The organism is Paenibacillus sp. GCM10027630 (genome assembly GCF_042676305.1).
GTDB lineage: Bacteria > Bacillota > Bacilli > Paenibacillales > NBRC-103111 > Paenibacillus_S.
The window spans coordinates 1-57,671 of record NZ_JBHTGY010000036.1; the positions used below are offsets into that span (position 1 = coordinate 1).

A 57,671-nucleotide genomic window follows, 5' to 3' on the forward strand; every position below is an offset into this window, starting at 1 on the left:
TTTAACACCTAGATTGAGCTTTGCGAGAACACTATTGAGAAATAGGGTGTATGGATTAAAATTTGAGAGATATTGAAAGCGCTTAATTCGACAGCCTGAATTTCTCATGCTAATTCTAAGGATTTTGGCTGATTTCACCCATATCACCTATATTAGCGTGAGCTTTTCCAGTTATATTAGTTTCAAACGATATCCAAGCTGGATTAACGGGAGGATTTCCATCTATTACCTTTCTTCCGGTAGAGTAAGTAAGGCCTCACCTGCACATGCCCCTAAACAGCTCGCCAGTACTAGAATCCACGGAAGTGAACGGTAGTGCGGAAGTCATTGTTCCTCTATCAGCTGGAAAACTCAAAAAATAGAGGTATAACGGAAGTGCTAGTTCCGTTATACCTCTATTTTCATGAACAAATGCCCAGTACTTCCAACATAACGGAATTCCCACTTCCGCTATCTCCTTAGATTAGAACCGGCTGATGGAATAACGGAACTTTTAGTTCCGTACAAATCCTCCAGTGCTTGTCGCACCGCAGCTTCGCCCTATACCTATAATAATTCCCATTAAATTATGGAGTGCGTTAAACACCTTAAGCTCTAGTGTAACTCTACTCATTCTAAATTAATGTAGAAAGGTAGGTAGGCAGGTAGCAGGTAGGCACGTCGCCTACATTCTTCATTCCTTGGATAAACTTCTGATCGAAGCCCTTTCACTGATGATACATTCGTATCAACAAGGTAGTTTATATTACCAGATAACAAAGTTGAACCTCCGGTTCAAACTTACACTTCCTTATCACTTAGAAAGGGTATCCCCACTTTAGTTCGGCAAAAAATTTAAACATCCTTATATTATGTAGAAAAAATCCGCCATTTCGCGGATTTTTATCGTACAGCAGCAGCTAGTGATTATTTTCAAGATCTACATTTCCGTATATCAGTCTGACTTTCTTACTGTCGCAAAAGCGCGTATACCTCTGTATCCAGCTTCTTCGCTAACTCGGGATTATAAGTTTTTTCATAAGCAGGTTCGGTAATAATTTTACCCCCGTAAAATATTACATCCTCTACCGATTCGATATCCACGGTTACTACCTGCAGCTTCATTGTCAGTTCAACCACATCAGAAACCGATGCGGTTCCTTTTATGGCATAATAACTGCCTGCGCCAATAACTCCCAGAACAACATTGGGGTTGATTTGAATATTCTGGATGCTCGAAGCTTTATGACCGAGTGCAATTTTTATTTTAGTTCCTTCTTGATTGGCTATTACCCAAGATACCGCACTCAGCTGCGGCAGCATTTGATCGTCCATTGTAATCAGCGTAACAATCTTTTCTCCTTGAAGCGAGGAAACCAAATTCTGGCTTAAATGGTCCGCGGCTGTAGTCATAACTTGTGCACCTCAATTAACTATAAAATGGTAATATTTGTAATTTTAATATTCAATTTTCACCGGCAGTCCCAGTTCAAGCTTTCCGAAAATTTCGCCGAGCCAATCAAAGTTAAAGGCTTGATGCATAGCACCGGCATGAATATCCCTCCAGAACAATTGCAATAAATTATTTTCGGCGGCAGCTGCCGCACCACTGCTCATGAATATCGTTTCTGTAGCCTCTATGCACAACTCAACACAATAGGCATAATTACAACGAAGCTTAACCCTCTGAGCGTAATCCAGCACATGGCCTAATTCTACAAGGTCAAGCGATTGCTGCAGCAGCGCATTAGCTGCTTCAATTTTGGCCGCCACCTTGGCCAGCCGTATTTGCTGATGGGTCATGTCGGCTGCGCGATTTCCAGATTTCGTTTTATTTTTACCGATTACAGTATCCCGCCACAGCTCATATGCTCCCATAGTCGCACCCAGGATGACGGAAAGAAGTGTAGCCGGCATAACAGCGGATAGCTGGATTCGATAAAGCGGGGACGTATTTACTTGCATGCCCGGAGATATTCCATGTAGATTCCACGGCTCCAATTCAATAATCCGATGATCGGGAACAAATACCTCCTTCAATTCGAGCAGATTGCTCCCCGTCCCTCTCATCCCGATGACATGCCACACATCAAGCACTTGCAGGTCGGTCTTCGGTATCAGGAAAAACAGCACTTTCTTCTCCTGCTCGTTTAACGGCTGAGGAACTCCCATCGTGATCATCACCCAATCGCAGTGGTTAATCCCTGAAGAGAAGCCCCACTTTCCGCTCAGCTTGTACCCGCCTTCCGTGCGAGCTACCTGAGAGGTGGGTCCAGGATTAAGCGAGGTGGCTATACATGCGTCAGGGTTATCGCGCCATACGTCGGCTTGAGCCTGATCCGGCCAGAACGCCAACATCCAGTTATGAAGCAGGAGCAAGGAATAGCACCAGCCCGCCGAAGGATCGGCTTTGGCTACTTCGATTGCGCTAGCCGACAATGTCTTCCAGCTTAGCTCATGCCCTCCCCAGCGCTGTGGAACTAGAACCCGAACCAGGCCGGAAGAAATAAATTCCTGAATCGTATCGGCAGGCTGGTGCCGCAAATCCTCCGACTGCCGGGAACGTGCCCTTATAGGGTCAAAAAGACTTTTGGCGGTGGCGACAGCTTCCTCATGAGTAAATTTCATTACATCTTGCACATCCTTTTCCCCCTTAACCTCATTAATCATTTATTTCCGGTGTGCCGTAGGTGTGGAAAGTGGAAGGTAACGGATTTCCCCATGCCAATCCTCTAGATCTTTCCGCCTGTGTCCAAGTGATCGTCTCCCAGTCTGGAGCGAAAATCAGGAATCCGCCGGCGCATACCTCAATCCGGTTCCCGCCAGGCTCGTATACATAGACGAACATCGTTTGCCCGGCGACATGCTTGCTTGGGGCTGCTTCGATAAAGATTCCGTTGTCCATAAAAATATCTGCCGCACGAAGCACCATCTCCAAGCTTTCCACCTTATAAGCAAGATGGTGAAAACGGCCCTTATGTCCGGTTTTATCTAGCGATATTGCCATATCGTAGGATTTGTTCGTCACGTGAAGCCACGCGGTCGTCTGCTTCCCTTGCTCGGAAATCGCCTGCTCGCTTAGTCTGAAGCCAAGCTGGCTTCTCAGGAAGGAGCTGTCTGCGTCAACATCGGAGCTTAACAAATTAATATGATCCAGCTGGGTAACGGCAGCTCCTCTTGCTGCGAACTTTTGCGGCTGATTTTTCAGCGATGGCTTCAGATGAGCTGGCGTAACATAAGGGGCAGCTTCATAGAAGATTTCCATCACATGTCCGTCAGCATCGGTGAAACGGTATGTTTTTCCATGTCCGTAATCTCCGTCAGTCCAACCAATACCCAAACCGCTAACATCGATAGCTTGCGCCCGTTGTTCAAGCGCTTTTGGCGAAAACGCTCTTAATCCTACATGCCCCAATCCGGCCTTTGACGACTCAGTTAGCTTTAAGCTGTACAGCTGCTGATCTCCCCAGCCCCGGAGAAACACCGATTGCCCCTGACGGGAAACCTCCTCAAGTCCAAGCAGCTCCCGAAAGAAATGCAGGCTTTCTTCCGGCTTCGGTGTCAATAACTCAATATGCGCCAGATGAGCTATATCTCGAATGGGCTCCAGGCTCGCACTCATGATTTCGCCACCTCCACAATTTTTGTTTCGATAGCCCCGATTTCACTAATTTCCACCCGTACGACATCATCATTCTTCAGGAACAAATTTCTGGCTTCGCCTACCCCTCCTGGCGTCCCCGTGCAAATAACATCCCCTGGCTCCAGCGTCATGATGCCGGATAAAAATTCAATAAGCTGATTCACATTAAATAACAGCTGCTCCGTATTCGACTTCTGCCTTAGCTCACCGTTGACAGTCAATGAAATTTCCAGGCAATGCGGATCGGGAATTTCGTCCTTCGTTACCAGATAAGGACCCATAGGAAGGCTCTTATCGAGCGTCTTTCCTTGCAGCCATTGAATCGTTCTTTTCTGCATATCGCGGGCCGTAATATCGTTGACTACTGTGTAGCCTGCGACATAGTCAAGTGCGTCTGCCTGAGAAATATCCTTACCTCTCTTGCCGATAACAAATGCCAATTCCGCTTCATAATCTAATTTCTGCGTCAGCTTGGAGGAGAGAGGGAATTCATCGTAAGGTGCTGCAATAGCGGTGGAATACTTGGCGAATATAACCGGAAATTCCGGGAATTCCCGCTTCATCTCTTTGATATGATCTTTATAGTTGAGTCCGACACAAATAATTTTATTAGGACGAAGCAGCGGAGGTCCCAGCTTTATCTCCTCCAGCTTATATACGGCGGCCGGTCTGCTGCCTGATGAGGCAAATTGAAGTGCTGCCTTGGCAGCGTTTATCGCAATGTCTCCGTTTGCAAGGAAAGCAGTCGGATCTGACGGTAATAAAGCCTCTGCAATTTCCTCCGCTCTTTCCTGCCTCCCAGCTTTCAATTTATCGGCATAAGCCTGCTGAGGATCTACAATTGTGTTTTCATCTAATCGGATGCCAAGTCTAAAAGGGCTGCTGTTGATAGAATAAGTAACTAGTTTCAAAATGAATTCTCCTCTCCATGAATCAGAAATGGTCCAACTCGTAAGTCTAACTATGCACCATGCAAGATCTCTTGCAGTTCACTGGCCTGTTGATTTAGTAAAAAGCTCCTCAACCTTAAGCTGGCGCTTAATCAAGCCTTGCTCATAGGCATAGGTGACAAGTGTTTCCAATGCCTTTCTGTTCTTCTCCATACCATACGGCCAGAAATCATTGCCCATCAGCTGTTTAGTCTGCTCCAGCTCTGCAGCCAGCCATGGCAGCGTCACTCTTAAGGAGCCTATTTGACCCAAGCTCTCATAGTTCAACTCTTTCGCTCGAATGAATGCTTGAAGCATACTCATTGCGACCCATGGGTGCTTCTCCAGAATCTCGTCTTTGATAACTACAAAATGCATGATCGGGAAAATTCCCGTTTTCTGAAAATAGTTTTTTTCGGCGGATACATAATCACTAAACAATCTTATGACTTGACTCGAGCCCTTAACGAATGCGGAAGGTGCTCTCGGAGAAATAATGGCATCAATCTGCTTATCCAATAGCATCTGATTTAACGTCTGAGCAGATCCTATCGCTTCGAGCTTAATATTGGCAGGCAGTTCTATGGACACTCTTTCTCCCTGACGTTTAGGCGCATCTACTCCTCCCCAATACCATTCCATGTCAGAGGGATGCACTCCGTATTCATGCTGTAAAAGTCCCCGAACCCAGACAAGTGCCGTTACAGGATACTCCGGTACCCCTACTCTTTTTCCCCGCAGATCTTCAGGTTTATTGATCCCTGCATCCTTATGAATATAAATGGCAGAATGACGAAAGGTTCGTGATGGAAAAACAGGAATGGCCGTGAACTTCGGATAACCGCGATCCTTGGCAATCAAGTAAGAAGAAGCAGATAGCTCCGACATATCGAATTCCTCATACCGCATCATCCGAAAAAACACTTCCTCCGGCGGCAGCTTCAAATAGTTCAGATCGATCCCTGCCGGTTTTACTGAACCGTTAGCCAATGCCTGAGTACGATCATAGTCCGCGCATGCAAAACTTAAAATAAGGTCAGACATCCTAAGTCTCCTTTCTTTCGGTTTAGCCTGAATGTGGCAGCTCCTTGGTTTGTATTATTCGAAGCGATATCATGAGCATCAACAGGCTAATAACAACACAGGACACTCCCATCCAATTCAGCTGCCCGGTTGCAACCTTTTTACCGAAAACAATGCCAAGCAGGCTGGATGATAAGATCGTCCCGATAAACCTTGAGGTCATAAAGAGACCAGAAGCTATCCCTGTTTCTTCTTTAGATACGAATGTGTACAGCCCCGTTTGCAGACTCAAATTGAGCATTCCCACTGCAGCCCCGAGAATAGATAATATGGTAAAGGTAAAGGCTGCCGAGGAATCATCCTGTATGTTGGATAAAAGTACAGTCCCAATGATGAAGATCAGGTTCCCTATTAATAGAGGATACTTGGGGCCGCTATTGTCCAACCATCTTGCCACAAAAGGTGTAATCAATATTCCGAACATGGCAAGAGACAACATCATTAAGCCGGTTTCTTGTACAGTAAACCTCCGGACATCCTGCAAATAAATAGGAATCCCGAACGTAACCGAATAAAAAATGATGTTCACAAAAATAAATTGCATATAGATGTATGTCACGTTCAGGTTATTTTTCAAAAAATGAATATCGACGAATGGCTGCGCTTGACGGGTTTCATACCAATAAAAGACTAAGGTAAGAATTATGCTTGTTCCGAGCTTCCACCCATCCAGTCCATTGCTTAAATCCAGCAGGAAGAGCAGCCATAGAAAAAGCGTTAAAGAAAACAGCGCAATGCCGCAAAGATCAATTTTGCCTGCTCCTGTAGTTGATCCCACATCTGCCGGAATGATTCGTACAGCAAGCAGCAATGAAACCACTATGACAGGGAAATTGATTAAAAAGATCGCAGGCCAATCGCCATAATGAATTAGTAATCCACCTATTGATGGACCTACGGCAGCCGATGTGGAGGAAAACACCGATAAAATTCCCATAGCTCTTGCCTGGTTGTGTGTAATGCTGCTGCGTATAATCCCCATACCGGCAGGAAAAATAGCAGATGTTCCTATTGCCTGAACAACCCTGAATGCCATTAACCAATGAAAGGTTGGCGCAAGCGGCGCAAGCAGCGAGGAAACGGTGACAAGTGCCAATCCAATGAGAAATATGCGTTTTCTTCCAAACAAATCGCTTAATTTCCCCATAACCGGCTGTCCTATAGCGCTCGCCAAATAAAAAGTAGCGATTAACCAGGAGATGTCCATAAATTGGACTTGAAACTCCTCTTGAAGCCTCGAAAAAGCGACCGAAATCATCGAAGTATTTAATGGATTCAGAATCATTCCCAAAGCCACTGCTGTTAATAATAGATATTGTTTCTTTCTGTCTGGTTCCACGAGCAACCTCCGTCTATACGATAGAGCTGTGGCTAGGACAGCTTCACCGATCCGAGAGCAAAGAAATGAACTCGCTCATATCATGAATATGGAAATCTGCCTGTTCTTCCATGCATGCTTGACCGACTGCCACCACCTTCATACCTGCTCTTCGGGCCGCAATTATACCTGATGCAGCATCTTCTACAACCAGGCAAAGCTCTGGCTCCACCCCTAATCTCCCGGCTGCGATCAGAAATACCTCCGGATCCGGCTTACTGTTGCGAATGGAATTTCCGTCCGCAACAGCATCGAATTTATCCAGCAAGCCTAATTTCTCCAATATAAGAGGCGCATTTTTGCTTGAGGACCCGATGGCCATTCTGATCCTGTTCTTTTGTAAAAATCCAATGGTTTCTAATACACCAACGGCTGTATCACTATGACTCAGGCTGTGCAGCAGCTCTTTGTAATAACCATTTTTACGTTCAGCTAATTGAAGCTTCATTTCCTGAGAATAAGTATGCTCCGTTTGCTCCAGGATAATCTCCAGGCTCTCTGTACGGCTGACTCCCCGCAGTCGATGATTTACCGTCTCGTCGAATGTTATTCCCTCCTCATCACATATCCGCTTCCAAGCCAGATAGTGATAGTGGTCGGTATGGACGAGAACGCCATCCAGATCAAATATAACGGCTGCAATATTGGCAATTCCGCTCATGCTACAGCCTCGCCTCCCAATATTGGCAGAAGGGATCAACGGGATTTATACCTTTAAATTCCGATTTACCTAAAAGCTTATCGACAACGGCATCTATAATATACTCGTTACCCGTGTAAGAATTAATATAAGTGGGGATTCTCGGCACATCCTGAAGGTGGTATGGATTGGCCACGGAAATGAACAACGTCGGAAGCTCCGGTGTAAACCATGGCATATCGACTCCCATTGGGGCAGCCCAGTTAATGCGCAGGTTCGTCTGGTTGCTTGCAGTCTCCATGTTGGCAAAATACAGAGCTGCATCATACCTTTGCTTCATTTCCCTTATGGAGCCGAATACTTCGTCAAAATTATAATTGTTCTTGTCGAACAGGGTAACTTCAAAGCCCTCTTCCAACAATCGTTCCACCATTTGCTTGTGAATGTTCGGCTTTGTATGGCGGCGCCCTTCATCCCCTTGGACAAAAAATAAAAGGCGCCTATGCTTCTCAAGGTTCAACGGCAGCAGCTTTTGCGTGTCTTTGACCAGCGTTACGGCAAGGTCTGCACATTGCTTCGCCCATTGCTCGTGCTCTGTGCACTGCAATACGGACAACGCATCCGCTTCCGGTACAAGTGTTCCTTCCCTCTGCTGTTGATGCAGGCCGAGTGAAGCCTTCAGTGCTAAAATCCGGGTTACGGCCTCATCCACCCTGGACAACGTAACCATTCCCGTCTCCAGACCTTTCATCATGAAATCATAATCTTCCTGGATGTTTTTGTTGAACAGGAACATGTCGCAGCCCGCTGCAATCGATTTAGGCACTGCGATTTCCCGCTTCTCCGCCATCGTAAACCCGGCCATGCCTGTTGAATCGGTAACAATCATTCCATTGAAGCCAAGCTGTTCACGCAATAGGCCCGTGACCAGTTCCTGCGCCAAAGTGGCTGGCATCAGCTCCTCATCTGGGATACCCGGAACGAGCTTGCGGGAATACGAAGGCAGCATAATATGCCCTATCATGATCGTGTCGGCCCCAGCCTCAATCAGCTCCTTGTATACCAGGCCGAATGTAGCGTCCCATTCCTCCGTAGACATGGAATTAATCGACGTCAATAGATGCTGATCCCGATCGTCCACCCCATCCCCCGGAAAATGCTTTACGGAAACAGCCATACCGCTCTCTTGGATACCTCGGGTGTAGGCTTTGGCCATTCGCGCCACCCGCTGCGGATCGGAACCGAAGGTTCTTACATTGGTGATCGGATTGTTGAAATTCAAGTCGATATCAACAATAGGAGCAAAGGTCCAGTTGCAGCCAACGGCCCGCCCTTCCCTGCCGCATACTAAACCAAGCCGATACGCCATCTCCTCGTTATCTGTCGCAGCTACCTGCATAGGCTTGGCAAAATGAGTGCCATTCTTCGCAATTCCGTTTCCTCCAGCTTCCAAATTAGCAGAAACAAGCAATGGAACAGCTGTATTCGACTGTAAAAATCGATGAATCTCTTGAACCGTCTCTCCCTGCCCTGGCCGATACATCATTCCCCCGGGCTTGATGTTCTCAAGCAGCCCTTTTAATTGCTCCCGGTCATCTGTGAAACCGATTGGACAAAACAATTGACCGACCTTTTCCTGGATCGACATGAAGGCCAACGTCTCCTGCACCCAGCGTATTTCCTCATCCTGCAGATTGAATGGCTTTGCCGCCAAATTAACCATAGTCAGTACCTCCTGTAATCCTCTCTAACCTTTTACCGAGCCTGCAATACCCTCCACAAAAAACCTTTGGAATGCAATAAAAACAATGATAACGGGCAGCAGCGCAATTGTTGCTCCGGCAGTCAGTCCTGTAAAGTCCACTGAATTTTCGCCTGCAAAAGAATACATACCTACGGAAAGCGTTCGTAATTCGGGTTTGTTCAATGTAAAGATTAATGGTACAAAAAATGAATTCCATGTAAAAATGACCTGCATAATGCCCGTTGTCGCAATAATTGGCTTGGAAATCGGAAGCATGACCTGCCAAAAAGTCCGAAAGAATCCGCAGCCGTCTATTTCGGAGGCTTCCTCCAGCTCCTTGGGAAGTCCTTGAAAATAGGAAGTGAACAACAGGATGAATAAAACATGCGCACCTGATGATTCTGCAAGAATTACGCCAGGCATCGTGTTTAGAAGCCCCAAGCTCTTCACAACCTGATAGACCGGGATAATCGTATACCCTTTGGGAATAAACATCGTCGCTGTAATGGCTACAATAAACAGTTTTTTACCGGGAAAATCCACTCGTCCCAAAGCGTATCCGGTCAAAGCGCATAACACAACGACGATAATAACTGCAAAGAAGGTTAAAATGATCGAATTTTTAAAATAAGAGGAGAAATTGGCAACCTCCCAAGCCCTTGCATAGTTCTCCCACAAAAAATGCTTCGGCAACAGGCTCAGGCCTGAGCTGATATACTCCACATTATCTTTAAAGGATGAGAAGATCATCCATATAAAGGGATATATCCACACCAACCCAATGGATAGTAAAGCAACATGCAGCAAAGGCTGAGTCCACTTGGCGCTTTTCATCCGACCTTCACTCCTTTCCGGCTTGTTTTCGCGGAACCATTCGTCAATTTAACTAAGCCCCCCAAGACAAGCGTAATCGCAAAGATAGTGATTCCGAACACAATGCCAGCAGCCGAAGCGTAGCCCAACTGAGGGAATCCATTGTTGCCAAACGCAAATTGGTAAATATATAAATCAACCATGTCCGTTGCAAAATACGGTCCACCATCGGTTAAAGTTTTGACAAGATCGAACACATGCATGCCATGAACAACGGTCAGCAGCAGGATTACGGTTCCTACCGGGACAAGCAGTGGCAACGTAATATATCTCAAAGTGTTCCACGGCCCTGCGCCATCGATTTTGGCGGCTTCGTAAGCGTCCGCAGGAAGTGCTTGAAGACCAGCCAGCCAAAAAATCATCGTCATTCCAAATATTTTCCAGACACCCACCATAATTAGAACAGCCATAGCAGTGAATGACGTGGCTAGCCACGGAATGGGCTGATTGATGAAGCCAAAAGCTTGCAGTACATTGTTTACAAGCGCATTTTCATTGCCAAAAATAAATTTCATGACAATCCCAATAACAGCAGCTGTCGTAACAACCGGCAGGAAAAATAAGGTTCGGTAAAATGTTTTCCCTTTCAAATACGACAAATTCAAAATAATGGCTGTGATCAGCGTCAATGGAATAACTATTGCGGTCTGTACGACAATATAAATCAGATTGTTTTTATAGGCATTCCAAAAGGCGGGATCCTGAATCACCTTTTTAAAATTGCCAAAACCAATAAAGTCACTCATCGGACCAAATCCGCTCCAATCATAAAACGAGTACACATAGCTCATCGCGATTGGATAGATTGTAAATACGAGAAAGAAAATAAGCTGGGGTAAAATAAACAGATAAGCCCATAAATATTTCCTTGTGAGTCTGGAATTCATCCTTTCACATCCCTTATTTAAGAAGGAGCCCTTATTGGACTCCTTCCCAAGTTTTTCTTGGTGTTGAAACGCTTATTTTTTATAAGGCTGGAAGGGCTGCCAATCCGGGAATATGTAGTCGGACTCGCTAACTTTGCCCCCGTCGGACTGGACTTTTTTCATGCTGTCAAAAAATACCTTGTTCGTTTCATCCGATAATTGGGTTAAAGCTGCTTTAACATCCTTGAGTTGTCCGGATAAGTAACCTTCCGCTATATTCGATAGCGTTGTCTTAGGAAACTTGCCGCTCATCTCCGTAGCTACTTTCAAGGTTTCGATATTTTTAGTGAAAGGACGTGGAACCAGCTTTACCGTCTCGCTTTGAATTTTAAGCGCTTGCGCAGCAATGGGATGCGTGATCTTGGTGCTTTCGTTTTGAGCCATAATCGGAGAATATTCGATTCCGTCACGAAGCAATTTCGGATACAATTCATCCATCATGAACTGCAGGAACAGCTTAACCTCATTGTAGTGCTTCGTCCCTTTGGAAACATAGAACGATGCGTTGGAGCCGCCTTTATACATGGCATATTGCGGCTTTCCATCCAATGTAGGCAATGGAGCTACGCCATAATCGTCTAGCTGCTCCTTCTTCATCTGATTGGAGAAGAATGCGCCATCCATTACGAGAGCGGCTTTCCCCGCCTCCATCAATGCAGTCCCTTCACGGAAAGACATAACGACGCTGTTCGGGTGAAGCAGCTTTTCATCCTGCAGCTTCTTGAAATAATCCAATGATTGAATAATGCCTGGGGAATCAAATTGATATTTACCCGTCTTATAATTAAATGGCGGAACATTGAGGTCCGGAATGACCTCCGGCGTAATCGCCGTTGCCATCTGTTGAACAATGAGAGGAAGCTGGCTTGTAGCTTTCACACCAACAATCAATCCATAGGCCTCACCGTTCGTTGCTTCCTTTACTTTTTTACTGAATTGATAGAGCTCATCCCATGTTTTCGGGATGTCTTTTTCCGTTAAGCCTGCTTTTTTCAGAACAGCTTTGTTATAATACATCACCTGGCTTGTCCGCATCGGGTTAAACAGCGGCAACCCATAGACTTCACCGGCCATCATCGTTTCGCCTTCGGAGAAGGTTCCTTCGTAGAACTGCTTCTTTTTCTCCTCGGTAATCAAATCATTAAGAGAACGAATAACCCCTAGACGCGTTAATTGAAATACCGGAAGATTCGGATGCGCACCAAAAATATCGGGGAGATTATTGCCTGAGATAGCCGTTTGCGTTTGTGCCACATACTGTGCGAAAGGCACCGCCGTATATTTGACTTTAATATTCGGGTATTTTTTCTGAAAGGCTTCAATCGTTTCGTTGATCTGTTTATTCGCTTCTTCCCATCTTCCCCACATCTCAAGCGTAACCGGTTCGTTGCTCTGCGCCGTATTCTCTGGCTTCTTGGATTCGGCTGCAGGACTTGTGCTTGAAGAGCATGCCGATAAAACACTTCCCATAGCTAAGGCGAGAGTCATTGCCGTCAGCAGCATTTTCTTTTTCATGTTCGAGCCTCCCTTTTGATCAATCGGTGGTTCCTACATTTATGAGTATAAGAGGTTTCAAACCCTAAAAATAGACGAATAATTTAGCGCTGGGGGAGAAGTTTTTAACCTACAGTCTTCTTCATTCCTATTCGTTGCCGGGATCAATGCTCCCGCCCCTTTTCGATAATCGGTCGGGCTCATTCCGAATTCCTTTTTAAACAGGCTCCTAAAATAGCGATAATCGATGTAGCCGATCTCCTCGGAAATATCTTCGAACTTCTTGTCCGTTGCAAGAAGCATCGCTGCGGCCTGTTTCAGACGGCAGTTGACCAAATAGCGAACGAAGGTCATTCCTGTCTGCTGCTTGAACATGCGGCTTAGCGTCACGGGATGCACTCCCACGGAATCCGCAACGGATTCCAGACTGATGTTGGGATCCCGCGAAGTATTAATTCCGCGCAACGCCTGTTCAAACCAGCTCGCATTAGCTTGGGTCTCCAGCAGCATTAATTCGCGAATTCCGCCTAATACGAATTTGAGGATTTTATCTTTCAGCTCATCCCAGGTCTTATGCTTGTCCACCCAGCGAGACCAGTAGTGAAGCTTCTCCTCCTCTAAGAAAACAACTTCGTTTTTACTTGCCAGTCCTTCATCCAGCAATGCCATCAAATTTATGCATTCTTTTTTTAATTTTCCCAAATCCAAATGCGGCAAATATTCCAGCCATCCGGTCACCGCAGTCTCCAAGCTTGTATAATTGCCTGCTTTTGCAAAAGACAGTATGTTTAATCGGGATTGAGCCGCTTCTTTCGCATAAGAATGGATGAAATGAGCTTTAGATCGATTCACATTTTGATCTCCCCAGAAGCGCACACTTTCCCATTTCTCAATCTCCTCCAGAATGACCTGTACAAATTGTTGCTTCTCATGAAACCGCTTTCCCGAATGTCCTATGGAAGCACGGCTCACAATTCCGCTGTAATCTGAGTTTACCGAGAAAGTGAACAGAACATCCCCAGGATTGACTGCTGCTAGCTCGCATTCTGAAGAGGATTCGTAGAATCTTATCTCCTTCGCTTCCCGATTATCAAACCACAATCTTGGATTAAAGCATCTTATCGGGTTAATAAACACATATTGGCTGGACAGCTTCCCGAGGTGCTCCTCTATCTCTTTGAGGAACATGGATTCTCTCTCTCGCTGGACTCTCTCAACGATAGCACGCAGCTGCTCACGGTCAGCCGGCTTAAGCAAGTAATCAACAGCTCCTAGCTGCAGCGCCTTTCGTGCATACTCGAAATCATCGTAGCCCGACAGCATGGCCACAGGGATGTTGGGACACTCTTGCCTGAGCTGCTTGAGTATTTCCAGCCCATCCATCTCCGGCATTCTTATATCCATAAACACAAGATCGGGCTGCACCATTATTATTTGCTTTAAGGCGAGACAGCCGAACTCCACATCAAAAATTTCCGCTAACGGGAATAACGTACTTAATTTAGTTATAATACTCTCCCTGACTACCAATTCGTCATCGGCTATGCAAATTTTCATTCGGGATACACTCCTTTATAAGGGTTAGGGCTTGTTAACGCCATCCTTTTTGAATATGATTAAGTACAAAAACCTGAAGGAGGTGCGCATTCATGCTCCGTATAGTTCGATTCTTTAGAAACATATTCGGTTATTTATCCCTTAAATACAAGCTTTTTATTTTGCTTTTGGCATTCTCGATTATCCCTATCGCAGTTGTCAGTTATAGCTCGCAGTACTTCATGTTCCGCTCCAGCACGAAATATACGGCATCCGTATCTTCTCAGTATGTACAATTCGTTTCTCATGATATAACCGAATATTTGAAGGAGCTAAGCCAGTCTATGGACGCGGTGTTGGCCAATTCGGAATTCCAGCTTTTTTTGGACATCCCAAGCGAGAATCTTAATCAGCAGGCCAAGCAGCTCATTTATTTCCGCCCTATTCTGCACAACTCGCTGCAAGTCAGGAAAGATCTGCTCGGTATTTTATATCTGGACCAAATGGGCAAAGTTTTTTTTGAATCTTTAACAAAAAGCCGTAATTATGAATATCAAATCCAAAATGACCCTATTTACAAACAAATGTTTGAAAAACAAAAACCGGAATTGATTGTGCCTCATCTCGTCAATTACACATTGGAGTCGCCTGAGAGCGCTTTCTCCTTTGTCCGACCTATTATTAATTTACAAAATGGTGCCATTACTTCCTGGATTTCAATTGAGATTCCGGAAAGTAAAATCAAGGGCATGCTTAGTGGCACCAAATACGGACAAGAGGAAGGTCATCTCTTATTATTGCATGGACCAACAGGAATCACGGTTTCTGATTTGGAATTCAATGAAACTTTGCTCAATGACTTAAAAAAATCGATGGATGCAGAGTCGCACCCTGAGCAAGAGCTGGTTTTTAATTCAAGTGATGGGCAGTACCAGGCCACCTACTCGAGCATTCCATACGGAGATTGGAAGCTCATTTGGATCGCACCGCTTAGCAGTATTTCCAAGGGAGTGCAGCAATCCGTTCAACTGACCCTGCTTATTGCATTAGCCAGTCTAAGCATCTCTTTAATCATTGCTTTTCCCGTTATGAATATTGTTTTCCAGCCTCTCTACAAGCTTAAAGGAGGACTGCAGCGATTAGGAAGAGGATCGTACGTTCCGATAAAAATCCGACCCAGCAATGACGAATTCGGGTTCCTGATTCAAAGCTATAATGATATGCTCAATGAGCTTCAACAGATGGAGAAGGAAGTGTTTCATTCGAAAATGAGAGAAAAAGAGAGGGAGCTGCTGCAGCTGCAAGCTCAAATTAATCCTCACTTTTTATTCAACACTCTGGAAACCATCGAGTCCTACGCTGTTAAAAATAATGGAGATGCCGTAGGCGAAATGGTTCAATCCGTTTCTCGAATGATGCGGTATAATGTGCGAAACGATGGAGGATGGGCGCCTTTAAAAGAGGAGATAGCCTATATCCGCAATTTCCTGAACATCCATTTCTACAGACATGGAATGGAAGTCATGTCCCAATTTCAGGTTGATCCAGCCCTGCTCGATATTCCGATAATGAAGCTGAGCATTCAGCCATTTGTAGAAAATGCGATCAAGTACGGATGGAGCCCCAATATGAGTCCTGAGGAATTTATTTTGACTGTACATGTCGGGCAAAAGGATAATCTGTTACGCATCGTCATTACTGACACAGGTACAGGAATATCCTCTTCCGTTTTAGACAAGCTATTCCAACTAATTGAATCCAAAGGAGAATACATCGACCCTTATTTTCAAAAGCATACGGGAATATTCAATGTATACCGCCGTTTTTTGCTGGCCTATGGTGATGATGTCGAATTAACTATAGTTTCAAGTCCTCTCCAAGGAACTGCTGTGGAGATCTGCATTCCTTATCTCAACTCATAGCCGGATACAAATAAAGAACCGTTGGAAAAATTACTCTCCAAACGGTTCTTCGTATAGCCTTAAATGGAATAACTCAGCTCGGGTCGAATCCGCGCGAGGAATTGCTTGGTACGCTCCTCTTTCGGATCATTGAACAGCTCGTACGGGTTGCCTTCCTCCACAATTACGCCCTCGTCCATAAAGACGACATGATTGGCGACATCCTGCGCGAAGCTCATCTCATGGGTAACTATAATCATCGTAATCCCTTCCTTGGCAATCTTGCGAATAACCGACAGCACCTCACCCACAAGCTCCGGGTCCAGTGCCGAGGTCGGCTCGTCGAATAAAATTACCTCGGGATTAAGCGCCAGCGCCCGAGCGATGCCAACGCGCTGCTGCTGACCGCCGGATAACTGAGACGGATAGGCGTCCAGCTTGCTGCCAAGCCCCACCTTTTCCAATAGCTCTACGCTCCTTTGCTTCGCCTCTTCCTTTGGGATCTTCTTAACCACCACAAGACCTTCCATCACATTCTCCAGTGCAGTCTTATGCTTGAACAGATTATACTGCTGAAACACCATGGCCGATCTTTGCCGGAGCTGATGAATTTCCTTCTTGCCCGCACGTTTGCAATCGATGGAGAACCCGCCGATCGCAATGCTTCCTTCATCCGGCTTTTCAAGGTAGTTCAGGCAGCGCAGCAGCGTTGTTTTGCCCGAACCGCTCGGCCCAAGAATAGCGACGACCTCACCCTTGCGTACGGTCAGATCGATACCCTTCAGCACCTGATTACGGCCAAATGATTTTTTAATCTTAGACATTTTTATCATACTGCCTCACCTCAAGTTTAAGAGTAGCATTATCGCTTGCCCATTATTACGCGGCAATCCTTCTTTCATGACGGCTGTACCTCGTCTCAAGCCATGCGAAGAGCCTCTCGCAGCTCCAGCAAATGACCCAATAAATAAGCGAAGCGTCAAGATACATCTCCAGATATTGATAACCGTCACCTGCCACTATTTTGGCTTGGGCCATGATCTCGATAACTTTGATGGCGAATGCAAGTGAGGTTCCTTTAATCAAATTAATAAAAATATTGCCCAAATTCGGGAGAGCGACGACTAGTGCCTGGGGAGCTATAATTCTTAGTAGTCCCTGGGATGTGGACATCCCGATAGAAAGCGCAGCCTCCATTTGCCCCGAATCCGTTGTGCCGAGCGCCCCCCGAATGACCTCCGACTGATAGGCAGCCGAATTGATCGTAAACGCCAGCAAAGCGAAACCTAGAGGAGATATTTCTGAAAAAGGCAGATGCCAGCCCCATTCCTTGTTCAAAATATCGATGAGCAGCGGCGTGCCGTAGAACACGACATAAATTTGCACCAGCAGAGGGGTCCCACGGACGAAGGAAACGTACAAGGCACCGAGCCTATTGAGTACCGGCACCTTATAAATTCTGCATAATGCGATGATAAGTCCAATAACTGTACCCAATCCCATCGAGATGACTGCCACCAACAAGGTTAAAGGTACGCCTTTCAGAACCTCCGGGAATTTCTCGATGGCGAATGCCAAGCTGAAGTTAGCCAATGGGGTTCCCCTTCCCTTCTTCCTTTATCTCGCAATGCTGACATGCCCCTTTTTATAAATCTTCTCCAACCGTCCAAGTCCTTTCTCAATAACTATACTCAGCCCCCAGTAAATCAACGATACCAGGAAATAAACTTGAAACGTATTGGCGCCGTAATTATTTCCGAGGATGATCTGCACTTGACCCATAATATCAGTGATCCCGATGGAAAAGGCTAACGAGGTTTCCTTTAATAAAATAATGACATTGTTGCCCAAGCTCGGGATCGCAATGCCGAAGGCTTGCGGCAAAATGATTCTTCTGAGCGATTGACTGTAGCTCATCCCCACACTGTATGCAGCTTCCTGCTGTCCGCTTCCTACCGCCAGATAGGAGGATCGGATGACCTCGGAAAAGAAGGCTGCGCTATGCAGCGAGAAGGTGATCACGGCAAAAATAATTTTGTCCCAGTTGTTCACATCGATCCCAAACAGGATAAGCAGCTGTGGCAGCCCATAATAGATCAGGAATAGCTGGACGATGGTCGGAGTGCACCGCATGAAGGATAGATAGAACGTTGCAATGGCATAAGGAATTGCTTTTTTTTGAATCCTGACAATGGCTATGACTAATCCCAGCAATAGACCAAACAAGAGAGATAAGAACAAAATCGTCAAAGTAACAGGCAGTCTCTCAGCTATTCGCAGAATCAGATTCAGAGTCGTGTCCATTCCGGCGAAGCTCCTCTTCGTTAATTTTCCTTCCGGAATTTATAACCCTGCTGTACGTACTCCAGGCTTTTAAACACATCCACCTTGAACCATTTTTCCGAAAGCTTAGACAGCGTTCCGTCCTTGATCAGTTCCACCGTGGCTGCATCAATCTTTTGAGCAAGCTCCGGCTGGTTCTTGTTGAATATAAAATAGACCGACTCTTTCGAGATAACGCCACCGATCTTCAAGTTCAGGTTTAATTTCTTTACCGCATCTTCAAAATGATTAATATTAAGCAAATGGGCATCGTACTTGCCGGATTCAACGAGCTTCAAATCATCTGCTGGTGTTGTTTTCTCTACGTCCTCGATTTTGATCTCCTTGCCCGGATGCAAAAGATTATAGTCTTTAAGAATGTAACGGAAGCCGGAAACCGGAGTCATCGGCACCAATTTCTTGCCTACCAAATCATCCAGAGTTTTGATATCATTGCGGTCCGGCTTAATGGCCAAGCCTGTAATCGAATAGCCAAACTCTTGCTTGGGGTATAAATATTTTTTCTCCCGCTCCGGATTTTTGAACCAAAAGTTGGCTGCGAAGGCGTATTTGCCAGTATCGGTACCGATCAGCTGACCTTCGTTATCTACAGCTTCGTATTCAAATTTATATTCCGGCAGCTTTTTCTCAAGCTCCCTCAAGTAGTCAATCATATAACCGGCAGGCTGATTTTTCTCGTCCAGGTAACTGAATAACGGCACAGGCACCGTATTTAATGCCGCCTTGATGACTTTAGGCGCCGCTTTGGCGACTGGTGATGCCGTATTTGGTGCAGAAGCATTGGCCGAGCCGTCTCCCGCAGCTGGTGCGGTTTTTCCGCAGCCTGCCAAGATCGCAAGCAGTATCACAGCAAAAATAAGATAAAGACCTTTAGTTTTCATAAAAGGGTTCCTCCTGATTTTTTTATTTAGTATGGATCGCCGACCAGCGATTCGCTGGATTCGCTAACCCCAGATGGTCACGAAGCGTGCTTCCTGTATATTCAGTCCTGTAGCGGCCTCTTTGCTGCAAAATCGGAACGACATGGTCAACAAATTCTTCAAGCCCGCGAAGATAGTGGGATGGCATGATGTTAAAGCCGTCACACGCTCCATGATCCAGCCATTCCTCCATCAGGTCCGCCAGCTGTTCCGGCGTTCCCGCGAATGTGTGATGTCCGCCTGCAGATATGACATGCCTGCTCATCTGCCTTACGGTCAGCTTCTCACGTTTCCCCAAATCCTTCAGCAGCTGCAGGCGGCTCTTCTTGCTATTGTTGGCCTTCGCATCGATTTCCCAGTATGGAAAAGGACCGTCCAGTGGATATGCAGATAAATCCACATCAATTGTGCCGGACAAGGTTCTCACTGCGACCTCCGGAAGAACAAGCTCGTTAAAGTACTCCTCTCTTTCCTTCGCCTCTCGCTCTGTCGATCCGAGAATGGGAGCGAGACCCGGTAAAATATGCAGCTGCTCCGGCCTTCGTCCATACTGCTCCAGCATCCCTTTCAGATTCGCATAGTAAGCCTGCGCATCCAGAAGATTATCTTGAGCGGTGAAGACGACCTCCGCTTTCTGGGCTGCAAACTTCAGGCCACTTCCCGAAGACCCTGCTTGAAACAGCACGGGATGCCCCTGCAGCGGGCGAGGTACATAAGAGCTGCCGCTCATTGAGAAATAAGCGCCTGAATGATTGATATCGTGCACTTTGGCCGGATCGAAGTAAAGACCCGAGCTTCGATCCGCGAGCAGCGCATCCTCCTCTAAGCTGTCCCAAAGCTTCATAGCTACATCGACGAATTCATTCGCACGATCATACCGCAAGGCATGGTCCATATGGGCCTCCTTGCTGAATTGGGAAGCGAGCCGCGGATCCTGTGAGGTCACCATATTCCAGCCAGCCCGGCCTCGGCTCAAGTGATCCAGCGTTGCAAACCTTGCTGCAACATGGAAGGGGTCGTTATACGTCGTAGACAGCGTAGCCGTCAAGCCGATCTTCTCCGTAGCGGATGCCATAATGGACAGCAAGGTCAGCGTATCCGGTGTCGGTATCGAACGTTCCTCCGCTACCCTGCCATTCTGCTCACCGATGGCGATTTGCTCCAGTATCAGGATCGTATCGAATTTCCCTCTCTCCGACAGCCTCGCAAAATCTTGATAGAAAGCCAGATCGAGCAGCCGATCGGCCTGGGTTTCCGGATGCCGCCACCCTCCGGTATGCTGTCCGGTATTTAATAGAAAAACACCGAGATGCAGCTGTTTTTTTGCATGTCCCATCGCTATCCCTCCCTGCTTATTGGGCCGTAAGCCGCCGGAGCCTCGAGCCCTAGATGATCCCTCAGCGTATTTCCCGTATATTCAGTACGAAAAAGGCCTTTTCGCTGCAGCAGAGGAATGACCTGTTCGACAAATTCGTCGAGTCCGTTCGGCAGCAGCGATGGCTGAAGATGAAATCCATCGCTCCCATAAGCGAGATACCATTCTTCCATCCAATCGACAAGCTGCTCTGATGTCCCTACGAACACTTTAGTTCCTTTTAGCTCCAATGCCCGGAGGCTGAGTTCGCGGAGGGTCAACCCCTCCAGTCCCGCCGTTATGACCGCTTCCTTTAAGAAGGGAATAACAGGCAGTGGACCGTCGAGAGGGTATTCTGTCAGATCTGTATCAAACAGATCGGATAACAAGGCGATACCTGCCTCCGGATCGATCAGCTTTTGAAGCTCCGCGGCTTTGTTCCGGGCATCCTCTTCAGTCGCCCCTATAATCGGCGTCAAGACCGTCAGCACTTTTACGCCATTAGGGAAACGTCCTCTCAGGGCGTTTCGCTGCTTAAGCTGCGCATAAAAATCAGCTGCTTCTCTTATTGAAGGCCGTGAGCTTAAAATGAGCTCTGCCGAATCACTATCCTCCACATTCCGGTTTCCCAGAGCTGAGCTCAACCCGATACGAACCGGATATCCCTGAGGAGGCCGGGGAATGCTCAAGGGACCCCGCACGGTAAAATGCTTCCCTGCATGATGGATCAAATGCACCTTATCGGAATCGGTATAACGTCCCTGCTCCCTGTCGACAATGACCGCCCCTTCTTCCCAGCTGTCCCAAAGGCGTTGCGCTACTTCAACAAATTCCTGCTGGCGCTCGGTCCGCTCAGATCGGGACAGCTCAGGCAATCCGCCATGGCGCTTCGGCTCGCGATGATCTGACACACTCGCCAGCCATGCCGTCCTTCCTCCGCTGAGATGATCCAGCGCCGCCAGCTGCCGCGCTACGGCAAACGGCTCAATGACGGATGTCGATACCGCTGCGCCTAGCCCAATATGCTTCGTGACTGAAGCCAAAGCTCCCAACAAAGTGAAAGGCTCAAGAAGCAGCCCTGGCTCTTTTCCTGTAGCGCTTAGGCGATCGCCGGTAGAAGTATGATCCAAAAACAGCAAATCGAATTTGCCACGCTCAGCGGTTTGAGCCAGTCTGTAATAATAAGCCGGATCATGCAATTTCTCTGTGCGGGCTTTGGAATGTCGCCAGCTCCCGGGGTGGTATCCTGTGCTTTGCAAGGATAACGTAATATGAAGCTGGCCTTTTCTTTTGCTCATATTCAGTCATCATTCCTTTCCTTTTTATTCCTTTTTCCCTTGTATTTTGAGCTCCAGCACTCCGACAAAAAAAGGCCAAGATCACCATTGCGCTGTATGCAATGATAATCTTAGCCTCCGGTCATCCGGTCGGCTGCCTATTTAACTATTTACTTCCTGTTGCAATCGGATTGTCTGAATAAGTAATCCAATCACTCCAGCTTCCGCCATACAGCTTGACATTAGTGAACCCGGCTTCCGTTAAAGCGAGAAGGTTAGGGCACGCTGTAACCCCCGACCCACAGTACACGATGATCTCTTTTGACCCATCCACCTCGGTAAACATTTCTTTTAATTCGCCAGTCTCTTTCAACGATCCCTCAGCAGTGAAAGCATTTTTCCAAAAATAGTTTACAGCCCCAGGTATATGTCCAGCCACTTTATCTATCGGCTCTTCGAGACCGAGATATCTTTTCTCTTCACGCGAATCGATGAGGATCGTATCCGCTTGCCCCAGCCTTTGCCTGATTTGTTCGGCGTTCAGCAGCCATCCTTCCTGTAGGCGAGGAATGAACTCACTCGAGCTGTAAGTGGGAAGCAACGTCGTAACCTCATAACCGAGGCTCTTCCAATGTGTAAAGCCGCCGTCCAGCACATAAACACGGTCGTGACCGTAATATTTCAAAATCCACCATAGCCGGGAAGCCATTGCACCACCTTGGTCGTCATAAGCGACTACGATTTTTGTTTCATCAATCCCTGCATTCCCAAGCTTTATAGCCAAATCATTCGCCTTAGGAAGAGGATGTCTTCCGCCATGTGCTTCAATTGTACCTGACAGATCGTGCTCCAAATCGAAATATACGGCTCCCGGCAAATGGCCGCTCTCATAGGCTTCTTTTCCTGCAAAAGGATTCCCGAGAATAAACCGACAATCTGCAACTACAAGCTCCTTATTGTTTAAGTTTTCACTGAGCCATCTCGTGCTAACTGTGTTCGACAAACGATTCTCCCCTTTACTTTGCAAATAATGATTGAAATAACATAATTCATATCGTTATACTAGGATTAATTAAAATTAGCACGCCCCTATTGCTAAGTCAACAAAATGATAAATATAAACGACAAATGACCAAAATAGACGAAAATGTCCTTAATTTTACATTTTGGAGGTGCTTCCTAATGCTCAAGGATCAATTCAATTTAATACATATCCGGGAAGTCATGGATCAATTGGATGTGAGCCGCTCTACTATTGACCGCTGGCGCAAAAATAAACAGCTGCCAAGCGTTAAAATAGGCAAGGAAATCTACTTCGATAAGAACGAGGTAATGCGTTGGTATCGAGAGTTTGGCCAAGTTCGGCGTACTCCCTCAGCCTCCTCCAGCGACGAGACCCTGATCATCGGATATACAACTGTGTCGACCCATATGTGGAGTCCGTTAATTATTAAAGAGTTCGGATTACTTGAAGAAGAGCTGAAACGCATCCGCTCCAAGGACAGGATCGAGGTCAAGTGGCATAAAGCCAAAGACGGCATGGAATTGATTAATTGGATGATCGCCGGCAATATTCATATTGCCACTTTTGGAGACTACGCTCTGTCCGTCAGTCATTTGGTTGGCACGCTGTTGCCTGATTTCCGACCCATTCTGCTTGCCGCTGCGGGCAAATCGACTAATGGAGACGGATTTGGGATGGTAGTACCAACTGATTTGACACTGGGAAGCATATCCGAGCTTGCAACTTTGCCCATTGCCACTACTTTTCGTACTAACGCCGAGTACCGGTTAAGAAAGATGCTGGAATCGCATAACATGCCAGAGTTGAATATTATTCATCGCTCCATTGAGGAAAGTATGGAAAGCTTGCGTCAAGGCAGGCTAAGCGCATCGATCATGTGGGAACCATTCCTTAGTCTTGTCCATCACCAAAAAATCGGAAAATCGATTTTCAATCAGGAGTTAGGTTTAGGGTTCATGGCTGGGATAGTGGCGGATGAGCGTTGGGTTTTGGCCCATGAGGATTTGGCCGTCGCCTATTTAAAGGCGAATCTGCTCGCCAACCGTTTAATCCGGGATCAGCCCAATCGGGTTGCAAAAATATTTTCTGTGGAAACCGGGTTTGCGTTAGAGGTAACCAGCCTGTCCATTTCAAAAATCCGTTGGGATGCAGCCCTGTACTACAAGGATTTGAAGATGCTGAATTATTTTGAGCCCGCCCAGCATTTGGGGCAAATCTCACCTTCCAAAGAACAAATGGAGATTCGTTTCAATACCCGCTATCTCCGCATTGCCGCGCAGGAATTGAAGCTCCCCGCTTTGCCGCTAACACCGCTTGATGGAGCATGGCAGAAGGAGCTCTATTATTAAGGGTTAGGGCCATCAGCCTAATCCTTACCTCTTCCCTTTGAATTAGTGAAGCTCTGTTTAAATCATACATATTTCCATGGTATTTAATGCAAACTATGGAAGAGGTGATTTTAATGTACGATTCCATTAAATTGGATTGGGAGCAGCAGCTTATTGATCAAATGAAAGACAATGCCGATTTCACAATAACAACCGTATCCTTCTCAGGCCAATTAATGACCTTGTACTATTTAAAGTCACTGGTCGATCTGTCAGAAACGCTTTCCATCATGGAACAAAATCCGGAAGAGTCCTTGCAGGCAGCTCCAATATCCATTGAACTCGTCGCTTCTATGCTCTCCGGAGAAATAATTATACGCCAAATGGATTCTGACAAGCCGATCTCCTTAACACCAGTGGGATCAAAGCTCAGCCGCCCGATCATGCCGCCTCAGAATGAGCATCCGCTTCAAGTAGCGTTCGATTCTTTCACGGAGGATCTTAATACCAATATTGGTTTACTTCGTAAAAAAGTAAAAAGAAAAGATATGGTAGTCGAATCCCATACAACAGGCACTAATTCACCTAGGGACATTGCCTTCATTTACGTAAAGGGAGAGGCTAATATTAAAGTAGTTGAATTTATTAAACAAAAGCTTCACAATAACAAATCCAACGATATTAAAAATGTAGCCGATTTATTAAAAATGCTCGATCAGCCTCGGATTTCCCTTGTTCCGACCTATCTATCTACGGAGATTGCTGAAGAGACCGCCCAGAACCTGCTTGACGGCAAAGTGATTATTATTATGGATCAATTCCCCTTTGCATTGGCATTCCCGGCCATTATCAAGGACTTGTGGTCACTTAAATCCGATTTGAACTATCCGGCCTTGGTTACCATTTTTTATCGCTTTTTCAGGATCGTAGGAATCCTATTTGCTATCGTTACGCCCGGTTTATATGTCATCTTGAATTCCGTGAACCCTGAGCTTCTCCGGATTCAATTGGCTATTTCTGTTGCGCAGAGTAGAGAAGGTGTTCCCTACCCATCCATTGTTGAGGTATGCCTCATGCTTATCCTGCTGGAAATGGTCATTGAGGCTACTACACGTCTACCGAAAAGTATCGGTCCCACTATTACGATGATCGGTGGCATTATACTGGGTCAAGCCATTGTCCAAGCCCAACTGGTCAGCAACTTGCTGATCATTATTTTGGCTACCTCCACTATTGCTAATTTTACGATTGCGGGGTACATGAATACGGTTGGAATTCGAATTTTCAAATATTTCACTTTGCTCCTTAGTACCATGTTCGGCATATTCGGGTTGGAGGCATCCATTATTGGGTTATGCATTTATTTGTCAGGCCTCAATACAACCTCTGTTCCCTATATGAGCCTTAGTGTAAAAGGACAGACTTCCTATGAGTAAATGGATGATCTACATATTACTTCTGCAAGTCCACCTTGCGGCTGCCCTGTCCTTCTACGCTGTCAAAATTTTTGATTCAACAACTAAAGCCCACTGGGAGCCCGTATTGGCCAGCTGTCTGTTGGAGGTTGTTCTTGTATGGATCTATCTGAAAGGATTATCCCTCTCAAGAGGAAAAAACTTGGTGGAAATCATCAAAGGAGCGTTGGGAAAATGGGGGGCTATTCTGATTCTACTGCCCTTTGTTTTGTTTATTTTTTTTCATTTAATCCTGCTGACACGTAATCAAATTACTGATATTAACCTCATTTTGCTTCCACGGACTCCTCTATGGGCCACTACTCTGGTCTATGTGATTTTGTTATTTTATGCGGCTCGTAAAGGAATTGCCGTGATAGCTCGTATGAGCGTAGCTCTATTTTTCCTATTTATGCCTTTTGTCCTCTTTTCGTTGCTGATCAGCTATAAAAACTTTGACCTGTTAAACGCATTCCCTTTATGGGAACCTACTATGTCCTTCGTGACAAAACCGTCCTACTACGTTAGCATGTATGCCCACACCGGCTTTTTGTTCCTGGGAATGTTGTCCTTGAATAAATCGATTACTATGCGAAAGATGTGGTTCGTATTCACCTTAATTGCTTTTTTTTACATAGCCAGCGTCTATGTCCCCCTCTTCATATTTGGACAAGAAACATTGATGCTATTGGAACATCCCACCCTAATTGCAACAGATACGATCGATCTGGAATGGGTTGTGTTCGATTGGCTGCCCACCTTTTTCATCGTCTCGTCTAGCGCACTTAGCATCCTTGAGGGGGCAGTTTCAACCTGGATGTTTATCCTCCTGATAAGGAAACTGATCCTTCCTATTCAAGAAATATGGCTCTTGCCCATCCTCGGATTCGCCGTATATGTGCTAAGTTTAATGATTCCCAATGTGCATAGTCTGAATCGCTTTGACTCCATAAATACAGTATTTGCACTTTACAGCATCATCATTATTCCTGTTGCGACAGTTCTGTCCAGCTTATGGCAAAGGAGGCACCCTTCTTGATATCCCGTCCTATGATTCGTCTTCTGGTCCTGATTATCTTTGTTGCATTATTGAGCGGCTGTTGGGATGTCAAGGACATAAATAAGCGTTATTTGCCTGTCGTTATGGGGATTAATATGAACGATGACGGTCTATATAAGATCATCCTTCAAGTTCCCAATATTAAGGGGGGGACGCTTATATTGGAAGGAGAATCGCGCTCCATAAGCAAAGCTATGGACACAATCCGAACGAAGGCGGAGAAAAGTGTGGATTTGATTCACTTGAGGTTATTTTTGGTAAGTCAGAAAATCGCCGAGAAAGGGATGAAGGATATCGTGGATTACGCCATGCGAGCCAGCGATATTTCCATTAAAGGTATGGTAGCTATCGTAACTGGCGATTTTGAAAAGACACTTCATCATAGTATCAAACCAACCCCAGAGGTATCCTCGTATGACTATTTCAGCGAAGAAGCCGGCTGGACCCCAAGTGTATCAATCAATCGGATATGGGAAGCATACCGCGGCACTTATTCGTATACGGAAGACTTCGCCATTCCATTGGTCGAAAGAGGTACGACTACCTTATTTGTATTCAAAGGCTCAGCCATCATGAGACGGGATCGGATGGTTGGAATACTCTCCCCCGATGAGACCCTTCTAAATAATATTTTCCAGGAAAAGTACACAGGCGGAACAATCGAATTGGCCGAGGATGCAAGTATCCTCATAAAAAAAGCTTCCGTTCACAACCATACAAAATGGCCTGCCACAGGACCCGAATTAGTGAGTCGTATCCGATTGGATGTTGAAATTACCGAGAATAAAAAAAATAAGAAAGATAACGAAATCGCTAAAGATCTCAAAAAATTACTTGAAAAGCAAGCCAAGAGTATCACCGAGAAACTTCGATCATTAAAAGCAGACGTGCTTGGAAACGGTCAGCTTTTTCGACATCGAATGTCTAATCAGCAGTTGAAGGACTGGAAGGACAAGTTGTACCCGGAGTTGAAACATGAAATTATCGTCGAGGTCAATATTCTCGACAGTATTGACTTTAAGGAGAAGTAGCTTCGGAGCAATTTGCTTATTCTAGTAGATCGTGCTAATCTCTTCGACCAACCGCCATGTAACGCCGCAATGCGCGCCCAGGATTCGCGCGCATTGCAGGTATCGGTATCAGGGGGGCGGGGGCGATTACAGTATTGCAAAGCAGCCTAGCAGACCCTAGGGAATATCAGGAAATTGTCAGGTTAATTTCTTTGAAAAATAGCATTTTAAGCCCAATAGCTGGAATTTCTCATGCTAAATCTATGTATTTGGGCTGATGTCATCGATATTACCTATATTAGATGCAGTTTTTCCAGTTAGATTGATTTCAAATGATATTCAGGCTGGATTAACGTGAGGATTTCCATCTATTACCTTTCTATGGCAGCCACCCGAAAATCCTAGTCTCCTCTGGAATGAAAGCGGACTTTTGAACGTCTATTTTCGCACCATCACTTAAGCAACACATCCAAAAAAGGGGTGCTCCAAGAAGTCATAAAATGACAAGGGGCTACCCCTAGGCTAAAGCTACTTTTGATATTCCCCCACACAGCAGCAGGCTTTTATTGTTTCACCTGTCTACCGTTTGGGGAGCATATCAAATAGCTAAAGCTTTGGGACAGCCCTCATCAAAATATCTTTTAATACAATGGAAACTGAACTTACTTAAATCAGACCTGATTTCTGTAATAATTTCTGGATAATGGATGCTACTTCCGCGCGAGTCATATTATCGGCAGGAGCCATAAGACTGCTGCTTCTTCCGGATACAAGACCCGCTTTCAAGCTTGCGGCTATGCCTGACTTCGCATAGTCAGCTACAAGACCAGAGTCCTTAAAGCCTGCGAGCAATTGATCCTGCTCTCCCGTGGCAAGTGCTGCATCCATACCTGTAATCTTCATAGCTCTTGCGATGATCGTCATAGATTGCTCGCGGGTAATCTTGTCCATGGCTCCAAAGCTGCCATTGTCATACCCGGAAATAATTCCATATTCATGAGCAGCTTGGATGTAAGGGGCGTACCAGTCCGATGCTTTTATATCACCGAACTGATGGTTACCCGCTACTTCAGCCTTAAGGCCCAATGCCTTGACCACGATAGCGGCAAACTCGCCGCGGGTAATATCACGGTTAGGCTCATACAGCCCTTCGCCTACCCCGCCTACTACCATTCGTGAGCCCATATCATTGATGGCTTCCTTCGCCCAGTGATTCTCAGCATCCTTAAATTCCATTGGATGCGCGATCAACGAATACGTAATACCGTTCGTTAAACTATTGATTGCAGCATAGGCTTTGCCGTCCACAAATCTGATTTTCGTAGGCACATGGCTAACGGCACCATTCGCTTCTACTACAACTCCCGTTGTTACCTTATTGGCAGTTGCTTCATCCTTTATGGCCAGCATCCTTTCCACGTAGGTACTGAACTTATCTAGTTCTCCCGTTATGTCTCCATACATGTAGGAAGCCTTAAAGCTTATTGGCGGCATGAGGACGGTAAAATCACCATTGGCTGCCGCGGTAGCCAGCTGTTTAACCTGTTCTTGCCCAGACGTACGTATTTCGATTCGTATCTTGATGTCCTTCAAAGCCGCTTGCTTGCCCAGCTTCTCGGAGATCGCGTTCACATGGAGCTGCTGCGCAGGTATGGTGTAGGTCGCCGTACCTGTATTAACTTTCAATACAGCGTTCTTGTTTTCCATAGATTTGACAAACTCGGCACTCATCTCTCCAATCGATATATCCGATGATTTATTGAACATGATGGTAATTTCCGCTTTGTCGCCTTGCTGCTCCAGGATTTTCCCCATTACAGGCTCATTCACTGCGATTGTAGTTGTGACGGTCGAGCCATTGACCAATGTCGTTTCCGAACCTGCCGTTTCCGGCTTGCCATTAACAAGAACATCAACGTTTGAACCAGTCGTAGGCATAAAACCGCCTCCGCCTCCTCCGCCACTACCGCCACCAGAAACGTTCTCCCTTTTCGTATACAGAGCCTGAACAGCTTCACTGTCGTTTTTACCTCCAGCTACAACAATCGCCTTCACAGTTGTAGTCTGTGTTAAAGCAAAAGGCCCGTTATACCGTAATGACTCCTCAGTAGGTCGGCTGCCGTCCAAGGTGTAATAAATGATTCCCTTTGGCTCATCAGCAGATAAGGTGATATTAACCGTTCCATCAAAGGTGGTATTCGATAATCCTGTCGGCTTCAGTGCCGTATCGGCATACATCAGAGCCTGCTTATTCACGGTAATGGTTTTGCTTTCCTGCTGCAAAGATGCAACAAGCTGTACCTCGGCCTCTTTGTTCACAGTCTTCCACACAATGGAAGGGTCGTTAGTTAAAGTATAACTGGATTTCACATGATAAGCTGTATCATATTCATTCAGCACAACTGCCGCTGCCGCCAGCTTGGCCGTATCTACGCCGTCAAACTGGGCCAACCGAGGATACAATCCGGCGGAAGCCTTCCAGATCGTCGCGTCCAATCCTGTGTACAGCGTACCCTTTACAAGAGCGCCGGTTTTCAGATTCTCTGCTTTGCCTGGTACGGATCTGACGATTTGACCGCTGCTATCGCTGTAGACAATATCTTCCTTGAGCATCTGCCTGTCGCCGAACGCATTCGCAATGGATACCTGATCCGCGACCTGCCCGGCTATTCCGCCGTAGAAGGTCTTCTTGTAGATCATCAATCCGTTTATTGCTCCTTCGACCTGTCCATAGCTCAGGACGTTATTGATGCTGCCCGCGAGCGCATATCCGGTTATTCCTCCTATCCGGGTAATGCTTTGGCCCGAGACATGAATATTCCCGGCGTTCAGGACGCCGTTCAGAGATCCTTCGTTTTCGCCGACAATTCCTCCGGCGCTTACAACATCGGCTTCTGCATGAAGCTCTGCAGCCGAAAAGCTTTTTTCAATGACAGCCGCAGGGACGCTTGTTCCGGCGAGCCCGCCAATCTTCACCTGAGCGGCATCCTTTTTAATGTCGATGCTCCCTACAGCATAAGAGGCTTCAATGCGAGCCATATTTTCGCCGGCCAATCCTCCTGCGATATGCCCTTTGCCGGATATCGCCCCCTTAAAGTGGGAACGGTCTATGCTGCCTTCATTCCTGCCGACAATCCCTCCGGCCACACCATCCTTAATCGATAGCTCTCCTTGGATAGAAGCTTGGATGATCGCGGCTGTCGTCTTGCCGGCTATACCGCCGATATAGCCGGAGCCTTTAATGTTTACACCGCTTATCTCCACATCCTTGATTTCGTTGTCCGTTTCCGATACGACGCCTGCCGCCGTCCCGCTTGCCGCTTCCACAGTCACGCTTGTCGCCCGAATGCCGCTGATAGGTCCCGTCACCGCTCCGGCCATGCCGCCAAGCGCGCCTTCGCCCTTGACCGTCACGTTCCCGGCAGCCACGTTCGAAATGCCCGCAGCCTCTCCTGCTATGCCTCCGGCATGATGCACGGCTGTTACGGAGATGTCGCCTGTCCGGATATTCGCTACCTGCTTCGCTGATCCAGCTAACGCTCCGGCAAAGTTTCCTGTCGCCACAATCTGCGTCTTCCCGGTCACAGTGATACCGCTGATCGCCGCCGTCGTCTTGCTGGCTATACCTCCGATATAATCGGAGCCTTTAACGTTTACACCGCTTAGCTCCACATCCTTGATTTCGTTGTCCGTTTCCGACACGACGCCTGCCGCCGTCCCATTAGACGCTTCCACAGTCACGCTTGTCGCCCGGATGCCGCTGATAGGTCCCGTCACCGCTCCGGCCATGCCGCCAAGCGTGCCTTCGCCCTTGACCGTCACATTCCCGGCAGCCACGTTTGAAATGCCTGCAGCCTCTCCTGCTGTGCCTCCGGCATTATGCGCGGCTGTTACGGAGATGTCGCCTGTCCGGATATTCGCTACCTGCTTCGCCGATCCAGCTATCGCTCCGGCAAAGCTTCCTATCGCCACAATCTGCGTCTTCCCGGTCACGGTGATGCCGCTGATCGCCGCCGTCGTCTTGCCGGCTATACCGCCGATATAGCCGGAGCCTTTAACGTTTACACCGCTTAGCTCCACATCCTTGATTTCGTTGTCCGTTTCCGATACAACGCCTGCCGCTGTCCCGCTTGCCGCTTCCACAGTCACGCTTGTCACCCGGATGCCGCTGACTGGCCCTGTCACCGCTCCCGCCACGCCGCCAATCATCCCTTCACCCTTGACTGTCACGTTCCCGGCAGCCACATTCGAAATGCCTGCAGCCTCTCCCGCTATGCCTCCGGCATGATGCGCGGCTGTTACGGTGATGTCGCCTGTTTGGATATTGGACAGCTGCTTCGCCGATCCGGCAATCCCTGCCACATAATCCCGACCGCTTATTTCGAGATTTCCTGCCGCGACGCCACTGAGGACGCCGATGCTTTTACCTACTGCGCCGCCTACATAATCCCCGCTTCCGGACACTTTCCCGCTTACGGTGATGCTCGAGATGACGCCGTTCTCCGCATTCGTTCCTGCGACAATCCCTACATTCGATCCGGCTGCAATATGTGCGTCAGCGAAGACCGTGTTCCGGATTGTCCCCTTATTAATTCTCACAAAGCCGAAGTTCTCAATGCCCTTTCCGCCAGAGCTAATGCCGGCGATCTTTTTACCTCCGCCGTCCCATTCTCCTGTGAACTCTTCGAAAGGAATCCATAATGCACCGGAAAGGTTCACATCCCGTCCCAACGTCACTTTCGATAGCGTTGGCTTCAGTGCGGCGTTTTTATGATACAGACGATAGAAGCTGAGATCTGAATCGTTTAGCAGCGCTACCACGGCTCCAAGCTGTTGCTCGCTGGTAATGACAAGACTGCCAGCGGACGACGCCTCCATCATAAACGACATATCCGGCGCAAATGTCCAGCTGGAAACGTTTCTAAGCACAGGTTTGCCGCCATTGCTTCCATCCAGATATGCCCAGAAAGCATGATCTGTGGCGGAATCCCAACCGGCAAGGCTTTCCTGCACAGAGAGGTCAGCTCGAGTAAGGCCCTGCACCGCCGTTCCATGGCCGATCCCCGTATCTCCCTCATAATAGGAGTTGTTCACCTGGCCGTCTCTGAAGTTATAGCCAATGAAGGAGCCGACATAGGAGTTGGAGCCATTGGCCAGAGAAGCCATGTGCCCCACAGCGGCGTACGTCTCCGTCAGAGTGCCGTTGTTATACCCGGCAAAGCCGCCCGCATACGCCCGCGTCGCTCCGTGTGCACCTATAGCCTCCACGCTGCTTTGGGCAGCATAGGCTTTAGCAATAACTGCGCCCTGATCGATCATACCGGCAAAGCCGCCGCTTCTGGCATCAAAGGCCGTGTTGGAAACTGTTCCCGAGGCATAAGCCTCCTGAATCGTATACTGATCGATATCCCCGGCAAAGCCTCCGGCATATGAGCCCGCCTTCCCGGATACAGTAACGGAGCCTTTCGCGAAAGAACGCTCAATCGATCCGTTGCCAATACCGCCGGATTCCAGAAGTCCGGCAAAACTTCCCGTGTATAACGTCGTGTAAGGGTTATCACTGGCAACCCGTACGATCGAATCAGAAACCGAGTTTCGGATAATCGTATCCGCCAGCCTGCCGACAAAACCTCCCGTATGAGCGGCAGTAGTGACACCCGAGTTCCCCACCGTGCCGTTAATATTCACGGTACTGCCGGCATTTGCCTGTGAATAGAAAATCCGGCCGCCTGTCGAAAGTCCGGCAATACCTCCCGCATTGTAAATGCTGGAGTTCGAAGCCGTAATAACGGAGGTTGAAACCCCGTTTACGATGTCCCCCTGGTTCCTGCCGGCGATACCTCCGATACTGGCCGTTTTCACGCCTGAAGCCTCGATACCCGAAGCAGCGTTTGCGTAATAAAGGGAGGACGACTTGTTCAAGCCGACAACACCTCCGACCGAAACGTCGGCCTGATTGCCTGTCCCCACGATACGGACCGTTCCGCCTTCCGCCTTGGATAGCGTGATCCCCCTGTACAAAGGAAGTATCTTGCCAAAATCGAAAGCCGTATCCACCGTTGTCTCAACGATCCCCGCAATACCTCCCACGTTGCTTGCTCCCAATGATGTGGACAGGGTAATATCCGGGGCTGCCGTTGCCTTATAAATAATCGAATCAAGGCTTCTGCCGGCGATGCCTCCCACGTTTGCGCCATCCGCGTTCAACTTGATGATCCCCTTGGAAACGCCGTTCAGAAGAGCGGATTTTTCAAGACTGCCGGCAACGCCTCCTGCGTTGCCGCCGGTTCCTGCGGAAATAACCGCTTGCTCGATGGTCACATCAGAGACGTCCCATACGGCTGATTCTTTACCCGTTTTGGTTCCGATAATGCCCCCTACATTGCCGCTGCCCGTAATATTCACCGGATTGGCAATCCCTTCATTATGAGCAAGGAGGCGGATGCCGCTCACGGTATGATCCCTACTCGAGATACCCGCAGCGCCTCCCGTACTGCTGTCGGAGCCTGAGCCTTTAATAATTCCGCCATTCATCGTGATGGTCGTGTCGGCGAGGCTTCCAGCAGAACCATAACCGATTACACCTCCAACGGCTGCGCCGCTCGTGAAGGAGCGGATTTCCCCGGTGGCATCCACGGCAACAGCAGCTTGCCGTATCGTTCCCTGGCTCTCCCCGGCAACACCGCCTGTATACATTCCGCCGGTCAAATAACCTCCCGCCGGTACGTTAATATTTACGTTGGAGATTTGTCCCTTGTTCCACGCAACCAGCGCGCCGACGCGGCTCGCCCCTGTCACCGCAGCTGGCTCCAGCTTGACTTGGCTGATGACTGCGCTGCTTCCTGCTACTCCAAATAAGCCGGAAAAATCAGGCTTATCCACTCTTAAACCGCTGATCAAATAGTTTTTGCCGTTAAAGCTTCCCTCAAAAGCATGCTGCTCGCTGTTGCCGATCGGTATCCACTGAGCGGACTGAATACGGATGGGAGCGGTGAGCTCCACCACTCTTCCGGCAAAATCGAACCGCGGAAGCCCTGTCACACTGCCGTTAACGATGGCCGCAAGTCCCGCCAGCTCTGCTTCCGTACCGATGGAGAAACGCAGATCCTCTTTATGCTGCGTATACCAGCTGATATTGACGTTGATCTCAGGCTGGGTGGGGCCTCCCCCGCTGCCGGCTTCCAGTACCAGCTCAGGATAAATGTAAGCCGCATGGGTCGTGCCGTACGTCCATAATTTATTTTGGCTGCTGAAATCCCAGCCGGACAAAACTTTGAAGGCCTCTCTATCCGCCAGACTGCTGGACAGAATAGGGGACAGGCGCCTATAGAGCTTCAGCTCGTAATAGTTTCCTGCTGCAAAGTCTAACAGACCGCTGTTGATCCCTAAAGTTTCATCTTTCACATAATAATTGTTTTCCAGCAGTTCCTTATTGGCCGTATCGTACCTTCCGGCGAAGGCGCCCGCATAAGCGCCATTTTCTCCGGAAATTTGCCCTGCCGAATAGCTGTCTTTGGCGGTACCGCCTGTTATTCTGCCGAAGAAGCCTCCTGCAAAGGAATTGCCACCTTGGGCCAGCACATTTTTCGCCGTGTAGCTGCTGTCTACACTGCCGCTGTCCTGCCAGCCCACAAGGCCGCCTACGTTGGCATAGGCCCCGTTGGAAGAAACAACGGAGGAGGTGTACGACCGATCAACCGTGCCGCTGTTTTTGCCGATCAATCCGCCCAGGTAACCGTATCCGGCCCCGGTTCCACTAATGTCGGCCGATATATCGTTATTAATGTAAGAGGAAGCGACAAGTCCGGTGTTCTCACCGACAAGGCCGCCTGCCGTCGTCCGGCTGCCTCCCAAGGTCAAGACTGCACTTGAGAACGAGTAGTATACCGTCTTGGCATTCAGCCCGACAAGGCCGCCTACCGTATTCTGACTGCCCTGGGAGACGACGCGGAAGCCGTCGGAAATGCTTGTATTGGCGATCACGGAGTGGTTCTCTCCTACAAGACCGCCCACTTTGGAGTCAGATGAGTTCACCGTCAAACTGCCGAGACTCCTGTTATTTTGAATGGAGCTTGCTCTCGCCCTCGGGTCGCCGTCATCCATACCTCCAGCTCTGGTATCGTTCAAACCGACAAGGCCGCCCAAAACGGAATTGCCGGAAGAGGCGTTTGCCGTTATGTTGATCGCCGACATGTAGTTATCCGCAATGAGAGCGCTGCTTGATCCTTTGTGGTAACCGACCAATCCGCCTACTGTAGAGTGCGGAGCGTTGTCTGTGATCTTCACATTAACGGCATACAAGCTGCGTATCGGGGTCGCTTCATTCCAGCCAACAGCCCCTCCTGCCGTTGTTCCATCTGCAGCTTCCAGGAGATGGATGAGCACGTTCTCCGCATTGCGGCCTTGGGCATTCCCGCTGATGGAGGCGGCTGCCGCCTTGCCGGTTATACCGCCGACAAGGGAATTCGCCCCGCCGACCTTGAGAATGGCGTACTCCCCTTCCTCAGCAGATATGGAAGAATTTATTATTTCATTTTCCGCATGTCCTGCAATGCCTCCCACCTTGGAATTAGCACCGGTTGCAGTAATTAGAGGCTTCTGGACAATGCTGCTTTGAATATGATTACCGGCTCCCTTTGATTCCCCGGCGATACCGCCTGCCGTAGAACCGGCGCCGCTGATCGTAATGACAGGGCTGTCACTGACAACAGAATCCAGATTGGAGAGGATGCTTTGACCGGCGATGCCTCCCGCGATACTGCCATCCCCGGTGGCGTTGATAAGAGCATTAGCAACTGCCGCGTCTACACCATTGCCGGTTATAGCTGCATTCTCCAGTATTCCCGCAATGCCTCCGGCCACGGATTGCGGTCCGTTTACCGTCAGCTTCGGACTCAGATCATCCTCGCTAAAGACTTTAGGCTGGACGATGCCGCCGCTGCTGCGGCCTGCGAGTAGGCCGGCAATACTGCTCTGCCCTTCGGCGGAAATGTCCGGATTCAAAATCGATACGCCGTTAAGCGTTCCCGCGTTCTGACCGATGATGCCGCCCGCTTGTGCGTGCACGCCGCTGGAAGCGAGCTTGATATTGCGAATGTTTGGCAGATTCGCAGCGGCAAGCGACGCGCTGTTTTTGCCGAATACACCGCCGATGATGGAGTCAGCCCCGCTGGATTGCAGCGTTAGCTCGCTAGCCTCCGTCAAAGGCATGGAGATATAGACATTGCCTGAACGGTTTTCACCGACTGCTCCTCCGATCACGGTCTTGTCTGCGGTGGAAGTTACATTTACATTTTTGACAATGACAGGCGACGCCCCGCTTCCAATAACCGCCGTTGGGGCGGTTTCCCCGGCTATTGCTCCCACTCTCCCGGCAAGACCGTTCTGGCCTTGGGCACGAATGGTTATATACTCAGGAGCAGAGGACTGAATGCTTCCGGCTGCGTAGCCGGCGATACCTCCCGCATCCCCGTCAGAGTCAACGGTGGCCTGGCTTGCCGCGGTATTTCCCGCATTGGCGCCAGAGATCGTTCCGGCCCCCAAATAGCCGACAATCCCGCCTGTATAGGTATATTCTCCACCTGCTACTGCCAGCGTCCCTGTAAAGGAGGCGCCGTCTATGGTGCCGGCCTGCTCAACAAGCCCGACAATGCCGCCGGTAAAAATGCCTGCAGCCAAATCCGTATTTTGCGCGGCGTTACCATTGACACGAATCGTTTTGGCGTACTGCTCGCCCGAAAGATTAGCCCCGGCTGCCGCTATTTTGCCGATGTAGCCGCCGGTGTACAAAGCTTTGTCTCCCGTTACCGTAATATTGCCTGTATTCGATACGTTGTTTGCCGCCTGCGTGTAAGCCTGACTGGAAATGATTCCTCCCGTATAAATGTCCAACTTTCCGGTTACCGTAATGTCCCCACTGTTGACATACGCTCCCTGCTGCGTGCTGCCGAAGGCGACCTGTCCCCCGGCAGCCCCGAACAATCCCCCTGTATAGACTTTGGAGGCACTGCCGGTCACCGTTAATTTCCCTTGGTTTTTGATCTGGAAACCGGTAGTCCCGGTAATATTCCCGTCCACATAACCGGCCACAGAGCCAGTGTATACAAAATTCGTACCGGAAGCCGCAGCTTGAATATCCACTGTATTGGTAAAGCTGCGGCTCACAGTGAGGTTTCCCTTGATCCGGCCTGCCAGGCCGCCCGTATAAACCCGATCCTTCGCTTGATTCGTGACCGAACCTGAATTTACATAATTAAACCCGAGCGTTAAATCCTTCTCAAACAAGCCCGCCAGCGAGCCCGCATACGCCTCCGTGGAATTGGCTGCGTTTACCTGCACACTCCCTGAATTTGCCGTTTGGTCGGAGAAGCCAACCGAATCCGCTGCCGCAGCTAGGCGCCCAATAATCCCTCCGCTATAAGCGGCTGTCCCATCTGCTTTGACGCCTCCGCTGTTTTTAATGACGGTATTACCCTCCGCCATCAACAAACCGGCATTTACTTGGCCGATGATCCCGCCAGCCGCTGCGGCTCCGGAGTTCTTGACGTAAACAGCAGCCGTATTGTTTGCCGTCTTCAGCGTAAGCGGCCCCTCTGTGCTCCCCGCAATGCCTCCGGCGCCGGCTTGGTAGGTCACGCCGGTCACGGTAACGGGAGCGCTGTTCGCAACATTGTTGATCGTCCCGCTTGCCGACCCAGCGACGCCGCCCGCATAGCCTGCATACGTATTGCCGGTGACTGTCAGGTTCAGGCTGACATTCGTGGAAACATCATAAATATAGCTGCTGCTTCCGCCGCTGCTCTTGACACGGCCTGCAAGGCCTCCCACATACGCCTCATCCGTCGTATTGACCGTTATGCTTCCGGACAGTACAAAGCCCCCCACCGTCGCATTTTCCATATTGCCGATGAAGCCCGCATAGCTGTAGTTGCCGTTTACGGCAATATTAGAGATGGTGAAAGGTCCGCCGCCGTTAGCGATAAGATTTCCTCTGAACGGCCGGTTCTGCGTTCCGATCGGAACCCAGGTATATGCCGACAAACTCAAATTCCGATCTACCGCCAAAATTTTCCCTCGAAAATCCGTCGTACCGTTATTCACCAGCTTGGCGGCTCCCGCCAGCTTGGCCGGAGAGTCGATCGTAAACGTAGTGTAATTGGAATAGTTATCATACCAGGCTGTGTCGGCGTGATCCGTCCAGTTATCGGTATCCGCTTGCACCAGCAATGCTCCCCACGTGAGCAATAGCAGCAGCATAAGAATGCCGATCTTAAAGCTTTTTCTCGAAAAAGCTTTACTCATGAAATGTCCTCCCTAGTCTCTATGCATACCATATCCAGCCCAAAAGCCGTTCAAGACAGGCTTCGGGGCTGGACCATGATATTACAATTTGCACATTATCTTGGCGCCAAAAGCTTCTCCAGCCGGATCGCAATGGCTGCCGATTGCGCCCTTGTCAGCACGCCTGCCGCGTCCAGTCCCGCATCCGTTCCCAGAATGATGTCATTCTTGACGCTTATAGCTACGTCTCTTGCGGCCCATTCCGGCAATGCAGAACCATCGGCAAACGAACTTAAAATGCCTTTGACCTCTTCATTGCTAATGCGGCTTGCTACTCCCGCATAATCCAGCAATCTTCCCGCCATGACCATAGCCTGAAGTCTGGACAGCTCTTGGCCCGGCTTGAAGGTATTATCCTCATAGCCTTTAATAATTCCTTTTTCCGCAGCGATAGCCGCACTTCGCGAGAACCAATCCCCGCTTCTTACATCGGTGAATTGCGCGGAGGCTTCCTTGTTCATGAGCCCTGCCGTACGGAGCAATACCGTAGCGAACTCCGCTCTTGTCACCTGGTTGTCCGGAGCAAAAACTCCGTTATCTCTGCCAACCATAAGAAGCTTGGAAGCCGCTTCATCAATACTTTTCTTGCCCCAGAAGTTAGCGTCAACATCGTGGAAGGATGTCTCGCTTCCAATAAAGGCAATGCTTCCGTCGCCCGTCAGATTGGCCTCCACATAAGCTTTGTCACCGGACATATTCAGCTTCCACGGGATGGTCGTCCAGTTCCCGTTGCTATCCTTGAGAATCACTGCCTTAAGCTCCCCTGCCGCAACATCATCAGGAACCGGTATTTTGACAGTCACATAGCGGTCATCCTTGAAAGGAAGTTTGAAGGCCACTCCCTGTCCCAGCATCCGGGCACTCATTCCGGCGGCAAGGTCTTTGAGGCTTTGAACCTCAGACCCGCTGTTTTTGGCGATTTTCACCTGAGAACCATCGGCGCCTAACAGAAACGAATTCGCACTTAGCAGAACAGAGGCCAGAGGTGTGTCAAATTGGATCGCCCGATCTTCTTTCACATTTTTATCCAGATTGAAGATAAAGGTATGAGCGGATGTGTCGTTCGCCACGATCCGGTTCTCTCCAGCGTTCAGCTCTTTGCCTGTGAGGGATAACGTCAACACGCCATCCGATTGCTGTCCGGCAATCTGTTTTCCGTTCAATGTCAGAGTCGCCGATGTGGAACCACCGCCGAAGCCGCCACCGCCGCCACCGGTACTGCCTCCAGTGCCGCCACTGTTAACTGGAGTCCAGACCTGAGCAGTGATTTTTGAACTTGTCCCCAGAGTTCGCTTATCTTCGATGCTTCTCTTCGCGACAACCACATAATCTCCGCTCACAGCCGGGATGATCATATTGGAAGGCAGAACAGTCCAGCCCGACAAGTCGTCGTACATTTTAGGCACATTGGCGCCCACCTTGTACACCAGCTCCGCTCCAGCCATATTTCCGGCGTTCGACACGCTGATTCTGGTTTTACCAGCAGTATTGTCGATTTTACTCGAAGTCACCGACAAGGCTTCCAGCAAGTCAGGAACCTTCACGACCGTCATGGAGCTTATCGTCGTATCTTCGGACACGTTATAGCTGGCGCTAACGATGCTGGAGCCGGATTTCACCGCCTTCAGCGTTCCATCTTCCCCGACTTCAACCGCCTCTCCCATATAGCTTGAGAAGCTCAGCTTGTTCAGATCTTCGCGAGGGACTGGCACCTCCTGATAGCTTACATTGCCCGCTGCGTCCTTCCCGGTCGAATATTTCAGGTAAGCTGCCACATGTTTCGTTTCTCCCAACGCCATGTTCGACGGTTTCTTCAGAACGAGGGCTACCGGTGCCTTAAAGGCGTTATTGGTCACATCGACAACTGCCTCGTTTCGATTCCCCGCTCCATCCACCGCGACAAAATTCAGCTTGACCAAGGGCTCCTTGCTTGATACAGGCACGGTTCCCGCGAATGTGCCGTCAGGCTGCACCGTGATACGGGTGCCATTGACGGTAAGTTCAGCATCATTGCTGGTCGTTCCCGATACGGCAATGCTTCCGTTCGAAGTCCTGTCCCCTGTGCCAGGAGAAGAAATATAGATGACAGGTGCGGTGGTATCCACCGTCAAATACAGCATCGTAACGGAGAAGTCGCCCGTATGTTTGTTCTTCGCCCTCAGCTCGATGCCGTAGGTGCCGTCTGTTGGAAAGCCGCTCAGATTCAATACGCCCGAGCTGCCGCTTCCTTGGCCCGAAAGCACCACGGATGTGATGCTTCCCTCCGAGTAAATGGCTTCCACCTCTACATCCTGCTGATCGGAGACAAGCTCGATGCGTTGGGTTGTATTTGCGGTGAGCACCGTCATCGATTTCCCCTCGGCTCCCATCTTGCCCGTAGGAGACGAAAGCTTCGGCTTACTCGGTACAGGCAACAACGTTCTAACGGAATCCACCCTGTCCGACCTATGCCAATTCTCGTGTTGATCCATGCTTTTCGGAGGCTTGACAGCCGCCGTGACGCCAATTACATATTCATTTCCGGTTTCAAGACCCGTATATTTCAACGGCATCCCTGCGGAATTTTCCGAGAGGGAGTCATGATTCACCTGGCTGGAGGTGGAAACGGCATTCCACCCACCAACACGGATATGCTCATATTGCCCGGAGGTTTCATTCCAATACTTCTGAAGCTCTTCCCCTTCAAGCGTGATGCCGCCGAATTGAGGATAGGCTGAAAGCTTTCCTCCGGCTGATTCCTGAAGCGCGTCGATATAATAGCTCTGCGGGTATCCCTTCTGTTCCGGTTTTCCATTGCCAGGCTTGAAGGATAGATCAAAATATCCATTGCCGACCGGAACAATCTTCACCTGACTAACCGATTCAGGGGCCAGCGGGTCAACGATGCGGAACTTCTCCGCGGAGCTTTTGGTTGAGAAGCCGGCTACGGAGTGCAGCTCCGCTCTCAGATAATAATCTCCCTGGCTGATCAATCCGCGTATATCTTCCATACCACCCAGCAGTGGTACCTGGCTGACATCCATGATCTTGCTGCCGGTACCCGTTGAATCGACCGGCACATCTTTGGCTATCAGTATTCCCGGGTCTCCGACAGCCGGCACTTTAACCGTTTGGCCGTTGCTGTCTTTTGCCGTAGCCATCTCCCCGGTAACCGCATCCTTGGAGAGATAGAGACTGACGGTATCCCCGTTTTTGGCATTGCCAACCTTCCAGGAAGCTTTAAACAACTTGGAATCCGAGGTATCCGGAGTCAGCTTGATTTCTTCCAAAGTAGACGGAAGAGGCACGTTCAGCAGCTTGGTCTCCACAGTCTGGTTAGCATACAGAGTCCAGTTTCCTCCCTTGACCACCTCTTTGGGAATAGCGACATACGCTTTTCTCCGGTCCGTTGTGCCTTCTGACGGAGAGCCCTGAATAAACTGGGTGTACCCCGGCAAATGTCCTTTTTCAGCGACGGTACCCGACGATGCGGACGCAGCACCCGCCTCATAGAAGACAACCGGATATTGGGTTCCGCGCGTATTGTCCCGCAAAGTCAGCTCAGGAGTTTTTTTGTCGAAATACTCCACCTCCAGCAAGCCGTTTCCAGTCACGCTTCCCATCGGAAGCACGTGATTTTTGCCGCCGTTCGAAACGGTAATTCCGCCGATGCCGACATCCATCGAACCATTATCCAGAATGCTGACGCCATCTCCCGCGCTGCGATATTTGATCTCATGCAGTTGATTTTCGGCCCACACCTTGGACGTAGCCACAGGCTGAATGCCTTCCCCGATCACGACCAGCTTCGGTCTGTCCTCCTGATTCTGCAATTGGAGGTAAGCAACACCTTCCGGCAAGCCTTCTCCCGAGGTGCCGAATTCCAGGTCGCCGCTCCAGTAATAGGTTATGCCCACTTGGATCATGATGAAGCCGATGCCGATACCGACGCCGCCCCATATTTTATCGTTGTTCAATCCCATGAATACGCTGCCTACAGGAATGCCTCCAACGATGGGAACTTTCGACGGAATTTGCACCTTCGCACCGACAAATCCTGAGAAATCGATACGGTTCTTCTCCAGATTTTGACCGATGAAGATTTGGGCGTTTCCGATAATGACATTCCAGCCGAATACATCGAGCTCGGCCTCGGCCCGTACAAACCACGGGGTCGACCATTGCGCTTCGATCAGCGCCATAGTCAGCATCTCGAGTCTTTTGGACGTAGGGCTCGGAGCATAGTCAAGCTTTCCTTCGAGCTTGATTCCTGTCATCCTCAGCAGCAGATCGATGGAGCCGTAGAATGTGGCGGGTGGCAATCCGAACTTAATATCCACCCCGGCTCCTATGGTTAGGGGCACATCACTACTGCCTCCGGCGATCGTATCCGCCAGCTCTCGAATGGAACCTCTTACGCCCGTCAAATACGTGGCTCCGGTGATGAGAATGCCCGGGTCCATATCCTCGGCGCCAAAAGCAATGACATCGGGCAGCACTCTGCCGTCGGTCACTTGCTTGAACCCGATTTCTGCGCTTATCGTGGCGATGTTTTTGAGCTCTGCATTAAATTTCATTCCATACTTATTAGAGATATCCGGCATCTTCTGTACATAGTGGGTGACATAAAACTCTCCCGCCACATCCCCCGTCGTTCCCGCACCCTTGATGACCTTCTCTTTTCCTTTAGCGTCTTTCTCCCCTGTTTTTTTGTTCTGGGACGACAGTAGACCCATATCCTTGTCCAGATTGAATTTCAAAGCAGCGTCCACGCCTACAAAGCCCTTTTGGCTAAAGAGCACATCCTTAACCTCCGGCTCAAGCACCTTGAGATTCAAGGTACCGGCAAACGAAACCCCATCCTCGCGAAGCAGAAAATCGCTCAAAGCCAAGGAAAGGCCGCTGATAGAAAATCCTGGGGTCGCATACATGCTGTATTTGTTGAAATAAACTTTATCGATCGCAAATTGCCTCAGCGGATTCATTCTTTCTCTTGCCGCGCCAACCGCCCATTTGAACGCGCCGTTCAAGGTGCTGTCTTCAGGGTTTTCCTTGGCTTTCTTGGCCTTCTCTTCGGCCAGCTTCTGGCGGGCCCTCTCATCCTTCGCATCCTGTTCTTCTTGGCTCAGTCTGAAAGTCTTTTTGAAGCTGTTGTAGAAGTCCAGAGTCCACTCTCCGCGGTAGAATAGGAAGCCGCTGTTGTAGATGGTGAGATCGCCGTCTCCTTTGACAAACAAAGTGCTTAAAAACGGAAGATCGCTGCTCATGCCCAGTGCTTCGAGCTTTCCTTTGGAAAACACGATGTCCTTGCCCTTGTAAGCTACCGTTTTGTTGATAATAGCCGGTTCCGTCTTCGTATCGACCACGTATTCCGCTTTGTCCCCGCTGCCGATCTGCTTGATCATGCCGCGAATTTCGACCAGCATCTCGTCGCCGCTGCTCTTGCTTCGTTTCAGCTCATCTTCGCTTTGGAAGGTCTCGATCCGATAAGCGGACACATTTTGAAAATCGACCAACCCAACCTCGTCATAAGTAGGGTCTATCGCCTTGCTGGCCGCCACAAGCGCGGTTTTGAAAGTAGCAAATTTCGTTACATCCGCAGTCAGTTGGCCGATATTGGCCACATTGTAGCCTGGGTATGCCCGGTTTACTTCGGCCAGCTTGGCGCTCGGATTCACCACGTCGCCCAGAGCGTTCACCCTCAGATCGAGGGTCGTTTTGGTGACCGTCAAAATCTTCGCCTCGCGGATTCTCGCTTTATCGTTATCTGTAACCCGGAATGATTTCGGGGTTTTGACGCTGTACATGGCAGACATTTCCTCATCTGCTCCACCCTTAAAATCAATTTCCACCCGATACTCGCCAAGAGGAAGCCCTGGTCCTAGACCCGCAGCCAGCACCTTGCCATAGTCATCCACCAGATCACCGGTACGATACGTAATCCGCATATCACCCGTAAGGCCTTCGTCCGTAGGTTGGATAATGACCGAATCCTTGACCGGGACCTTGTATCGTTTTCCCGTCAGCACCTCTCTAAAGAACAGGTCGAAGTTGGGAGCTACGTTTTGATTTCCCGTGTTATACGCCTCGATATTGGACATATTGAGCGTGATATATTTTTCATCCTTGCTGTATGCCTCCTCCGGAGACATGGCGTACACGTAAGTAGGCGTTGACTTGCCTACCGGGGGCAAGAAGACGAACCCTCCTTTGGAGGACGTATATTCCGCCTTTATTCCCTCATCCTGGATCGTTTCCACCTTTTGGCTTGTCTCGGGGCTTTTGGCCGTAAGCAAGTATTGCTTCACTGTTGGCCAGGCCCTGCCCTTGGCTTTCACCTTGAAGGATACGGAGACGGTTTCCCCAGGCTTGTATTTGGGCTGGATACCTTGGCTCGCCTCCTCCGGCGTAGCCTCTTTCCGGAGAATCAAGTTGGTCGACCTGTAAGGGCTCGTCATGGCGTTGCCCTTAGCGTCTCTGACTATATTGCCCCGTTCATCCAGCTGTACAAAATCAAGGCCGCCGTCGAGCGTGAGCTCCAGATCGATGTAGGAATGCTGCATCTGAAATGACTGAAGATTTTCCACCTCAGCTATGATGTTGAAGATGCCCTCGTCCTGATAGGCGCTTCCGTCATCGAGAGTGGCAAGCTGCTCCACAGGGTCCAGATACCGGATGGAGAACACCTTGTCCGGCTGGATAATTTCCCCTAGACCATACACGGTTTCAAAGCTTTTGGCACTGCCTGCGGCGACTATTTTAGGATTCCAGTAGAGGGCCACCGCAGCATCGGCGGTTCCGTAATCATTGGTATCCCGGGTAAAGTCCAGGCTCGGGTTTACCGTGTAATCCCATTTCGTATTGGCGAGTCCAGCCCAATGTCCGACGATCATATCGTCTACGATGTTGACATTTTTTTCGGAGAAATTGTTGAACCCGTAAGCAATCACATTGGTCGCCAAAGGATTGGTCAAATCCAGGCTGTCCCTCATCACCCAGTAAGGGGGGAGCTTATACAGCGCCCTCTCCCTCTCCGATATGTTAGGGTCATCCTCGGGATTATGAACCAGTTTTCTTTCCACTGTAAGAGGCGATTTAAAAGAGGTGCCGATCTGGAAGGCCGGACCGTCATTTCCCCCCACCATCGTATCCAGCAGCATTCTGCTTCCGACCTGAACATCGGCGCCTGTGCTGTTCAGAACCTCGTATCTTACATTCACATTGCCGGCATTTTGTTTGTCCGACGAATTTGTGTAGAGCATCAGAATCTGCTTGATTTTAACTCCCTTGATTGTCCACACCGTTTCAATCTGCTTGGTTCCATCGGTGTTGACCACAATCTGGGGCTGAGTCACCTCGGAAAAGAAATCGACCGCAAATTTATAAGGATTCCCGAAAATATAGTCCGTTCCGTCGATCCGAAAGGTGGTGAAGGACGTCTGCGGATCATCCCCGCCGAACAGCATATTGACGCCCTTGTCTTTCTTCCTTACAGGCTGTCCTCCCTCCGTGCGTATCCCGAAGCGCCCCGATTTATTGTCGACGGTAACTTTGATGAAGTCGTTGGAAATCGTCGTTACCCCGGACTTCTGTATTTCCTCAGCCAGTGCAGCTACAGGAGCCACGTTCATGAGCAATGATATAAGCATGATATAAACCATCCATGCAAAGAGCCTTTTTCTCAAGCTTTTCATAATTGTTGTTACTGCCTCCTTAGCCTGTCTCGGATTTATCGACCCATGTTTCCTATAAAGAATGTGGTATACTCCCTCTCTCTTTCCTGTGTTCTGACAATGAGGGTATACCAGCCCGTTTTAGGAAACTCGACGGTGAAGGATTTCTGTAGAAGCTCCTCCAGGGATAGACCCTGCGCGACATATTTCATCTGACCTTCCCGGTAAAGTCCGCTTTGGTAGTAAACATCGTAGGTTCCCCGCTCGTTCGCCAGCGTCTCTCCGGCTACATTCATCAGATTGTATCTGGATATTTTGAAGTTCACGACATTCGTGTCAAACAGCACCTTCTCCGATTGGCTTGCGGAAATCAGAAGATCATTCCCCAGGATCATGAGGCCGTCGCCAGGCAGCACGTATACTTTCTGTTCAGCCGTAGATATATTGCCTGCTTCGTCCCTGGCCGTATAAGTCACGGTTTGTCCGCCGACCTTAGATAAATCCAAAGTGCTGACCTCCACGGCAATGTTGCCCGGCTTGGACCGGTCATCGGTCACAGTAAAACCTCCAAGGTCGGTTAAAGCGTTGAAATTTGGCTTGTTCCGCTCGACAAAAGCAATCAGCTTGTTCAGAGTAATGACGGGAGGCTTGTTGTCAAGTCCTTGTACAACGATTGGCAGCTTGTTGACGTTGCCCAGAGAATCGCTGATCGCCAGGGTAGTCTCACCATTCGCCGCGTAAATTTTGGAATAGCTGTAGTTTCCGTTTGCATCGCTAAGCAGGTTGGTGTAATCTCCGTTGCCGTCCTTTGCACGAGCGGTTCCCAGGAACACCTGGTTAGGAGCCTGTACACGACCGGATAAGGTGACCTTCATCCTGCCTTGGGCAACCTTAACGCCGTCGATAACTACGATGCGATCGCTTTGCAGTAAATTTCCATCATCATCCACAAACTCGTACTTGATGCTGTCGGGATTGGGCAAGAAGGGAATGATGGTAGAAACTTCATCACCTAAGACTGCCGAATTGCCTGCATCGTCGACTATCGTAAATTTCGCTTCTCCGTTTTGATAAAGAACCGTACCGTTTGTGCCTCTTACAATCTGGAAATTTTTAGCTGCAGGATTCGGCTTCTCGACATTCAGCACAACCCCTTGGGACAACAGAACATCTCCATTGCCGTCTTGTATCGTTTTGAACGTGTTGCCTCCGTTTTCCCCGTAGGCATAAGAGCGTACGATTCTCGCTTCCGGTGGGGTCTTATCTATGTTGTAAACCGCTGCCGTGACAGATCCCGCGTTGCCTGCCTCATCCTCAAACATAAATGTAAAGCTTCCGTTCTCGTTGAAGGTGTAAGCGAATCTTCCTTCATTGTTTAACACCTTTACATGCTTGGATGTTTCCAGCCTTGCAATTACATGGCTATTGGTATTGGCTGTCATGGAATATTCAATGCTTCCTTCAGGAGGCACGGAGTCCATATTGTCCACTACCACCAAGAGAGTATCCGCTCTTGTGCTGTCTGTCAGGTCCGACAGATCGAAGGAGTAAACTCCGTTCTGGGCGATGCTGAATTTGTTGCCCTTGATCCGTGTAGGGTCAGCCGGGTTGAGTCCTGCTGAAGGTACCGCCTTAATGCCTGCCGGAACCTTCAACTCCAGAACAAAGTTTTCCGGCTTCACAGGACGTAATGTGCTGTGTGATGCAATTGCATATATCGGCTCATCGATGGAAACGGAACCCGCATTCAAGCTTATAGCCGGGCTTTCCGCGCCTCCCGGGCTTCTGAACTTGGCCTTGAGGAGGAAATGCTCGGGATTTCGGTCCTTAAGCCCCCCTACTTCGATAAAATTGGAGTAAGGAAGCCATCTGCCCCAGGAATTTCCGCCGTCCGTAGAAATGGAGTATCTGTAGCCTGCCTTCATGGGATTTTCCAGGTTCAGCCTCACGACCGCCGTATACCCATTGTTAACATCCTCGTACATATAAAGCAGATCCGAATTCACAGCAATAGGAATTTCCACTGCTGGTTTTCGAGATATCCTGAATGCTCCTGTGTGTGCTACCGCGCTGTTGCCTACGGCATCCTCGCTCAGCACGTAAAGCACATAGTCGGCCGTTTCGCCCGGAGACAAGCGCGTAGAATCAATCGTCACCGCTCCATCCGCCGGAAGCTCCACCCATCCGCCGGAGTCCTTCGCAGGCGCCTGAGCGTCCGATCTTAACCATTGGTATTTCTTTAATGCCACACCGCTTAGCCGATCGGTTACGGTCACGACAACACTCTGCTGCTCGGAGGGGTAAGTGACGCCGTTTTTGCTAAACGTGATTTGCGGAGCTTCGTTGTCCGCCAGGTATTGTTTGGAATACGTATAGTACCTTTCTACGCCCGCTTCCTTGACCTTAACATAAACGCCATAAGTCCCGTTGATTCTGGGATCGGCGGCTATTACATACATGCCGTTCCCGCCCCCGTAGACGGCATTGCTCACAGTGCCGTAAACGGAACCGCTCACCGTACCGTAAACGGACTGGGCGACGGAAGGATAATCGGCGGGAGGAGTCAAAGATCCCGTCACGGCGTACCTGACGCTCTCTACATTGATTCCGTTAATCGTGAAGCGGACCTCCGGGCTCTTCATGTATTTGCCGTTCGTTTCCGGATAGAAGGAGGTGGTAACCTTCACTGAGGAATCTACAGTTACAGAGGCGCTCATCTTTTCAATGGTCTGATTGCCCGCCTTGTCCACTGCCTTCACAGCCAATTGATAGGTTCCATCCTCCGGCACATGATTGAAGGTCGTGATTTCACCGCTCGCCGGGAAATCCAGCCAGTCTATTTCTTGCGGTTCAGTCCCCTGCTTGACCCATTGGAATTGCTTGATTCCGACGCCGCTGTGCTCATCGGTAACGGTCACCTGCACCTTAACCTCCGGCGTGTTATTCCCGCTGAGCGCTCCAAAGTCGACTTTCGGCTTTTTGTTGTCCAAAAGCAGCGTCGCTTTTTCATACGTCCAGTTGGAATCGTCTTTCTTGAAGTCGTCAATCGGCCATTCCGAATAATTTCCTACCTGCACCAGCGCCTTGTCCTCGGCATATTTTTCGGCATGCGCATCGGAAGCGCCGGAATTATTCGCTTTGTATTCGGCAATCCAGCTGTTGAAAACCGGAGCGTTAGCCGTCTTGAATGTCTTCATTTTGCTATATTGCATCAGCTCTCTTGCCGCATCCCAGGTCATGTCCCCCGTCCAGGTATGAAGATACCAGGCTCCGCTGTTCTCTGCTGCTAATGCGTCTGCCGGTGGATCGATAATGTTCGTTTTATTGTTGGCCACTTTGAACGTTACGGTATTGCCGGGGTACAATTCTTCCCCGGGCTGATTGGCCGTCAAGGAATACCGCTTGATTGCGGCAAAGTGGTCCCCTTCCTTCCCTGCGAACGGATCGGCAGAGCTCTGACTCCACGTATAGTACACCAGCCCCACCTCCGGTGATTGCCCGGGCTGTGCTCCTGTCATGTTGCCGGGACGGTAGATGCCTTTGCTGGGCCGTTTAGCGAAACTTTGATCCGGATCAAGGGAAGGCACCTTAATGTCCGGGTCGGTGGCATCAATGGAGACTTTTCCGGCTTTTCCATATACGGCATCGGTAGCTCCTCCCGAAGCATACCGGAAGCTGGTCACGGGCGGCGTATTGTCAATGGATAGTTTTGCCTCGTCGATCTTGGTTAGAGGTATCGCTTTGGACGGGTCCGGGGAAGGAGCTTTGTCCATGTTGGCCTTATCCATCAGCAGGTTGCCCGCGTAATCCTGAATGACCCCTGTATCCGTCCCTTTTGCTTCATGGGTCAACGCGATCACTTTTAACAGCGGGGTTTCCACATTCAGACCGGGAGGAATGGTCATTTTAAATTTCCATAGTTTCGTGTTCGGTCCCGTATTTTCCTGGGCGGCGTATTTGGCCTTCATTCCATTATTGAATAAAAGATACAGCCCTTCCTCCGACAACCCCTCTTTGACTATGGTTTCTTTGGTAAGCTCTACGGTAAATTCAATCTCTTTCCCTTCATTTAAAACAAGTCCAGTAGGAATTTCCGGTGTAATGCCGTTGCCTGTCAAATTATATTGAGGAGGTACGGCGTCCGGGATAATCGCGTAGCCTTTGTTGCCAGCAGCGGCATAATTAAACGGATTGACATCCTTATTGCTTAAGAAACTTGAACTGTCAGCGCTCGCTTTCAAGAAGCCCGACATATCGAGCGGGTTTCCCGCCGCATCGTAATAACCTGCTCCCTGCAGCCTTTCCTTCATGCTGTATTCGTTCTGCGATTTGGTTTCCAGATCTCCGCCGTTGCCGATCGGAATATTGCCGGAATGATGATAATCCGCGACTTTGTATGTATAGGGAAGCTCTTTGATAAATTTGAAGCCGCTAGTATCCAACCCAAACGGATTTTCGTATTTCATAGAATTTTCATAGAAGCCCTCAGGCAAACTCATGCCCTGCTGTGTGTTGTCGGTAGGCAGACCGATGCCAGGCGGCACCGTGTACAGCAAGTGCTTATCGAATAATTTCTCATTATTGAAATTGGTTGCTCTTACGGACTTACTGAAGTTGTATTGAAGCTGAATGGACTTGTCCTTTTTCAAAAACAGCTGCGTCTGTCCTAACTTGTTAACCCTTTCCACACCGTCGGACTTAAACGTATAATTCGTAATCGTAGGCAGCTGGATATCGGCAAAATACAAGCGAAGACCTTCCACGGTTGTACTTGTGCCCCCCGTCTCCGTTTCAATCGAAATCTCATCGTTCGGCCCGAAGCTTATCCAATCGGAATCTAAATCATATTTGTCAGATTCGCTTGGCGTAGAGTGCTGATACCAAGTATCAACTCCGTTTATATAGAGATGAATGTAAGCGCCATGATCGCTTGAGCTGTTCAATTTCTTGACTTTAAGCAGCAACTTTGCATTCCCGCCTTCCGCCAGCCGTTTCAGTCCCGGAATTTGGGCAATTTTTATTGTCCCCTTGAAGGAACTCGTATGATCAATATCTTTAGTCGTAAATCCAGCATCCTGACAGTTAGTGACTTTGTCGCCATCAACCTCAACGGTTACACCCGGATTATCTCTACATAGAAAAAACATATAAAAAAAATTCGGTGTACCCTCACTGAAATCAAAACTCCTCGTCCATGTTGGCATATCACCGCGGTTAACAATTTTGAACATTTGGTTCACGCGAACGTCTAAATATTGTGGTTGCGAGTCAGCTTTCGCCACATTCATGGATAAATGGGAAAGCAGCGTCGTCATCAGCATACACGCCACCAGCAAGATTGAAATTCGTTTTGCGATCCGTCGATTCACGCTCTAACCTCCTGATTGTATTGGGCTGATCCGGAATGAATTCCGTCATCACCCGATGGATATGTTACGTATTTACGGCAGGATGAATATTGTTCTGCTTGCGAAAGAAGACTGAAAAGATCCCTGCAGCGCTCGCTTATGTTTCGCTTTCACCCGTCCGTTGCCATCAGCTTCGTCATTTCCCCAAACCTTTACCGAGTTTCTTCATTCTCTAATCCACTCCTTGTCTGCTGTACAACTCCTGTCTACACGCTAATGTTCATCTTGCTCCAGCACCTGCATCACCGCTTGCGAGTCTTCTGCCAGATAAATACCGTTCATCGTGCGCAGAGGTATAAACGGAAAGGGCCGCTCGGTCCCCGAAGCTTCTATTAGGGGGGACAGCTTCAGTACCGCCGTATCCGCCAGGTCGCTTTCCGCAACAGTTCGGCAAGGTACAACGGAAGCGTCGTTCAGTACACATTCGATGCTGTCCCCCCCTCACTACATGATGAGCAGTCAATGCTGTGCCGTCCGGACGGATCAGAAGACCAGTACCCACATCTTTTACAGTGCCGTCAGAACCGAAATACTCGGACATACAATATTACTTGTTCCACAGAGGCATATAGGCTTCTCCCGTCATGTTTGTCCGGAGGGTCTGCTTGCGTAATGGAAAACCCGCCAAGAAACAGGAACAATGCCAAGAGCGCAAACATCAGTTTGTTTCATTTCGACATCCCCTTTGTGACTTTAGTCGCAGGACTTTCGGCAATACCTAACCCATTATACATAACGGTTCTCTCAAAATTCTCACAAAAAGTCGAAAGCTGACAGAACGTAGATAGACATCGTTCGACAATGCGTTTCCAGTTTTATGGGTTCCATAACGAGTTTGAACGGAATGTGATTGTAGATCGCGTTACAATGGGAATGACAGTAAGGACGTGACAAGGAAAGGCTAACGGCGGCAGTTGCTTCGGTTACGATAACATCGATAAGATGCTGATCGTTAATGAAGCGAAGGCTGCAATTGCCCGAGAGGTATTTAAATTAGCGGAAGAAGGGCGCGGGTGGAGAAACGGATAACAGAAAGACGGTTTTCATGAAGCTATCATTTCAACAGAACTTTGGGAGACGGTGCAGAGTATACGTGTATGAGCTTGCTGAGAGCTTTTTCCCAGATGTTGATATAACGATCACACATTTGCAAAACATACGATTCCCTAGCTGAATCTGAGCTTCTCATTATCGATCGATAACCGAATTCACCTGCATTACCCTGTTGCAAATTTTCTCTCGAATCTCCCGTTCCTCCACTTGTTAAGCCCTTGTTATTTAACGTTGCTTCATAGTCTTCTGATCAGCATAGAAATCGACAATCCAGGTCTCAATCCAATGTTTATCTTGCAATTCATCAACTTGATATATATAAGCCTCAGCTTTTTGCGGGGTTGAGAATACTGCTGCTATCGTTTCATGCGTTTTATCCATTCGCTTTTTGACAATGTAGACATTCATCAAAGTTTATCCCTTTCCCCTCATTTATTAGCTTTTTATCTTTCACTCTCCATCATTTTGTTGATATTCTCTGTGTTAACGACCAAATGAATATTGTTCATTGTACGAAGGGAACCCGAAATGATCCCCATAACATTTCCGTATTTATCAAAAACAGGCCCCCCCGACATACCATTAACAATCTGTGCAGAAACAAGGATTCGATCTCTGCCGTTAATCTGAGCCCGCGGGCTGTTGACAATGCCTTCCGTAATAATCTTCGTGTCTTTCATCGGATAACCTATAGCAAAAGCTTTCTCTCCATGCCTTACTGTGCTTGTACGAAGATTTAAATAGGGGTAGCTCTCCTCTCGCCCCGAGCTGTCAATATGGGGTTTTAGCTTCAGCACGGCCGCATCAGCCGTTTCGTCTTTGACTGCAATCCGGCAGGCTACTTCCAGCTTTCCTTCATACAGCGCGCAAGTGATTCGATCCGCATCATTCACTACATGATAAGCAGTTAACGCTGTGCCGTCCCCTTTGATCAGAAAACCCGTCCCAACATCTTTCAATGTGCCGTCAGCTCGAAATACCCGTACATAGAAGACAGCAGGATTGGCATACTCATACAGCTCTTCTGCATCATACGTTTTGGGAGGGTCTGCCCCTGTAAGCGAAAAGTGATTTAAAAATAGGTACAATGACCCTATTATAATCACCAAAAATTTACTCCATTTCTGCAAACAATTCACCTCATCTCCTATAAAAACGGATCCCAAGTAGTAAGCTCCAATCATTGGATTAGTTCGGAATCCCTTTTCTACTCAGTTCAACATTATATAGACGCATTCTCTCAAAATTCTCACAAACCTCGAAGTAATTGTCGAATGAAGCCGAATGGAGAGGTTATTGGTAGCCATGAACTCCCTTGCCGTGTTCGACGTACGTACAGTTAGCTTCATTAATACTTCTAGTGAAGATATCACCTACACATAACCCTAAACAATACGCCAGTACTGCTCCACTCACGGAAGTGAAGGGTAATGCGGAAGTAATTGTTCCTTTATTACCTGAAAAGTCCATAAATCAGAGTGATAAGGGAACAGCCAGTTCCGTTATTGCTCTGTTTTGCGCATAAATGCTCCAATTTGGCCAACATAACGGAATTCACGCTTCCGCTATTGCCCCAGATTGGAGGCGGCTGATGGAATAGCGGAACTTTCCGTTCCGTAAAAATTCTCCTGGGCTCATCGCCACTATCCCTATTAAAATCCCCCTTGATCATGGGGTGCATTAAAGATCTTAAGCTCTAATCTTGCTCTAATGTAGCTCTAATCTAGCTCTAATCTAGTCAAGGCAGGTTACTCGCTCATTCTTCATTCCTTCAAAAAGCTTTCAGATCAAACCTCTTTCATTGAGGATACATTTCCAACTTAAAGGCAGCTTATCTTGCGAGATAAATAGAGTACCCTCGGCAAACTTATATTAGAAAGGACACGCTACTTTAGCGCTGTAAAACACTCACACTTTCTTCTATCGCCAAAAAAGCACAAAAAAACAGAGAGATAAGTTATCTCTCTGTTTTTGCGCTTATGGCTGGCTCCATTTACTCTGAATACAGGAAGTCCAACTTCCGCTATCCACTTAAAATGGAGGTTGCAAATCGCATAAAGGAACATTTGTTCCTCCGCCCCCCTCAGGGAGTCTTCTCCTTTATCCTAATCGTGGCATTCTATGGATGTTAGTCCTATTTTATAGTATCTAATTCACTATCACTATACCCCTATTCCCTTGTCATCCAAATAAGCCGCTACTCTGCTTCTCATTTCTAGTGACGGCTCCATCCCAAACTCCTTCCGGTATAGGGCTTCGAAATGATTATAATGCTTAGGAATTTGCTCAATCTTCCCACTAACAGCATAAAGCTGCATTAATAATTGATGCATCTCTTCATCCAATATGTATATCGACAAATAAGCATCCAGCTTCTTTTCAGCCTTGCTCCATTGTTGCGCAGCCATATCTGCTTGGACCAGATTGCGAACAAGTGAAGAAAACTGCTTGCTGTATACAACCTCAAGCTGAGCCTTCCACAAATAATCCTTTCGTTCCAAAAGGTGGCCGCGATATAAGGCACATAATCGTTCTGCTTGAGCCTCATTTTGTAAGCTTCCCGTTGCCGTCTTATGAAATTCCAGCAAATCATAACTGGTATTCATAGTCTCCAGCAAGTAGCCTTCATTGGTTTTGATAATATCCATCGCAATCTCATGCTCTTTCAATACCTTCTTCAAACGATATATGGTATTGTGCAGATTATGAGAAGCTCTATCTTCATTCATCTCAGGCCACAGCCAATCCGCCAAATGCCATTTGCTGATAACCTGATTCGGGTAACAAAGAAAAAAAGCGAACAGCTCTTCTGTCTTGCGTGTTGGCCAACGGACGAGCGCTCCTTGCGAATTTCTAACTTCAAATCCCCCGAAGCAACGTATAGAGGCAAGACCCGGCTGCTCTACAGCGGCTGAATGGCTATCGAGTTTCATTAAACGAGCCGTTATCCGCTCAATGGCATCTGGTGTTACAGGCTTGAGAAGATAATCGAAAGCATATACCTTGAATGCCTCCAGGGCGTATTCCTTATAGGCCGTAGTAAAAATAATCCGTGTGCGGTCAGAAATATCATTCATTCTTTGTGCCAGTTCGAGTCCATTTAGCTTAGGCATCTCCACATCCAGGAAAGCAATGTCCGGCTGCAGCTCGGTAAAGTTGGTCAGCGCCTCCAGCGGGTTGCTATAAGCGCCGATAATCGTAAAGTGCGGATTTCTCCCGATAATGACTTTCATTAATTCAAGAATTGGCTTTTCATCTTCCACAAGCAGCACCTTAAACAACTTTTTTACTCCTCTCCTCGATGGCCGGATGTTCCCTGACAGTCAGAGGCAAATACATGGTTACCTTCGTTCCGCGTCCCAATTCTGAGTTAACGATCATAGTAGCACCTGGAATCGAATCCAGGCGGCTTTTTATATTGGAAATACCTATACCACCGCTTGGGCTTTCACCACTGGCAATCTGATAAAGCGTATCATCAGGGATCCCTACCCCATCGTCTTCCACAATAATTTGCAAATACCGGTCCCCCTCCTGAATCGTCAACGTCACCATGCCATGTCCGTCCTTCTCGAACAACCCATGTCGAATGGCATTTTCCACAAACGGTTGAACGGAAAGGGAGGGGATTGCAAGATGTTTGAGGTTGTCCTCAACATAACATACAAAATCAAATCGCTCCCCGAAACGGGCCTTCTCGATCTCAACGTAAGCTTCAATCAATTCCAGCTCCTGGTTAAGTGTAACGAATAGCTTATCGCGATCCCTATCCAGAATATAACGCAAGTATTGGCTCAGCTTTGATAACAAATAAGCGGCCTTCTCTCCATCCGTGTAACAAAACGAGATGACACTGCTCAGTGCATTATACAGGAAATGGGGCTTGATCTGAGCTTGATGAAAGGCAAGTTTATTGTGAATAGCCTCTTGTATAGAGGTTTTCATCGTAATCAGCGTTTGAATTCTTGCGATCAGCGTCTCCGCTTCAAAGGGCTTGGTCAAATAATCATTGGCACCGACGCTAAAGCCAAGCGCGATATCCTGTGAAGTATCCTTGGCTGTCGCAAACAATATAGGCAAATCGAGAATCGAATAATTTACTCTCAGCAAACGGCAAAGCTCGATCCCGGAGGTGCCTGGCATCATTACATCCAATATAACGAGGTCGATCTGAGGATGCTCCTTCATTTTGACCAATGCTTCTTTAGCTGAAAATGCTGCGATCACATTATACCGATGCCTTTTCAGAATGTTCAGCAGGGTATGAATGTTGGATGCCTCGTCATCGACAATAAGAACGGTATAGGCATGCTGCTCCAGGC

The 57,671-nt window shown here is 48.4% G+C and carries 32 protein-coding genes (1 of these 32 running past the window's edge); 5 read left to right on the top strand and 27 right to left on the bottom strand.

Annotation, left to right across the window (positions count from 1 at the left end; all coding sequences use genetic code 11):
* Nucleotides 1–948: 948 nt before the first annotated feature.
* The 12 genes from ACFQ0C_RS17075 to ACFQ0C_RS17130 form a co-directional block, all read right to left on the bottom strand.
* Entirely contained in the window at nt 949–1,392 is a 444-nt protein-coding gene (locus ACFQ0C_RS17075) for a PNPOx family protein (RefSeq protein WP_379368270.1), read from the bottom strand.
* Between the two features lie 45 nt (nt 1,393–1,437).
* Nucleotides 1,438–2,619 (bottom strand): acyl-CoA dehydrogenase family protein, encoded by a 1,182-nt coding sequence (locus tag ACFQ0C_RS17080; protein ID WP_379368271.1) that lies wholly within the window; start codon nt 2,617–2,619, stop codon nt 1,438–1,440.
* 22 nt (nt 2,620–2,641) lie between these two features.
* Entirely contained in the window at nt 2,642–3,601 is a 960-nt protein-coding gene (locus ACFQ0C_RS17085; protein ID WP_379368272.1) for a VOC family protein, read from the bottom strand.
* Nucleotides 3,598–4,533, bottom strand: a complete 936-nt coding sequence (locus ACFQ0C_RS17090; RefSeq protein WP_379368273.1) for a fumarylacetoacetate hydrolase family protein — start codon at nt 4,531–4,533, stop codon at nt 3,598–3,600. Before ACFQ0C_RS17090 ends, ACFQ0C_RS17085 begins: the two co-directional genes overlap by 4 nt.
* Before the next feature lie 78 nt (nt 4,534–4,611).
* Complete coding sequence (locus tag ACFQ0C_RS17095) at nt 4,612–5,595, bottom strand: ABC transporter substrate-binding protein (protein WP_379368274.1); 984 nt, start codon at nt 5,593–5,595, stop codon at nt 4,612–4,614.
* A gap of 22 nt (nt 5,596–5,617) precedes the next feature.
* Complete coding sequence (locus ACFQ0C_RS17100) at nt 5,618–6,973, bottom strand: MFS transporter (protein WP_379368275.1); 1,356 nt, start codon at nt 6,971–6,973, stop codon at nt 5,618–5,620.
* 43 nt (nt 6,974–7,016) lie between these two features.
* Nucleotides 7,017–7,673, bottom strand: a complete 657-nt coding sequence (pgmB, locus tag ACFQ0C_RS17105) for a beta-phosphoglucomutase (RefSeq protein ID WP_379368276.1) — start codon at nt 7,671–7,673, stop codon at nt 7,017–7,019.
* A 1-nt stretch (nt 7,674) separates the two neighbouring features.
* Nucleotides 7,675–9,375, bottom strand: coding sequence for a glycoside hydrolase family 3 protein (locus tag ACFQ0C_RS17110; RefSeq protein ID WP_379368277.1), 1,701 nt, complete (start codon nt 9,373–9,375; stop codon nt 7,675–7,677).
* 24 nt (nt 9,376–9,399) lie between these two features.
* A complete protein-coding gene (locus tag ACFQ0C_RS17115; protein WP_379368278.1) occupies nt 9,400–10,230 on the bottom strand; it encodes a carbohydrate ABC transporter permease in 831 nt (276 codons plus the stop codon).
* Nucleotides 10,227–11,156 (bottom strand): carbohydrate ABC transporter permease, encoded by a 930-nt coding sequence (locus ACFQ0C_RS17120; protein ID WP_379368279.1) that lies wholly within the window; start codon nt 11,154–11,156, stop codon nt 10,227–10,229. Before ACFQ0C_RS17120 ends, ACFQ0C_RS17115 begins: the two co-directional genes overlap by 4 nt.
* Nucleotides 11,157–11,228: 72 nt before the next feature.
* Nucleotides 11,229–12,710, bottom strand: coding sequence for an ABC transporter substrate-binding protein (locus tag ACFQ0C_RS17125; protein WP_379368280.1), 1,482 nt, complete (start codon nt 12,708–12,710; stop codon nt 11,229–11,231).
* A 57-nt stretch (nt 12,711–12,767) separates the two neighbouring features.
* The gene (locus ACFQ0C_RS17130) at nt 12,768–14,246 is read right to left on the bottom strand and encodes a response regulator transcription factor (protein WP_379368281.1); all 1,479 of its coding nucleotides are present in this window, start codon (nt 14,244–14,246) and stop codon (nt 12,768–12,770) included.
* Nucleotides 14,247–14,338: 92 nt separating this feature from the next.
* On the opposite strand from ACFQ0C_RS17130, the gene ACFQ0C_RS17135 reads away from it, so the two are divergent.
* Entirely contained in the window at nt 14,339–16,147 is a 1,809-nt protein-coding gene (locus tag ACFQ0C_RS17135) for a sensor histidine kinase (RefSeq protein ID WP_379368282.1), read from the top strand.
* 59 nt (nt 16,148–16,206) lie between these two features.
* Here ACFQ0C_RS17135 and ACFQ0C_RS17140 read toward each other — a convergent pair whose 3' ends face one another.
* The 7 genes from ACFQ0C_RS17140 to ACFQ0C_RS17170 form a co-directional block, all read right to left on the bottom strand.
* A complete protein-coding gene (locus tag ACFQ0C_RS17140; RefSeq protein WP_379368283.1) occupies nt 16,207–16,959 on the bottom strand; it encodes an amino acid ABC transporter ATP-binding protein in 753 nt (250 codons plus the stop codon).
* A 46-nt stretch (nt 16,960–17,005) separates the two neighbouring features.
* Nucleotides 17,006–17,719, bottom strand: a complete 714-nt coding sequence (locus ACFQ0C_RS17145; protein ID WP_379368284.1) for an amino acid ABC transporter permease — start codon at nt 17,717–17,719, stop codon at nt 17,006–17,008.
* A 24-nt stretch (nt 17,720–17,743) separates the two neighbouring features.
* Nucleotides 17,744–18,430, bottom strand: coding sequence for an amino acid ABC transporter permease (locus ACFQ0C_RS17150; protein WP_379368285.1), 687 nt, complete (start codon nt 18,428–18,430; stop codon nt 17,744–17,746).
* 20 nt (nt 18,431–18,450) lie between these two features.
* Entirely contained in the window at nt 18,451–19,350 is a 900-nt protein-coding gene (locus tag ACFQ0C_RS17155) for a transporter substrate-binding domain-containing protein (protein WP_379368286.1), read from the bottom strand.
* 22 nt (nt 19,351–19,372) lie between these two features.
* A complete protein-coding gene (locus tag ACFQ0C_RS17160) occupies nt 19,373–20,725 on the bottom strand; it encodes an LLM class flavin-dependent oxidoreductase (protein ID WP_379368287.1) in 1,353 nt (450 codons plus the stop codon).
* A gap of 2 nt (nt 20,726–20,727) precedes the next feature.
* Complete coding sequence (locus tag ACFQ0C_RS17165) at nt 20,728–22,041, bottom strand: NtaA/DmoA family FMN-dependent monooxygenase (protein ID WP_379368288.1); 1,314 nt, start codon at nt 22,039–22,041, stop codon at nt 20,728–20,730.
* A gap of 145 nt (nt 22,042–22,186) precedes the next feature.
* The gene (locus tag ACFQ0C_RS17170; protein WP_379368289.1) at nt 22,187–23,023 is read right to left on the bottom strand and encodes a sulfurtransferase; all 837 of its coding nucleotides are present in this window, start codon (nt 23,021–23,023) and stop codon (nt 22,187–22,189) included.
* 179 nt (nt 23,024–23,202) lie between these two features.
* Here ACFQ0C_RS17170 and ACFQ0C_RS17175 point away from each other — a divergent pair, with 179 nt between their 5' ends.
* The 4 genes from ACFQ0C_RS17175 (at nt 23,203) to ACFQ0C_RS17190 (ending at nt 27,917) form a co-directional block, all read left to right on the top strand.
* Nucleotides 23,203–24,393: a helix-turn-helix domain-containing protein gene (locus ACFQ0C_RS17175; RefSeq protein ID WP_379368290.1), complete on the top strand. Its 1,191-nt coding sequence runs from the start codon at nt 23,203–23,205 to the stop codon at nt 24,391–24,393.
* Nucleotides 24,394–24,506: 113 nt separating this feature from the next.
* A complete protein-coding gene (locus ACFQ0C_RS17180; RefSeq protein ID WP_379368291.1) occupies nt 24,507–25,808 on the top strand; it encodes a spore germination protein in 1,302 nt (433 codons plus the stop codon).
* A complete protein-coding gene (locus tag ACFQ0C_RS17185) occupies nt 25,801–26,865 on the top strand; it encodes a GerAB/ArcD/ProY family transporter (RefSeq protein ID WP_379368292.1) in 1,065 nt (354 codons plus the stop codon). Before ACFQ0C_RS17180 ends, ACFQ0C_RS17185 begins: the two co-directional genes overlap by 8 nt.
* On the top strand, nt 26,862–27,917 hold the full coding sequence (locus tag ACFQ0C_RS17190; RefSeq protein ID WP_379368293.1) for a Ger(x)C family spore germination protein: 1,056 nt from the start codon (nt 26,862–26,864) through the stop codon (nt 27,915–27,917). Before ACFQ0C_RS17185 ends, ACFQ0C_RS17190 begins: the two co-directional genes overlap by 4 nt.
* A gap of 645 nt (nt 27,918–28,562) precedes the next feature.
* Here ACFQ0C_RS17190 and ACFQ0C_RS17195 read toward each other — a convergent pair.
* From ACFQ0C_RS17195 to ACFQ0C_RS17230, 8 genes are all read right to left on the bottom strand, one after another.
* Nucleotides 28,563–39,197, bottom strand: a complete 10,635-nt coding sequence (locus ACFQ0C_RS17195; RefSeq protein WP_379368294.1) for an S-layer homology domain-containing protein — start codon at nt 39,195–39,197, stop codon at nt 28,563–28,565.
* A 95-nt stretch (nt 39,198–39,292) separates the two neighbouring features.
* Complete coding sequence (locus ACFQ0C_RS17200; protein ID WP_379368295.1) at nt 39,293–46,864, bottom strand: S-layer homology domain-containing protein; 7,572 nt, start codon at nt 46,862–46,864, stop codon at nt 39,293–39,295.
* A gap of 80 nt (nt 46,865–46,944) precedes the next feature.
* Nucleotides 46,945–52,257: a hypothetical protein gene (locus tag ACFQ0C_RS17205; protein WP_379368296.1), complete on the bottom strand. Its 5,313-nt coding sequence runs from the start codon at nt 52,255–52,257 to the stop codon at nt 46,945–46,947.
* A gap of 259 nt (nt 52,258–52,516) precedes the next feature.
* The gene (locus ACFQ0C_RS17210; protein ID WP_379368297.1) at nt 52,517–52,837 is read right to left on the bottom strand and encodes a hypothetical protein; all 321 of its coding nucleotides are present in this window, start codon (nt 52,835–52,837) and stop codon (nt 52,517–52,519) included.
* 737 nt (nt 52,838–53,574) lie between these two features.
* Nucleotides 53,575–53,757 carry a hypothetical protein gene (locus ACFQ0C_RS17215; RefSeq protein ID WP_379368298.1) on the bottom strand — a complete coding sequence of 61 codons (183 nt, stop codon included), beginning with the start codon at nt 53,755–53,757 and terminating at the stop codon, nt 53,575–53,577.
* 35 nt (nt 53,758–53,792) lie between these two features.
* Nucleotides 53,793–54,455 (bottom strand): S1 family peptidase, encoded by a 663-nt coding sequence (locus ACFQ0C_RS17220; protein WP_379368299.1) that lies wholly within the window; start codon nt 54,453–54,455, stop codon nt 53,793–53,795.
* 1,056 nt (nt 54,456–55,511) lie between these two features.
* Complete coding sequence (locus ACFQ0C_RS17225) at nt 55,512–56,621, bottom strand: response regulator (RefSeq protein WP_379368586.1); 1,110 nt, start codon at nt 56,619–56,621, stop codon at nt 55,512–55,514.
* A gap of 1 nt (nt 56,622) precedes the next feature.
* Nucleotides 56,623–57,671, bottom strand: partial view of an ATP-binding protein gene (locus ACFQ0C_RS17230; protein ID WP_379368300.1) — the 3' end only. It continues 2,065 nt past the right edge of the window; 1,049 of the gene's 3,114 nt are visible here — the last part of the coding sequence; its start codon lies off the right edge, out of view; its stop codon occupies nt 56,623–56,625.

Bases quoted from the DNA above. Each gene is read 5' to 3' on its own strand.
- ACFQ0C_RS17075 (WP_379368270.1), bottom strand. From the start codon at position 1,392: ATGACTACAGCCGCGGACCATTTAAGCCAGAATTTGGTTTCCTCGCTT.
- ACFQ0C_RS17085 (WP_379368272.1), bottom strand. From the start codon at position 3,601: ATGAGTGCGAGCCTGGAGCCCATTCGAGATATAGCTCATCTGGCGCAT.
- ACFQ0C_RS17095 (WP_379368274.1), bottom strand. From the start codon at position 5,595: ATGTCTGACCTTATTTTAAGTTTTGCATGCGCGGACTATGATCGTACT.
- pgmB (WP_379368276.1), bottom strand. From the start codon at position 7,673: ATGAGCGGAATTGCCAATATTGCAGCCGTTATATTTGATCTGGATGGC.
- ACFQ0C_RS17110 (WP_379368277.1), bottom strand. From the start codon at position 9,375: ATGGTTAATTTGGCGGCAAAGCCATTCAATCTGCAGGATGAGGAAATA.
- ACFQ0C_RS17115 (WP_379368278.1), bottom strand. From the start codon at position 10,230: ATGAAAAGCGCCAAGTGGACTCAGCCTTTGCTGCATGTTGCTTTACTA.
- ACFQ0C_RS17120 (WP_379368279.1), bottom strand. From the start codon at position 11,156: ATGAATTCCAGACTCACAAGGAAATATTTATGGGCTTATCTGTTTATT.
- ACFQ0C_RS17125 (WP_379368280.1), bottom strand. From the start codon at position 12,710: ATGAAAAAGAAAATGCTGCTGACGGCAATGACTCTCGCCTTAGCTATG.
- ACFQ0C_RS17130 (WP_379368281.1), bottom strand. From the start codon at position 14,246: ATGAAAATTTGCATAGCCGATGACGAATTGGTAGTCAGGGAGAGTATT.
- ACFQ0C_RS17135 (WP_379368282.1), top strand. From the start codon at position 14,339: ATGCTCCGTATAGTTCGATTCTTTAGAAACATATTCGGTTATTTATCC.
- ACFQ0C_RS17140 (WP_379368283.1), bottom strand. From the start codon at position 16,959: ATGATAAAAATGTCTAAGATTAAAAAATCATTTGGCCGTAATCAGGTG.
- ACFQ0C_RS17150 (WP_379368285.1), bottom strand. From the start codon at position 18,430: ATGGACACGACTCTGAATCTGATTCTGCGAATAGCTGAGAGACTGCCT.
- ACFQ0C_RS17155 (WP_379368286.1), bottom strand. From the start codon at position 19,350: ATGAAAACTAAAGGTCTTTATCTTATTTTTGCTGTGATACTGCTTGCG.
- ACFQ0C_RS17160 (WP_379368287.1), bottom strand. From the start codon at position 20,725: ATGGGACATGCAAAAAAACAGCTGCATCTCGGTGTTTTTCTATTAAAT.
- ACFQ0C_RS17165 (WP_379368288.1), bottom strand. From the start codon at position 22,041: ATGAGCAAAAGAAAAGGCCAGCTTCATATTACGTTATCCTTGCAAAGC.
- ACFQ0C_RS17175 (WP_379368290.1), top strand. From the start codon at position 23,203: ATGCTCAAGGATCAATTCAATTTAATACATATCCGGGAAGTCATGGAT.
- ACFQ0C_RS17180 (WP_379368291.1), top strand. From the start codon at position 24,507: ATGTACGATTCCATTAAATTGGATTGGGAGCAGCAGCTTATTGATCAA.
- ACFQ0C_RS17185 (WP_379368292.1), top strand. From the start codon at position 25,801: ATGAGTAAATGGATGATCTACATATTACTTCTGCAAGTCCACCTTGCG.
- ACFQ0C_RS17195 (WP_379368294.1), bottom strand. From the start codon at position 39,197: ATGAGTAAAGCTTTTTCGAGAAAAAGCTTTAAGATCGGCATTCTTATG.
- ACFQ0C_RS17200 (WP_379368295.1), bottom strand. From the start codon at position 46,864: ATGCTTATATCATTGCTCATGAACGTGGCTCCTGTAGCTGCACTGGCT.
- ACFQ0C_RS17210 (WP_379368297.1), bottom strand. From the start codon at position 52,837: ATGTCCGAGTATTTCGGTTCTGACGGCACTGTAAAAGATGTGGGTACT.
- ACFQ0C_RS17215 (WP_379368298.1), bottom strand. From the start codon at position 53,757: ATGAATGTCTACATTGTCAAAAAGCGAATGGATAAAACGCATGAAACG.